The 43,649-nt window shown below is 55.5% G+C and carries 41 protein-coding genes (1 of these 41 only partly in view); 19 read left to right on the top strand and 22 right to left on the bottom strand.

The features are described 5' to 3' along the window. Window positions 1-98: 98 nt before the first annotated feature. The 5 genes from amtB to IM299_RS10750 all read right to left on the bottom strand — a co-directional run bounded on the left by amtB (window position 99) and on the right by IM299_RS10750 (window position 6,015). Window positions 99-1,385, bottom strand: a complete 1,287-nt coding sequence (gene amtB / locus IM299_RS10770; RefSeq protein WP_014882787.1) for an ammonium transporter AmtB — start codon at window positions 1,383-1,385, stop codon at window positions 99-101. 35 nt (window positions 1,386-1,420) lie between these two features. Next, window positions 1,421-1,759, bottom strand: coding sequence for a P-II family nitrogen regulator (gene glnK / locus IM299_RS10765; RefSeq protein ID WP_008503304.1), 339 nt, complete (start codon window positions 1,757-1,759; stop codon window positions 1,421-1,423). A gap of 220 nt (window positions 1,760-1,979) precedes the next feature. Next, the gene (locus IM299_RS10760; protein WP_193357467.1) at window positions 1,980-3,761 is read right to left on the bottom strand and encodes a SmdB family multidrug efflux ABC transporter permease/ATP-binding protein; all 1,782 of its coding nucleotides are present in this window, start codon (window positions 3,759-3,761) and stop codon (window positions 1,980-1,982) included. Beyond that, a complete protein-coding gene (locus tag IM299_RS10755; protein WP_045631409.1) occupies window positions 3,754-5,526 on the bottom strand; it encodes a SmdA family multidrug ABC transporter permease/ATP-binding protein in 1,773 nt (590 codons plus the stop codon). The genes IM299_RS10760 and IM299_RS10755 overlap by 8 nt, the downstream gene beginning before the upstream one ends. Before the next feature lie 30 nt (window positions 5,527-5,556). Next, window positions 5,557-6,015, bottom strand: a complete 459-nt coding sequence (locus IM299_RS10750) for an Lrp/AsnC family transcriptional regulator (RefSeq protein WP_008503307.1) — start codon at window positions 6,013-6,015, stop codon at window positions 5,557-5,559. Between the two features lie 115 nt (window positions 6,016-6,130). Between IM299_RS10750 and IM299_RS10745 the strand changes: the two genes are divergently transcribed. Then, on the top strand, window positions 6,131-7,177 hold the full coding sequence (locus tag IM299_RS10745; protein WP_041911077.1) for a PLP-dependent cysteine synthase family protein: 1,047 nt from the start codon (window positions 6,131-6,133) through the stop codon (window positions 7,175-7,177). A 41-nt stretch (window positions 7,178-7,218) separates the two neighbouring features. On the opposite strand, the gene cof is transcribed toward IM299_RS10745, so the two are convergent. Then, the gene (cof, locus tag IM299_RS10740) at window positions 7,219-8,037 is read right to left on the bottom strand and encodes an HMP-PP phosphatase (protein WP_193357466.1); all 819 of its coding nucleotides are present in this window, start codon (window positions 8,035-8,037) and stop codon (window positions 7,219-7,221) included. Between the two features lie 101 nt (window positions 8,038-8,138). On the opposite strand from cof, the gene IM299_RS10735 reads away from it, so the two are divergent. Both IM299_RS10735 and queC read left to right on the top strand, forming a co-directional pair. Further along, window positions 8,139-9,839 (top strand): SgrR family transcriptional regulator, encoded by a 1,701-nt coding sequence (locus IM299_RS10735; protein WP_193357465.1) that lies wholly within the window; start codon window positions 8,139-8,141, stop codon window positions 9,837-9,839. A 66-nt stretch (window positions 9,840-9,905) separates the two neighbouring features. Further along, window positions 9,906-10,601, top strand: coding sequence for a 7-cyano-7-deazaguanine synthase QueC (gene queC / locus IM299_RS10730; protein ID WP_193357464.1), 696 nt, complete (start codon window positions 9,906-9,908; stop codon window positions 10,599-10,601). Window positions 10,602-10,662: 61 nt separating this feature from the next. Here queC and IM299_RS10725 read toward each other — a convergent pair whose 3' ends face one another. The 9 genes from IM299_RS10725 to bolA all read right to left on the bottom strand — a co-directional run bounded on the left by IM299_RS10725 (window position 10,663) and on the right by bolA (window position 21,023). Then, complete coding sequence (locus IM299_RS10725; protein WP_014830880.1) at window positions 10,663-11,061, bottom strand: YbgC/FadM family acyl-CoA thioesterase; 399 nt, start codon at window positions 11,059-11,061, stop codon at window positions 10,663-10,665. A gap of 97 nt (window positions 11,062-11,158) precedes the next feature. Further along, window positions 11,159-11,539 carry a helix-hairpin-helix domain-containing protein gene (locus IM299_RS10720; RefSeq protein ID WP_041911079.1) on the bottom strand — a complete coding sequence of 127 codons (381 nt, stop codon included), beginning with the start codon at window positions 11,537-11,539 and terminating at the stop codon, window positions 11,159-11,161. 148 nt (window positions 11,540-11,687) lie between these two features. Next, entirely contained in the window at window positions 11,688-13,559 is a 1,872-nt protein-coding gene (gene ppiD, locus IM299_RS10715) for a peptidylprolyl isomerase (RefSeq protein ID WP_028012162.1), read from the bottom strand. Window positions 13,560-13,771: 212 nt separating this feature from the next. Beyond that, the gene (gene hupB / locus IM299_RS10710) at window positions 13,772-14,044 is read right to left on the bottom strand and encodes a nucleoid-associated protein HU-beta (protein WP_002444653.1); all 273 of its coding nucleotides are present in this window, start codon (window positions 14,042-14,044) and stop codon (window positions 13,772-13,774) included. 210 nt (window positions 14,045-14,254) lie between these two features. Beyond that, entirely contained in the window at window positions 14,255-16,609 is a 2,355-nt protein-coding gene (gene lon / locus IM299_RS10705) for an endopeptidase La (protein ID WP_023334706.1), read from the bottom strand. A gap of 183 nt (window positions 16,610-16,792) precedes the next feature. Next, window positions 16,793-18,067 carry an ATP-dependent protease ATP-binding subunit ClpX gene (gene clpX / locus IM299_RS10700; RefSeq protein ID WP_028012161.1) on the bottom strand — a complete coding sequence of 425 codons (1,275 nt, stop codon included), beginning with the start codon at window positions 18,065-18,067 and terminating at the stop codon, window positions 16,793-16,795. A gap of 125 nt (window positions 18,068-18,192) precedes the next feature. Continuing rightward, window positions 18,193-18,816 (bottom strand): ATP-dependent Clp endopeptidase proteolytic subunit ClpP, encoded by a 624-nt coding sequence (clpP, locus tag IM299_RS10695; protein ID WP_014069126.1) that lies wholly within the window; start codon window positions 18,814-18,816, stop codon window positions 18,193-18,195. A 260-nt stretch (window positions 18,817-19,076) separates the two neighbouring features. Next, the gene (gene tig, locus IM299_RS10690; RefSeq protein ID WP_008503318.1) at window positions 19,077-20,375 is read right to left on the bottom strand and encodes a trigger factor; all 1,299 of its coding nucleotides are present in this window, start codon (window positions 20,373-20,375) and stop codon (window positions 19,077-19,079) included. 330 nt (window positions 20,376-20,705) lie between these two features. Further along, a complete protein-coding gene (bolA, locus tag IM299_RS10685; RefSeq protein ID WP_003859051.1) occupies window positions 20,706-21,023 on the bottom strand; it encodes a transcriptional regulator BolA in 318 nt (105 codons plus the stop codon). A gap of 306 nt (window positions 21,024-21,329) precedes the next feature. Between bolA and IM299_RS10680 the strand changes: the two genes are divergently transcribed. The 8 genes from IM299_RS10680 (at window position 21,330) to IM299_RS10645 (ending at window position 30,201) form a co-directional block, all read left to right on the top strand. Beyond that, window positions 21,330-21,908 (top strand): lipoprotein, encoded by a 579-nt coding sequence (locus IM299_RS10680; RefSeq protein WP_028012160.1) that lies wholly within the window; start codon window positions 21,330-21,332, stop codon window positions 21,906-21,908. A 45-nt stretch (window positions 21,909-21,953) separates the two neighbouring features. Beyond that, window positions 21,954-23,429, top strand: coding sequence for a muropeptide MFS transporter AmpG (gene ampG / locus IM299_RS10675; RefSeq protein WP_047363949.1), 1,476 nt, complete (start codon window positions 21,954-21,956; stop codon window positions 23,427-23,429). A gap of 477 nt (window positions 23,430-23,906) precedes the next feature. Then, window positions 23,907-24,854 (top strand): cytochrome o ubiquinol oxidase subunit II, encoded by a 948-nt coding sequence (gene cyoA / locus IM299_RS10670; RefSeq protein WP_008503322.1) that lies wholly within the window; start codon window positions 23,907-23,909, stop codon window positions 24,852-24,854. A 16-nt stretch (window positions 24,855-24,870) separates the two neighbouring features. Further along, the gene (gene cyoB / locus IM299_RS10665; protein WP_193357463.1) at window positions 24,871-26,862 is read left to right on the top strand and encodes a cytochrome o ubiquinol oxidase subunit I; all 1,992 of its coding nucleotides are present in this window, start codon (window positions 24,871-24,873) and stop codon (window positions 26,860-26,862) included. Then, window positions 26,852-27,466, top strand: a complete 615-nt coding sequence (locus tag IM299_RS10660; RefSeq protein WP_008503324.1) for a cytochrome o ubiquinol oxidase subunit III — start codon at window positions 26,852-26,854, stop codon at window positions 27,464-27,466. The genes cyoB and IM299_RS10660 overlap by 11 nt, the downstream gene beginning before the upstream one ends. Then, complete coding sequence (locus IM299_RS10655) at window positions 27,466-27,792, top strand: cytochrome o ubiquinol oxidase subunit IV (protein WP_006176899.1); 327 nt, start codon at window positions 27,466-27,468, stop codon at window positions 27,790-27,792. Before IM299_RS10660 ends, IM299_RS10655 begins: the two co-directional genes overlap by 1 nt. A gap of 11 nt (window positions 27,793-27,803) precedes the next feature. Beyond that, complete coding sequence (cyoE, locus tag IM299_RS10650) at window positions 27,804-28,691, top strand: heme o synthase (RefSeq protein ID WP_003859062.1); 888 nt, start codon at window positions 27,804-27,806, stop codon at window positions 28,689-28,691. 148 nt (window positions 28,692-28,839) lie between these two features. Beyond that, window positions 28,840-30,201 (top strand): MFS transporter, encoded by a 1,362-nt coding sequence (locus IM299_RS10645; RefSeq protein ID WP_028012156.1) that lies wholly within the window; start codon window positions 28,840-28,842, stop codon window positions 30,199-30,201. A gap of 32 nt (window positions 30,202-30,233) precedes the next feature. Here IM299_RS10645 and IM299_RS10640 read toward each other — a convergent pair whose 3' ends face one another. Continuing rightward, window positions 30,234-30,725 carry a YajQ family cyclic di-GMP-binding protein gene (locus IM299_RS10640; RefSeq protein ID WP_023293165.1) on the bottom strand — a complete coding sequence of 164 codons (492 nt, stop codon included), beginning with the start codon at window positions 30,723-30,725 and terminating at the stop codon, window positions 30,234-30,236. A gap of 121 nt (window positions 30,726-30,846) precedes the next feature. Between IM299_RS10640 and panE the strand changes: the two genes are divergently transcribed. Both panE and yajL read left to right on the top strand, forming a co-directional pair. Continuing rightward, window positions 30,847-31,758, top strand: coding sequence for a 2-dehydropantoate 2-reductase (gene panE, locus IM299_RS10635; RefSeq protein ID WP_041911083.1), 912 nt, complete (start codon window positions 30,847-30,849; stop codon window positions 31,756-31,758). Then, window positions 31,721-32,314 carry a protein deglycase YajL gene (gene yajL, locus IM299_RS10630; RefSeq protein ID WP_193357462.1) on the top strand — a complete coding sequence of 198 codons (594 nt, stop codon included), beginning with the start codon at window positions 31,721-31,723 and terminating at the stop codon, window positions 32,312-32,314. Before panE ends, yajL begins: the two co-directional genes overlap by 38 nt. A 539-nt stretch (window positions 32,315-32,853) precedes the next feature. Here yajL and thiI read toward each other — a convergent pair. Next, window positions 32,854-34,302, bottom strand: a complete 1,449-nt coding sequence (thiI, locus tag IM299_RS10625) for a tRNA uracil 4-sulfurtransferase ThiI (RefSeq protein ID WP_041911084.1) — start codon at window positions 34,300-34,302, stop codon at window positions 32,854-32,856. A gap of 178 nt (window positions 34,303-34,480) precedes the next feature. Here thiI and xseB point away from each other — a divergent pair, with 178 nt between their 5' ends. The 4 genes from xseB to IM299_RS10605 all read left to right on the top strand — a co-directional run bounded on the left by xseB (window position 34,481) and on the right by IM299_RS10605 (window position 38,547). Further along, on the top strand, window positions 34,481-34,723 hold the full coding sequence (gene xseB, locus IM299_RS10620; protein WP_003859094.1) for an exodeoxyribonuclease VII small subunit: 243 nt from the start codon (window positions 34,481-34,483) through the stop codon (window positions 34,721-34,723). Continuing rightward, complete coding sequence (gene ispA, locus IM299_RS10615) at window positions 34,724-35,623, top strand: (2E,6E)-farnesyl diphosphate synthase (protein WP_041911085.1); 900 nt, start codon at window positions 34,724-34,726, stop codon at window positions 35,621-35,623. Window positions 35,624-35,647: 24 nt separating this feature from the next. After that, window positions 35,648-37,510: a 1-deoxy-D-xylulose-5-phosphate synthase gene (gene dxs, locus IM299_RS10610; RefSeq protein ID WP_193357461.1), complete on the top strand. Its 1,863-nt coding sequence runs from the start codon at window positions 35,648-35,650 to the stop codon at window positions 37,508-37,510. Window positions 37,511-37,572: 62 nt separating this feature from the next. Then, window positions 37,573-38,547, top strand: a complete 975-nt coding sequence (locus IM299_RS10605) for an aldo/keto reductase (RefSeq protein ID WP_193357460.1) — start codon at window positions 37,573-37,575, stop codon at window positions 38,545-38,547. A 49-nt stretch (window positions 38,548-38,596) separates the two neighbouring features. On the opposite strand, the gene thiL is transcribed toward IM299_RS10605, so the two are convergent. From thiL to nrdR, 5 genes are all read right to left on the bottom strand, one after another. Further along, window positions 38,597-39,568, bottom strand: coding sequence for a thiamine-phosphate kinase (gene thiL, locus IM299_RS10600; protein ID WP_041911088.1), 972 nt, complete (start codon window positions 39,566-39,568; stop codon window positions 38,597-38,599). Between the two features lie 77 nt (window positions 39,569-39,645). Then, the gene (gene nusB / locus IM299_RS10595) at window positions 39,646-40,065 is read right to left on the bottom strand and encodes a transcription antitermination factor NusB (protein ID WP_006809908.1); all 420 of its coding nucleotides are present in this window, start codon (window positions 40,063-40,065) and stop codon (window positions 39,646-39,648) included. 21 nt (window positions 40,066-40,086) lie between these two features. After that, on the bottom strand, window positions 40,087-40,557 hold the full coding sequence (gene ribE / locus IM299_RS10590) for a 6,7-dimethyl-8-ribityllumazine synthase (RefSeq protein ID WP_006176874.1): 471 nt from the start codon (window positions 40,555-40,557) through the stop codon (window positions 40,087-40,089). 87 nt (window positions 40,558-40,644) lie between these two features. Continuing rightward, window positions 40,645-41,748, bottom strand: a complete 1,104-nt coding sequence (gene ribD, locus IM299_RS10585) for a bifunctional diaminohydroxyphosphoribosylaminopyrimidine deaminase/5-amino-6-(5-phosphoribosylamino)uracil reductase RibD (protein WP_193357459.1) — start codon at window positions 41,746-41,748, stop codon at window positions 40,645-40,647. Between the two features lie 4 nt (window positions 41,749-41,752). Then, window positions 41,753-42,202, bottom strand: coding sequence for a transcriptional regulator NrdR (gene nrdR, locus IM299_RS10580; protein WP_008503337.1), 450 nt, complete (start codon window positions 42,200-42,202; stop codon window positions 41,753-41,755). Window positions 42,203-42,354: 152 nt separating this feature from the next. Here nrdR and IM299_RS10575 point away from each other — a divergent pair, with 152 nt between their 5' ends. Then, window positions 42,355-42,894, top strand: coding sequence for a DUF3251 domain-containing protein (locus IM299_RS10575; protein WP_193357458.1), 540 nt, complete (start codon window positions 42,355-42,357; stop codon window positions 42,892-42,894). Between the two features lie 270 nt (window positions 42,895-43,164). Next, window positions 43,165-43,649 carry the 5' portion of a nucleoside-specific channel-forming protein Tsx gene (locus tag IM299_RS10570; protein ID WP_048957512.1) on the top strand. 400 nt of this gene lie beyond the right edge of the window, so the window shows 485 of its 885 coding nt (coding positions 1-485); it begins with the start codon at window positions 43,165-43,167; its stop codon lies off the right edge, out of view.

Here is a 43,649-nt window from a genome sequence, read left to right as displayed (position 1 = left end):
AACGGGTAAACATTTCCGGATTCTTACACAGCCACTGGATCGGTCAACCGATCCTTAACTGATCGGCATTACAACCGAAGTTGCCGTTTTGCTTTTTATTAGGCGTTATACGCATTCTCGCCGTGGCTGTTGACGTCCAGACCTTCGCGCTCCTGCTCTTCCGGTACGCGCAGCCCAACGGTCATATCCGCCAGCTTATAGCCAATGAAGGCGACAACGGCAGACCACACCACGGTGATAGCGATACTTTCCAGCTGCACCAGCACCTGATGAACCATGGTGACACCTTCTGCGTAGCCCACGCCACCCAGTGATTTCGCGGCGAAGATGCCGGTCATGATACAGCCGACGATGCCGCACACGCCGTGGACGCCGAACACATCGCAAGGGTCATCCACGCGCAGCACGCGTTTCAGTGCGGTGACGCCCCACAGACCTGCCAGGCCCGCGACCAGTCCCACCAGCAGCGCACCACCGACCCCCACATAGCCACACGCGGGGGTGATACCGACCAGACCGGCAATCGCCCCTGAACAGGCACCCAGCAGGGAAGGTTTACCGCGTACCGCCCACTCGCCGAATACCCAGGAGAGAATTGCACCCGCCGTCGCCACAACGGTGTTTACGAAGGCCAGCGCGGCGATTTCGTTCGCGGCACTTGCGGAGCCGGCGTTGAAGCCGAACCAGCCAAAGTAGAGGATAGCCGTACCAGTAAACACCATCGGCAGGTTATGCGGTTTGAACGCCTCTTTACCGAAGCCCACGCGTTTGCCAATCAGGTATGCGCCCACCAGACCCGCTACCGCGGCGTTGATATGTACAACGGTACCGCCCGCAAAGTCCAGCGCGCCGTGCGTTGCCAGCAGACCACCGCCCCAGACCATGTGCGCAATCGGCACATAGGAGAGGGTCAGCCAGACCACCACGAAGATCAGAACGGCAGAGAAACGGATGCGCTCCGCCAGCGCGCCCACGATCAGCCCGACGGTAATGCAGGCGAACGAGCCCTGGAACGCGACGTGGATGTACTGGTAGAAGCTGCCCATCAGCGCGGTAAGCTCAATATTTTTCAACATTACCCAGTCGAAGTTACCAAAGAAGGCGTTACCGGTACCGAAGGCCAGCGAGTAACCGTAAACCACCCACAGCACGCAGACCAGCGCGAACGTCACGGCAACCTGCGTCAGCATGGAGAGAACGTTTTTGCCGCGGATCAGGCCGCCGTAGAACAGCGCAATGCCCGGGATAGACATGAACAGCACCAGCGCGGTGCTGATCATCATAAAGGCGTTATCGGCTTTGTCTGCCACGGCAGGAGCAGCCAGCGCCAGGCCCGGCAGCAGTGCCAGCGAACCCAGACCCGTTTTAAGTGTTGCTATCTTCATTTTCTCGATCCCTATCACTGTGTGCCAGGCGTTATTTACAGTGCCGCTTCGTCAGATTCGCCGGTACGAATGCGAATGACGCGCTGCAGTTCGGCAACGAAAATTTTGCCGTCGCCAATTTTGCCGGTGTAGGCCGCTTTGCTAATCACATCAATCACTTCATCAAGCTGATCGTCAGCAATCGCGACATCAATTTTTACTTTTGGCAGAAAGTTAACGCTGTATTCCGCCCCGCGATAAAGCTCGGCATGACCCTTCTGACGACCAAAGCCTTTCACTTCGGTGACAGTCAGTCCCTGAATACCCATTGAGGACAATGCTTCACGCACGTCTTCCAGTTTGAATGGTTTGATTACCACCGTAACCAGCTTCATAGATCCCCTCCAGTCAGAATTCGGTAATGGCCGCAGCTCACGCAAAAGGTATTGCAAGGGGTGTGCCAGAAATGAAATGGAGGGAGAAAAGCGGTGCGACGAGCGTTATGCCGTCTTCCTTAACGAACCGGCGAAAAAAAACGCACCATGTCGGTGCACGGTGCGTTTCAGAATTGCACCAACAGGAATGACTGTTAGCGCGTTGCTTTGTTTTGGTGCATCAGGCGCTGAGCGACTCTTCCTCGCGCACGCTGGCGGCCAGTTCTTCGCCCGCCAGCTGAAGCTGATACATCTGCCAGTAGCGCCCTTTGGCTTCCAGCAGTTCACGGTGCGTCCCGCGCTCCACGGCTTGTCCACGATGCAGCACCAGAATGGTATCGGCATCGACAATAGTGGAAAGGCGATGGGCAATCACCACCAGCGTCGTATGGTCGCGTACCGCGGCCAGCGCCTGCTGGATAGCCTGCTCGGTGCCGGAGTCAATGCTGGCCGTCGCTTCATCCAGAATCAGCACCTGCGGAGTTTCAATCAGCACCCGCGCCAGCGCGAGAAGCTGCTTTTGCCCAACGGAGAGGTTGTTTCCCTGCTCGCCCAGCCGGGTATTAATCCCGTCGCTAAACCCGCGCGCCAGGTCTGCCAGCTGCACTTTTTCCAGCACCTCCCATACCTGCTCCTGAGAGTAGTCTCGCCCCAGGGTCACGTTGGCGTAGAAGGTATCGGCCAGGACGACCGGATCCTGCTGCACCATCGCGACGCCTTTACGCAACACGTTGTGGCTGAGAGACGCGAGCGGGCGTCCGTCGAGGCGGATTTCGCCTTGCGTGACCGGGTAGTAGCCCATCAACAGGCTGGCGAGCGTGCTCTTGCCGCTTCCCGTATGTCCCACCAGCGCCACGAAACCGCGCGACGGGACATCCAGCGTAATGTCATGCAACACCAGCCGGTCTTCGCGATAGGCAAACGAGACGTTATCAAAGGCAATGGCGCCGCTTTGCAGAGGTCGCTCGTCATGACCGTAGGCCTGGCGCGGCCTGTCCATCAGCTCAAACACGCGCTCGCCGGCGACGACCGCCTGCTGCAGCATCGATTGCTGGGTCGTGAGCTCGATCAGCGGCTCGTTAAGGCGCCCCAGATAGCTAATAAAAGCGTACAGCACGCCCACTTCAATCGTACCGCTTGAGCTCAGGCCAAAGAGCATCAGTAAACCGCAAAGCACCAGCGCAGAGAAAAGGCTGAGCAGCGGACGCAGCAGGAAGCCGTCAAGGCGCAGCGTCTGCATACGCGCCATATAGTGCGATCGGCTGGCTTCGCCCATCCGCTCGCCAAAGCGCGCCTGCTGGCGGAACTGCTGGATGACGCTCATGCCGTTAATCACTTCGTTGAAGCCATCGTTAATGTCGGCCAGATAGGCGCGCACCCGACGCACGATTGGCGTGCTGTAGCGCTGGTAGATGATCATCACGATCAGCACCGCCGGGAAGATGGTAATCGCCACCAGCGCCATGCGCCAGTCGAGGCTGAACATCGCCACCAGCATCGCGCCGATCAGCGCCGCGCTGCGTAACACCGTCGCGACCACGGTGACGTACAGGTCGCGGATCACTTCGGTATCGTTGGTCACGCGCGAAATCACCTGCCCGACCGGCTGGATATCAAACTCGCTGAGCGGCTGGCGAAGCGCCGCGTCCATTACATCCGTGCGCAGCTGCTGAACCACGCCCACGGCGGCACGGTTAAACAGCAGCGACTGCGCATAGTGCAGCCCTGCCGCCGCCAGCTGCAACCCAACGTAGGCCACGCCTAAGCCCGCCACCAGCCCCAGCGGCAGGTAGCTTTTGGCGACCATATTGTCGATGAAGTAGCTGATGAGCAGCGGCCCGCTCACCTCAGCAATCGCCGCTATCCAGAGTAAAAGCACGGCCACGGAGAGGGGTTTGCGCCACGGCGAGCCGTAGGCCAGCAGACGTTTGAGCGTCGGCCACATCGTTCCGAGCTTACGCATTGGTGGCCTCCTGATCCTGTTCCGGCGCATCGTCCAGCGCCGCCTCAAGCTGTTGATAGCGGTACATATCGCGATACCAGCCCGGCTGCTCGGCAAGCGTTTCATGCTGTCCGCGCTGGGCAATGTGTCCGTGCTGTAAGACCAGAATTTCGCTGGCCTCGGTGAGCGCTGACAAACGGTGGGCGCTGATAATCACCGTGCGTCCGTCGCCCCACTGGCGCAGGTTATGCAGAATCTGATGCTCGGTACGACCATCCACGGCGGAGAGCGCATCATCCAGAATGAGGATTTCAGCATTCAGCAGCAGCGCGCGGGCAATCGAGATTCGCTGTTTCTGCCCGCCGGACAGCATGACGCCACGTTCCCCGACTTCCGTTTCGTAGCCCTGCGGCAGACGCAAAATATCGTCATGTACGCTGGCTAAGCGCGCCACGTGTTCGATCTCTTCCTGCGTCGCCGACGGGTGACCAAGCGCAATGTTATTCGCCACGGTGTCCGAAAATAAAAACGGCGTCTGGCTGACTACCGCCAGACGGCCACGCCACTCGTCCAGCAGCAGGTTCGCCAGGGGGATATCATGGAAACGGATATCGCCCTCGGTGACGTCAAAGTGGCGCTGAAGCAGAGAGAGCACGGTACTTTTTCCGGACCCCGTCGGGCCGCAGATGCCCAGCATCTGGCCCGGCCGCAGTGTAAAGCTAACGTTCTCCAGCACCGGATGTTCCGTTTGCGGATAGACAAATTTGCGAACGTCGACGTTCATTATGCCGCGCCCTTCCGGCACCGCTTCGCTGCCGTCATTGACCACCGGCGCTTCGGCCAGCATGGCGCGGATGCGGCTGTAGGCGGCGCTGCCGCGCTCTACGATATTAAACATCCAGGCCAGCGCCAGCATCGGCCAGATCATCAGCCCCAGATACATCGCAAAGCTGGTCAATTGCCCCAGGGTCAATGTGCCCTGCACCACCATCCAGCTCCCGCCGCCAATCGCCAGCAGGTTTGCCATGCCGATTGCGACATAAATCGTTGGATCAAATCGCGCATCAATACGCGCGACGCGCATGTTTTTCGCCCCCGTGTCTGCCGCATCGGCCGCAAACAGCGCGGACTGCCGATCTTCCAGGCCAAACGCTTTGATCATGCGGATGCTGGTCATGCTCTCCTGGGTGCGATCGTTCAGAGAAGAAAACGCCGCCTGCGCCAGCTTGAAGCGCTCGTGCAACTGTTCGCCGTAGCGATTGATCGCCAGCGCCATGATCGGCATCGGCAGCAGGGCAAGCAGGGTTAATTGCCAGCTGATCTGCGTGGACATGACGATCAGCACCGCACAGCCCATCACCAGCGAATCCACCAGCGTCAGCACCCCTTCCCCGGCGGCAAAGACCACGCGATCGACGTCGTTCGTCGCGCGGGCAATGAGATCCCCGGTGCGATGACGCAGATAAAATTCGGGATGCTGTCGGCTCAGCTGGCGGTAAAAATCTTCACGCAGCTCAACGGCCAGCTGATAGGACGCACCAAACAGCAGCACGCGCCAGACGTAGCGCAGGAGATAAACAATGACCGCCGTCAGCACCAGTGTGCCAACCCACATCAACACCCGTGCGGTGGTGTAATGCTGTTCAGTGACGCCATCCACGACGTAGCCCACCACCTTCGGCGGGATCAGCTGCAAAATGGCAATGATAATAAGCAGGGCGACTGCACCGAGGTAGCGTTGCCACTCCCGACGAAAGTACCAGCTTAATTGGGCAAATAATCGCACGCGGTTTGTTCCTGAAGGTATTTTACGAAGTTATTCAATGGGTAAGGCTGTGGTGTACTTAATCTGTTCCATGGCGAAGCTTGAGGTGACGTCCGACAAGCCCGGGACGCTGTTCACCAGCCGCTTGTAGAAATCATCATAGCGCTTCATGTCAGCCACCTGGACGCGCATCAGGTAATCGTACTCGCCGGCCATACGCCAGAAGCCGAGCACCTCGGGCATCTCAGACACCTGAGTGACGAAGCGGCAATACCACTCGCTGCTGTGGTGTTGGGTTTTTATCAGCACAAATGCCGTCAGCCCAAGCCCCAGTTTTTCGGGATCGAGTAATGCGACGCGCCCCAGAAGAATGCCGTCATCTTCCAGCTTTTTTAGGCGCTTCCAGCACGGTGTGGTGGTCAGATTAACGGCATCTGCCAGCGCCTGCAAAGAGAGGGTACAGTCACTTTGCAGCAATGAAAGGAGCTTGCGGTCAATTTTATCTAGCATACCCACCTCATAGAGAAAATTTTTCTCCCTTCATTCTATTTTAAAGGCCAGATAGCAACAATTTTTTCTGTGCTTTTCGCTATGCTGGGCACAAAATGACAAACGGATAACTACGATGAATAGCACCTGGGTTAAACATGCCATCAGCGAAATCAATGCCGACTACCAGCGCTCGGCAGATACCCACCTGATTCGCCTCCCCCTGCCGGGATTTGACGGTATTCAGCTCTACCTGAAGGATGAAAGCACCCATCCTACCGGTAGCCTGAAGCATCGCCTGGCGCGCTCTCTGTTTTTATACGGTTTGTGCAACGGCTGGATCAAAGAAGGCACGACCATTATTGAATCCTCATCCGGTTCAACGGCGGTGTCTGAAGCCTATTTCGCTCGTCTGCTGGGCCTGCCGTTTATCGCCGTGATGCCCTCCTGCACCGCAAAACGAAAAATCGAGCAGATCGAATTTTACGGCGGACGTTGCCATTTTGTGGAAAGCGCCTGCGAAATCTACGCCGCCTCTGAAATGCTCGCCCGCGAGCTAAACGGCCACTATATGGACCAGTTCACCTTTGCCGAGCGCGCAACGGACTGGCGCGGCAATAACAACATTGCCGACAGTATTTTCCGCCAGATGACCCACGAACCGCATCCGGTTCCGTCGTACATTGTGATGAGCGCCGGTACGGGCGGCACGTCAGCCACTATCGGACGCTACATTCGCTGTCAGGGCTACGATACCCAGCTGATGGTAGTTGACCCCCAGAACTCCGTGTTCCTCGACTACTGGCAAAGCCGCGATGCCGGCCTGCGCAGTCCGGTGGGCAGTAAAATTGAAGGAATTGGCCGCCCGCGCGTGGAACCGTCGTTCATTCCTGACGTTGTCGACGAAATGCTCCGCGTGCCGGACGCCGCCAGCGTCGCCACCGCGCACTGGCTGGAAACGCAGCTTGGGCGCAAAGTGGGCGCATCAACGGGCACCAACATGTGGGGCGCACTGCAGCTTGCGGCACGCATGCGCGAGGAAGGCCGTACCGGCTCCATCGTCACGCTGCTGTGCGACAGCGGCGAGCGCTACCTTGAGACCTACTACAATGCGGAGTGGGTACAGGCCAACATCGGCGACATCACCCCGTGGAAAGCGCAGATTGCGCAGCTGCTGGAATAAAAAAAAGCCAGACCGAAGTCTGGCTTGCTGGAAGGGTCTCACTATTCGGGGGAATATGGGAGGTTGTTGTTGTCCAGCCAATGCGTCAAAAAATGGGACACCGCTTCGTTGCCGCAGTGTCCGATAACCGGTAGATGAGGAAGCTCTGCGATCAGCTGCGGCATCGCATTCCCCATAATCAGGCCGCGCCCCACGCTGCCCAGCATTTCACGGTCATTCATGGCGTCGCCAAACGCCATACACTCCTGCAGCGTTAAGCCCAGGTGGTCGCTGAGCACCGCCAGGGCTGAACCTTTGTTACAGCCCACCGGCAGGACTTCAAGACAATCCACCGCCGAGAAGGTCAGGTGCGCCCGGTCGCCCAGCGCCTCATTTAATTGAATGCGTAAGCGGCAAAGATCGTCGTGATCGCCACAGAAGCAAATCTTGGTCACCGCGTGGGCAGGGATCCGGCGCAGATCGATAAGCTGGTATTTGAAGCCGCTATAAACATGCGCGTGCAACAATTCGGGGATTTCGCTTCCGGTAAACCAGCCTTGATCGTTGAATACGTGGATACTGGCCTGCGTGTCCCACGTGCTGTGCAGAACAGTATCCGCCACTTCCGGGTTGAGATCCTGGCGGTGCAGCACCTCTCCTTCAACGGTGTGAATGCGCGTTCCGTTACCCGTGATTAAAAACGCATCCAGGGAAAACGTGCCCAGCAGATGACGCATCTCCAGCACGTGGCGGCCAGTGGCAAATGTCAGGGTGACATCACGCTCGCGCAGACGCTTCAGGGTACTCAGCGTTTTCTCCCCCAGACGGTGATCCGGCATTAACAACGTACCGTCCATATCAAATGCAGCGAGGCGGGCCATGATTACTCCTGAAATGTGATGCGATTAACTTGTGCATCAGTATCGTGTGAGATATACGGAAGTAATAGTGAATAGATGAAAATTATTGTTCCGGGTTTCTTATGCGCCAGCTTAACCGTCTTAACCAGTATCAACGCCTGTGGCAACCTTCCGCTGGCGCTCCACAGCAGGTCACCATAAGTGAGCTTGCCAGCCGCTGTTTTTGTAGCGAGCGGCATGTCCGCACCCTGCTGCGTCAGGCTCAGGAGGCGGGCTGGCTCAGCTGGCACGCGCGGTCTGGTCGCGGCAAGCGCGGTGAGCTGACGTTCCATGCCAGCCCGGAGTCACTGCGCAATGCGATGATGGAAGAGGCGCTGAAGAGCGGGCAGCAGCATAACGCGCTGGAGCTGGCCCAGCTTGCTCCTGAAGCACTGAGATCGTTGTTGCATCCGTTTTTAGGCGGACAGTGGCAAAACGACACGCCGACGCTGCGCATCCCCTACTATCGCTCGCTGGAGCCGCTTCAGCCGGGCTTTTTGCCTGGCCGGGCGGAGCAGCATCTGGCAGGACAGGTATTTTCAGGCTTGACGCGTTTTAACGGTAACAGCAGTGAACCCACGGGCGATCTCGCGCATCACTGGGAGGTCTCTGCTGACGGGCTGCGCTGGCATTTCTACATTCGCTCCACCCTGCACTGGCATAACGGCGATAAAATAGAAACGGCGCAGCTCCAGCGAAGCCTGACGGCACTGTTGACGCTTCCCGCCCTGCGCACCCTGTTCAGGAGCGTTTTACGTCTCGAAACAACGCATCCACAGTGTCTGACATTTATGCTGCATCAACCGGACTATTGGCTGGCGCACAGGCTGGCAACCTACTGCAGCCGTCTGGCGCATCCCGACTATCCTGAACTTGGCTGCGGCCCTTTCCGGCTGGCCGCCTTTGAGCCCGACCTGGTTCGTCTGGAAAGCCATGAGCAATACCACCTGAGCCATCCGCTGCTCAAAGCCATCGAATACTGGATCACCCCCCAGCTGTTTGATTACAGGCTGGGCACCAGCTGTCGTCACCCGGTGCAAATCGCGATTGGCGAGGCCGATGAGCTTGAAACCCTGAGGCTGGTCAGCAGCAGCACCAGCCTGGGCTTCTGTTACCTCACGCTGAAACAGAGCGCGCTTCTGAGTGAGATCCAGGCGAAGCGGCTTATCAATATCATCCATCTCTCCAGGCTTCTGCACACGCTTCCGCTCAACGAAGGACTCATTACGCCCACCGGGGAACTGCTTCCCGGCTGGACAATCCCCGAATGGCCTGACTTAACGGACGTTGCCCTGCCTGAGGCGCTGACGCTGGTTTACCATCTTCCCGTTGAGCTTCACACCATGGCCAGCCAGTTAAAGGCGTACCTGGCGCGACAGGGTTGTGACCTGACCGTCATCTTCCACGACGCCAAGACGTGGGACGGATGCCAGCAGCTTGCCGATGCAGACATCATGATGGGGGACAGGCTGATTGGCGAAGCGCCAGCGTATACGCTTGAGCAGTGGCTGCGCTGCGATGCCCTGTGGCCGCACGTGTTAAGCGCACCGGCCTACGCCCATCTGCAAGCCACGCTGGATGCGGTGCAGTCTCAGGCCGAAGCTCGGGACCGACACGCCGGTCTGCAAGCCATTTTCAACCGCCTGATGGAGAATGCGGTGCTGACGCCGCTTTTTAACTATCAATATCAAATCAGCGCCCCGCCGGGAGTCAACGGCATACGCCTCAACACCCGCGGCTGGTTTGATTTTACCGAAGCCTGGCTTCCCGCCCCCAAATCGTGAAGAAGCTGGTCGCCGCCGTAGCCAGACGGTAACATAACGTTTTTACCGTAACAGTCGAGATGATTTATGAAACGTGCCGTCGTCGTGTTCAGCGGAGGACAAGACTCTACAACCTGCCTGGTTCAGGCCCTTCATCAGTATGATGAAGTTCACTGTGTGACTTTCGATTATGGCCAGCGTCACCGCGCTGAAATCGACGTTGCCCGTGAACTGGCCCTTAAACTGGGGGCACGCGCGCACAAGGTGCTGGACGTTACGCTGTTAAATGAACTGGCCGTCAGCAGCCTCACCCGGGACAGTATTCCTGTACCGGACTACGAACCCGATGCCAGCGGCATTCCGAACACGTTTGTGCCGGGGCGTAATATTCTGTTCCTGACCCTGACGGCGATTTATGCCTATCAGGTAAAAGCCGAAGCGGTAATTACGGGCGTATGCGAGACCGACTTCTCAGGATACCCGGACTGCCGCGATGAGTTTGTCAAAGCGCTCAACCACGCCGTCAATCTGGGGATGGCGAAAGAGACGCGCTTTGAAGCCCCGCTCATGTGGCTGGATAAAGCCGAAACCTGGGCGCTGGCCGACTACTGGGGCAAGCTGGATTTGGTTCGCAGCGAAACCCTCACCTGCTATAACGGCATCAAAGGCGACGGTTGCGGCCAGTGCGCCGCCTGTAATCTGCGCGCTAACGGGCTTAACCATTACCTGGCTGATAAAGTCGGCGTGATGGCGGCAATGAAGCAAAAGACCGGACTTAAATAGCGTTTTTTGACCGTGCTGTCGCAAAACAGGTGTCGACAGCACGAGTGCGCCTTAATATGTCTTATACGATCATCAACTCCAGCTTTTCCCGCAATTCCCCTTCCAGCGGCAGCGCTTTCTGAGTTTTCAGATCGATACAGACAAAGGTGATCAGTGCATCAGCCACCACCTGCCCTTCTGGATCGAGCGTCACCACCTGGCTTAACACGCCGCTCTTGCCGTTTAGCTGTTGTACCTGGCTGGTCACGGTGAGCACATCGCCCAGCACGGCCGGACGGCGATAGTTAATGTTGATATTGACGACCACGAACGCGATGTTGTGCGCGGTCAGCCACTGAAAGCTTTCGCTGTTTTCCAGCCCGTCCCAGCGCGCTTCTTCAAGAAACTCGAGATAGCGAGCGTTATTGACGTGCTGATAAACATCAAGATGGAAACCGCGTACTTTGATTTTTGTCTGCATAGCGCAATAGCCTTTCATTGTTATAGGATCAGAGGTCATAACTGGTATGACCTCTTTATCCTGGCAAACTTTTGCCGCAGTGCAAGAAATTGCGTTATTACAGTGTCAGGTGTGAGAGGTTGCGCTCAACCAGCGCGCTGCCCATGCCCGGAACCTGTTTGAGATCGTCGACCGTTTTGAATGGGCCGTACTCTTCACGATAGCTGACGATAGCCTGCGCTTTTTTCAGGCCCACGCCATTCATTGCGCGGGCGAGATCCTCTGCCGAGGCCGAGTTAATGCTGACCCGCGTACCGTCATCATCCGCATTTTTACCGACGTCAGCCGCTTTGGTCTGCCCTTGTACCGGCGCGGCCGCGTCAGACTTGCTCTGCGTAGCCTGTGGTTTGGCGGCGGTCGCCGCCGCCTGCGCGCCCGCGCTCATCCCGGTGGTGGCAATAGCCAGCGTAATTAACAGTGCTTTGATTCCACATTTCATGCTGTTATCTCCTTGTTTGTTGACAGCCACGCAACGATAGCCGCCTGTGAAAACAGGCACAAACAGCAGATTGCAGAAATGGAAAAGGCCGCGAAAGCGGCCTTTAGTTTTTGCAGAGCGTTACGAAAATCTGCGAGCAGACACGTAATTACTGCTGCTGGGTCATGACATCGCCCAGCTTGATTTTGGCGTCTTTACGCAGGTTGCTCATCATGGCTTCGAAAGCAATCTGAGCATTGTTCTGAGTAATGCCCTGAACCATCGCCTTCTTCTGCGCTTCTGGCAGAGTGCCGGCTTTCACGTCGTCCAGCGCCAGCAGAACAACGTTACCCTGCATATCGGTGGTGGTACCGAAGCTTGGCTTGTCTTTTGCCGGTAGCGTCAGGCTAAACGCGGCCTGGCTGATTGGGTCCTGACCGGTGCGGCTCAGCGTTTTCGCCTCACCGAAGCTCAGACCTGCCGCTTTCAGCGCGTCCTGTTTACCCGCTTTCAGATCGGCCAGAATCTTCTCAGCGTCCAGTTTAGCCTGCTGTTCTGCTTTGTTGTGCTTAACCTGAGCGACGACCTGATCCTTCACTTCCGCCAGCGGTTTGACCGCTTCTGGCTTGTGCTCGCTGACGCGCAGAACAAAGGCGCGATCGCCGTCAACGGTAATGATGTCAGAGTTGCTGCCCGGCGTGCCGTTCTCGCCCACCAGACCACCGTTAAAGATGGCATCAGAAACCGGTTTGAAGTTCAGCTCTTCCGGCAGGTTGTCGCGACCAAACCAGCCGGTCTCAACCGCTTTCACACCCGCCGCCTGCTCTGCACCTGCCAGAGATTCGTTGTCGTTGCTGGCAGCATCGCTCACCTTCTGCTGCAGCGCGTAGTAGGCATCCAGGGCTTTTTCCTGTTTCACTTTCGCGGCGATATCATCACGAACCTCAGCCAGCGGCTTGGTTTTCGCCGGGGTGATGTCGTCCAGACGCACGACCAGGAAACCAACGGATGATTTAATCACACCAGACAGCTGGCCTTTCTCTTTCAGGCCGGCATTTTTCAGCTCGTCGGGCGTGGTTGCGTCTTCCAGCCAGCCCATATCACCGCCGTTTTTCGCAGAGATAATGTCGGTGGATTTCGCTTTCGCAAGGGTGGCGAAATCAGCGCCTTTGTTCAGCTCATCCAGTACCGCCTTAGCATCTGCTTCAGTTTTGGTCTGAATCACGCTGTAGCGGTTACGCTGCGGCTGAGTGAACTGATCCTGATGCTGGTCGTAGTAAGACTGGATCTCGGCATCAGACGCGCTTTCCTGCAGCGCAGCTGCATCCAGCTTGATGTAGCTGACGCGGAACTGCTCCGGAGAAACAAAGGCGTTTTTATTCTGCTCGTAGTAAGCATTAACGTCTGCGTCGCTCACCTGCTGTTTCGCCGCCAGGGCGTTCACATCAATGGTCGCTTCACGGACCACACGCTGCTGGGCCACCAGCGCGGCCAGTTCGTCGGTTTCACCTTTAAGCATGAAATCGGTACCCACGACAGCGTTAATGAGCTGCTGGGTCGTCAACTGGTTACGCAGCGCCTGCGCGTACTGATCCGCCGTCATGCCCATCTGGTTAACGATACTGTTGTAACGCGCGTTGTCGAATTTACCGTTAGACTGGAATGCCTGAGTGGCGAAGATCGCTTTTTTGACCTGCTCGTCGCTGATGCCAAGGCCCAGCTTTTTGGCATACTGATCCAGCAGCGCTTCGTCGATAAGACGGTTCAGTGTCTGTTGGCGCAGGGTTTTCATGTACCCTTCATTCGCCGCCAGTTCAGAGAATTGGTCGCCCAGCTGTTGCTGCATACGGTTACGCTCACCGGCAAAAGCATTCTCGAACTGACCACGGCTGATTTCCTGGCCATTCACTTTTGCGGCATAGTTCGCGCCACCGCCAATAAGGTAACTGCTCACGCCGGTCAATATGAACGACACGATAATGATACCGAAAATAATCTTGAGCACGAGACTGTTAGCAGCCGTGCGTAAGCTGTCCATCATGGTGTAACAACACTCCGCTGTAGGTGACTGGTTACCTGACGCTGACGGAAAATCCTGCCCGTCGCGCGTGAAGGCGTATTGTGACAAGAAAACGGGGCGATTGTCAGCCCACAACTCGCATAAACTCGCACAAATCAGGTCTGGACAAACAAAAAAGGCACATCAAACGATGCGCCCTTGTACTATCCGGCTTCCCTGAAACGGGAAAGCAATCAGTTTACTGCGTCTTTCAGCGCTTTACCTGCACGGAAACCCGGCACTTTAGCAGCAGCAATGGTGATCTCTTTACCGGTCTGAGGGTTGCGGCCAGTACGGGCAGCACGCTCTTTAACAGCAAAAGTACCGAAGCCTACCAGTGCAACGTCGTCCCCAGCCTGCAGAGATTCAGTAACAGAAGCAATTAATGCATCTAACGCACGTCCAGCTGCAGCTTTAGAAATATCAGCACCAGCAGCAATTTTGTCAATCAGTTGAGATTTATTCACTGTTCTCTTCCTCTCTTTATAATTTATATCGCGCCTGAGTCCTTCACAACGCGACCGCGCAGCAGTTATATCAGGCCTGCCATGACCTTACAACACCCGTTGTTGATGGCTGACCTAATCAGCAATCTAAATTAGCTATACAAAAAAAGGCTGGCAAGTGCGAAATGACTTACCAGCCTTGTTTTTATTGACGCTCTTTGCGCGAGGTCACTATTTTGCGGTTACAACCTGCATTCCGGAGGGTTCATTCTGCAGTGCGAGACTGAGAACTTCCTCAATTCGCTTAACAGGATGGATCTGCAGATCGGCAATCACGTTGTCCGGAATCTCTTCCAGATCGCGTTTATTTTCGTAAGGGATCAATACGGTTTTGATCCCACCGCGGTGTGCCGCCAGCAGTTTTTCTTTTAACCCGCCGATTGGCAGGACCTGACCGCGCAGGGTGATTTCACCGGTCATTGCCACATCGGCACGTACCGGGTTGCCCGTCAGACAGGAAACCAGAGCGGTACACATGGCAATACCCGCGCTTGGGCCATCTTTCGGCGTCGCCCCTTCAGGAACGTGAACGTGAATGTCGCGTTTTTCGTAGAAATCCGGGTTGATACCCAGTTTTTCCGCGCGCGCGCGCACCACGGTCAGCGCAGCCTGGATGGACTCCTGCATCACTTCACCCAGCGAGCCGGTGTAGGTCAGCTTGCCTTTGCCCGGCACACAGGCGGTTTCGATGGTCAGCAGATCGCCGCCCACTTCCGTCCATGCCAGACCGGTCACCTGACCCACGCGGTTTTCGTTATCCGCGCGGCCATAGTCGAAGCGCTGAACGCCCAGGTAGGCATGCAGATTGTCACCGTTAATCACGATGTGCTTCAGGCTCTTATCCAGCAGCAGCTGTTTTACCGCCTTACGGCACAGCTTAGATATTTCGCGCTCAAGGCTACGCACGCCCGCTTCACGGGTGTAGTAGCGAATGATGCCGATAATCGCGCTGTCCTCGACGGTCAGCTCGTTGGCTTTCAGCGCGTTACGCTCAATCTGCTTCGGCAGCAGGTGCTGTTTAGCAATGTTCAGCTTTTCGTCTTCGGTATAACCGGAGAGGCGGATCACTTCCATACGGTCCAGCAGCGGTGCCGGTATGTTCATGGAGTTGGAGGTCGCCACGAACATTACATCGCTGAGGTCGTAGTCCACTTCCAGATAGTGATCGCTGAACGCCACGTTCTGTTCTGGATCAAGCACTTCCAGCAGAGCAGACGCCGGGTCGCCGCGCATGTCCGACGACATTTTGTCGATCTCATCAAGCAGGAACAGCGGGTTTTTAACACCCACTTTCGCCATTTTCTGGATCAGTTTACCCGGCATAGAACCGATGTAGGTACGGCGGTGACCACGGATTTCCGCTTCATCACGCACGCCGCCCAGCGCCATACGGATGTACTTACGTCCGGTCGCTTTAGCGATGGACTGGCCCAGAGAGGTTTTACCCACCCCCGGCGGTCCTACCAGGCACAGAATTGGGCCTTTAATTTTGTTTACACGGCTCTGTACCGCGAGGTACTCAAGGATGCGGTCTTTCACACGTTCCAGGCCGTAATGGTCAGTATCGAGGATCTCCTGGGCCTGACGCAGGTCTTTCTTGACCTTGCTGCGGGCGTTCCACGGAACCTGCACCATCCACTCAATGTAGCCGCGCACGACGGTTGCTTCAGCCGACATCGGAGACATCATTTTCAGCTTCTGCAGTTCTGCTTCGGCTTTCTCTTTCGCCTCTTTCGGCATCTTCGCCGCGTCGATCTTACGCTTCAGCGCTTCGTTTTCGTCCGGTGCGTCGTCCATCTCGCCCAGCTCTTTCTGAATGGCCTTCATTTGCTCATTCAGATAGTACTCACGCTGAGATTTTTCCATCTGCTTTTTCACGCGGTTACGAATGCGCTTCTCAACCTGCAGCAGATCGATTTCAGACTCCATCATCGCCATCAGGTATTCCAGACGTTCGTTAACGTCGGACATCTCCAGCACGGACTGTTTGTCAGCCAGCTTCAGCGGCATGTGTGCAGCGATGGTGTCCGCCAGACGCGCAGGATCGTCGATGCTGTTCAGCGACGTCAGCACTTCTGGTGGGATTTTCTTGTTCAGCTTGATATAGCCTTCGAACTGGCTAATCGCGGTACGTACCAGCACTTCCTGCTCGCGCTCATCAAGTTCAGGCGAATCAAGGTACTCTGCCTTGGCAGAGAAGTGTTCGCCATCGTCTGACAGGGTGGTAATACGCGCCCGCTGCAGGCCTTCGACCAGCACCTTCACGGTGCCGTCCGGCAGCTTCAGCATTTGTAAAATAGAGGCCACGGTCCCGACGGTGAAAAGATCGTTTACACCCGGCTCATCCGTTGATGCTTCTTTCTGGGCCACCAGCATGATTTTTTTATCATGATCCATGGCGGCTTCGAGGCAACGGATAGATTTTTCCCGCCCTACAAATAAGGGTATGACCATGTGCGGATAAACCACCACATCGCGCAACGGCAATACGGGGATTTCAATGCGTTCAGAACGCTCAGGATTCATAGAGCTCTCTCTTAGTTTAGTGTCCGCCAGGTAAGCTGGTCATGTCACAGTGCTTCACATAACCATTAACATGTATCCAGTATATGGGGATGTTTCCCACACATTCAACGCTATGAATACGGAAAAAGTAAAGGGGAGATAAAATCCCCCCTTTTTGATTAACTGCTTGTATGATTTGGTGAATTATTCGCCAGATGCCTGCTGGGCTTCCGGTTTACCGTAAATCAGCAGCGGCTTGGATTGGCCGCCGATCACGGACTCGTCGATAACCACTTTTTCGACGTCTTCCATCGACGGCAGATCGTACATGGTGTCGAGCAATGCCGCTTCAACGATAGAGCGCAAACCACGCGCACCGGTTTTACGCGCCATCGCTTTCTTGGCAATCGCATCCAGCGCTTCGTCACGGAATTCCAGCTCAACGCCTTCCAGATTGAACAGCGCCTGATACTGCTTGGTCAGCGCATTTTTCGGCTCTTTCAGAATCTGAATCAGCGCGTCTTCGCTCAGCTCATTCAGCGTTGCCACAACCGGCAGACGGCCAATGAATTCAGGGATCAGACCAAATTTGATCAGATCTTCAGGCTCAACCTGCGAAAGCAGTTCACCTTCGTTGGCTTTCTCGGACTTCGCCTTCACCGTTGCGCCAAAACCGATGCCGGAGCCGGTTTCAACACGGTGGGAAATGACTTTATCCAGACCAGCAAACGCGCCGCCGCAAATGAACAGGATCTTGGAGGTATCGACCTGCAGGAACTCCTGCTGCGGATGTTTGCGTCCACCCTGCGGCGGAACGGCCGCAACCGTACCTTCGATCAGCTTCAGCAGGGCCTGCTGCACGCCTTCACCCGACACGTCACGGGTGATGGACGGATTGTCTGATTTACGGGAGATCTTGTCGATCTCATCAATATAAACAATCCCGCGCTGTGCTTTCTGAACGTCGTAATCGCACTTCTGCAGCAGCTTCTGAATGATGTTCTCAACGTCTTCACCCACATAACCGGCTTCGGTCAGGGTGGTGGCATCCGCCATGGTAAACGGAACATCCAGCAGGCGCGCCAGGGTTTCCGCCAGCAGCGTTTTACCGGAGCCGGTTGGCCCGATCAGCAGAATGTTACTTTTGCCCAGTTCTACGCCATTGCTGGTGTCGCCGTTACGCAGACGTTTGTAGTGGTTGTATACCGCCACCGCCAGCACTTTCTTGGCCTGCTCCTGACCGATGACATAGTCGTCAAGGTGATGACGAATCTCATGCGGCGTTGGCAATGCGCTACGCTCACGGTGCGGCGCTACTTCTTTAATCTCTTCGCGAATGATGTCGTTACATAAATCGACGCATTCGTCGCAGATATACACGGACGGCCCGGCAATCAGTTTACGCACTTCATGCTGGCTTTTGCCGCAAAAAGAGCAGTACAGCAGTTTGCCCGAACCATCTTTGCGTTTATCTGTCATGAGTCCAAACCTCTTTTTAAGTTCTTTGTGCCGCACATGACGACGCAAATGCCATTCTAAGACGCGTGTGCTTTAAGCAGCGTGCCGCCCTACCTTAGTATAGCGGCACACTCGCGTCGCGGGCATCAATTACGATGGGTCAATACGGAGTCGACTAAGCCGTACTCAACTGCCTCTGGAGCAGAGAGGAAGCGATCGCGCTCGGTATCGCGCTCGATCTGCTCAAGAGATTGACCTGTATGCTGCGCCATAAGTTCATTCATGCGCGCTTTTACTTTCAGAATTTCGCGGGCGTGGATTTCGATATCCGTCGCCTGCCCCTGGTAACCCCCCAGCGGCTGGTGAATCATCACGCGGGAGTTAGGCAGGCAGAAACGCTTACCTTTCGCCCCTGCGGTTAACAGGAAGGCCCCCATGGATGCAGCCTGCCCCATACAGATAGTGCTGACATCTGGCTTGATGAACTGCATGGTGTCATAAATGGACATGCCCGCCGTAATCACACCGCCAGGCGAGTTGATGTACAGGTAAATGTCTTTTTCCGGGTTTTCCGCTTCCAGGAACAGCATCTGCGCCACGATCAGGTTAGCCATATGGTCTTCTACCTGGCCGGTCAGAAAGATAACGCGTTCCTTGAGCAGACGGGAATAGATATCGAAAGAACGCTCACCGCGTGAGGTCTGTTCAATAACCATTGGCACCAGCGCCATATGGGGTGCAAAGTTATCTCGTTCGCCACTGTATGACATTTCCGTCTCCTGGTTCAAAATTGAAAACACCTGCTGTACTGATTGTAACCTTATGGACGGATTATCAGCCAGTCTCAATCATCGTGATTACATACTTATGGGGTTCGCCACGCCCTATTTCAAGCATAACAACCTTTTGTTGTAACGCTAACACTGAAAGGGCGTTTTAGCACCCTTCCAGAACCCATGCAGCGATAAAAAAAACCCGTCGCCGGAAGGCAACGGGTTTTTTGTTCAAACTTTAAACCGTTAGAGCGAAATTACGCCTGCTGGTTCATCAGTTCGTTGAAAGAGGTCGCTTTTTCGGTCACTTTCGCTTTCGCCAGTACCGCTTCAACAGCCTGCTCTTCCAGTGCGACGTTGCGCATGTTGTCCATCAGCTCTTTGTTCTTACCGTAGAACTCGATCACTTCTGATGGATCTTCGTATGCAGACGCCATCTCTTCGATCAGGCCCTTCACACGCTCTTCGTCAGCTTTCAGCTCGTGGGTACGAATCACTTCGCCCAGCAGCAGGCCAACAACAACGCGGCGTTTCGCTTGCTCTTCGAACAGCTCGCGCGGCAGTTCCATCGCTTGCTGCTGGTTGCCACCGAAGCGCTGTGCAGCCTGACGGCGCAGCACGTCGATTTCGCTGTCGATCAGGGCAGCAGGAACGTCGATTTCGTTCGCTTTTACCAGACCTTCAATCGCCTGAGATTTCACGCGGTTACGCACAGCACCGTTCAGCTCGCGCTCCATGTTTTTACGCACTTCGGTACGCAGGCCAGCAACAGAACCATCTTCCACGCCGAAACGCTTGATGAACTCTTCAGTCAGTTCTGGCAGTTCGCGCTCTTCAACTTTCTTCAGGTTGATGACGAACTTCGCTGCTTTACCTTTCAGGTTTTCAGCGTGGTACTCTTCAGGGAAGGTCACGTCGATGGTGAACTCTTCGCCCGCTTTGTGGCCTTTGATGCCGTCTTCGAAGCCTGGGATCATACGACCCTGGCCCATTGCCAGTACGAAGTCAGACGCTTTGCCGCCTTCGAACTCTTCGCCGTCTACAGAACCGGTGAAGTCGATGGTTACGCGGTCTTCCGCGTCAACAGCGCCTTCTTTCTCTTTCCAGTTCGCCTGCTGCTTACGCAGGGTGTCCAGCATGCCGTCAACGTCTTCGTCGGTCACGGAAACGATCGGTTTTTCAACTTCGATAGATTCCAGGCCTTTCAGCTCAACTTCCGGGTACACTTCGAACTCTACGGAGTAGGTGAAGTCTTCGCCCAGTTTGTATTCGCCTGGCACGTAGTTTGGCGCGCCGGCTGGATTGATTTTTTCTTTGATGATCGCGTCGATAAAGTTGCGGCTCATCAGTTCACCCAGCACATCCTGACGCACGGAAGCGCCATAACGCTGAGCAACAACATTCATTGGTACTTTGCCCTTACGGAAGCCGTCAATACGTACTTTTTTTGCTACGTTGACCAGCTCGCTTTTCACAGCAGTTTCGATGCTGTCAGCAGCGATAGTAATCGTTACACGGCGGCCAAGGCCTTGAGTGGTTTCAACTGAAACTTGCATCTTGTTACCTCAAAAAAATCACAGTGCTCGGTCAACTCTGAATCTGTCTGTTATACCGGGATGCTCTCTTAGTGCAGATTCACATTCCCTGTCGCCAGAATCATCCCGAAGACATTCAATAAGACGCGGCATTATAGCGGCATCACTTAGGTGAGTCGAGAACGGTTGGAGCATGTTGCTGCGGCTTTTTTCACACTTTAAGGCTATTTTTAGCCTTAAAATCGCACCATCCGCTCAAAACTCAGACAAAACAAAACGGCCCGGAGGCCGTTTTGAGGAAATCTGTAAGCAACATACTGGAAAAGCTCCAGCCGTTGCAAATCCGATTTATCAGGCGATGGTGCCTGCACCGCGACAAGGCGGCGACGCAAAAACCGTATCCTGCAAGCCTTCCCATTCCTTAATGGTGTAGGTATGCAGTGCCAGCGCATGCACGGTCGTGGAGAGTTCTTCCGTCAAGGTGCTGTAGATCAGGCGATGTCGGTTCAGGAAACGTTCTCCCGTGAAGCGATCGCTAACCAGAACCACTTTAAAGTGGCTTTCAGAACCTGCCGGCACGTTATGACGATAGCTTTCGTCGACGACTTCGAGGAACACAGGGTTGAACGCTGCCCTTAATTTTTCTTCTATCTGTTCACGTATCATCATGAAATTACTCCTCCGACAACGCTAAGATGTCACCCATCCCTTTAAATGTTAGCCGCTTTTACCGTTTCCATTACACCTTGACAACAAATATTTAGCTTTCGTCTGATTTTCTCATTCAAATGGATGAAGTTCACTGTGAGACTCATACCTGTCGTCTCTCGCGGGAGGAGAAAAAGGATGAGCTGGTCAGTTTTCAGACAAGACGATGAATTTACATGCGTTGACCACTTCCCCTGGCCGTAGTCGATGATATGATGGCGGCAATTTTTCTCTCTTTAATGCTTACGATTCGTTGAGAACCTGAAAATGTTTAAAAAACTCTTCTTTCCGTTGGTAGCCCTTTTTATGCTGGCAGGCTGTGCGACTCCGCCTACCACTATTGATGTCTCACCAAAAATCACCCTGCCTCAGCAGGACCCAAGCCTGATGGGCGTCACCGTGAGCATTAACGGTGCCGATCAGCGTCAGGACCAGGCGCTGGCAAAAGTGACCCGCGACAACCAGCAGGTGACGCTGACCGCGTCCCGCGACCTGCGCTTCCTGCTGCAGGAAGTGCTTGAGAAGCAAATGACCGCTCGCGGCTACATGATTGGCCCAAGCGGCGCGGTTGATCTGCAGATTATCGTCAACAACCTGTACGCAGACGTCTCTCAGGGCAACGTGCGCTACAACATTGCGACCAAAGCGGATATCGCCATCATTGCCACCGCGAAGAACGGCAACAAGATGACCAAAAACTACCGCGCCAGCTACTCTGTTGAAGGCGCGTTCCAGGCCTCTAACAAGAATATTGCTAACGCCGTTAATAGCGTGCTGACGGACACCATCGCCGATATGGCGCAGGACACCAGCATTCACGACTTTATCAAGCAGAACGCACGTTAATCCTGCTCACTGACCCGGTGCTTCACCGGGTCAGTTCATAAGAACATGTCCAGTCACTACTTACGCATTTTCCAGCAACCGAAATCAGCGATTCTGCTGATCCTCGGCTTTGCCTCCGGTTTACCCCTCGCGCTCACCTCCGGCACGCTTCAGGCGTGGATGACGGTTGAGAACATCGATCTCAAAACCATTGGTTTCTTCTCGCTTGTCGGTCAGGCGTATGTCTTTAAGTTCCTGTGGTCGCCGGTGATGGATCGCTATACGCCGCCGTTTCTGGGGCGTCGTCGCGGCTGGTTAGTGATGACACAGGTCCTGCTGCTGCTGGCGATTGCGGCGATGGGCTTTCTTGAGCCGACCACACAGCTCCGCTGGATGGCCGCGCTTGCGGTGGTGATAGCCTTCTGTTCCGCCTCTCAGGATATCGTGTTCGACGCCTGGAAGACGGACGTGTTACCTGCGGAAGAGCGCGGTGCCGGTGCGGCGATCAGCGTGCTGGGCTATCGCCTCGGGATGCTGGTCTCCGGCGGGCTGGCGTTGTGGCTGGCCGACCGTTATCTCGGCTGGCAGGGTATGTACTGGCTGATGGCTGCCCTGCTCATCCCCTGCATTATCGCTACGCTATTTGCACCCGAACCGAGCGACGTCATTCCGGTTCCCCGCTCCCTGGAACAGGCCGTGGCCGAACCGCTGCGTGACTTTTTTGGCCGCAACAATGCCTGGCTGATCCTGCTGCTCATTGTCCTTTATAAGCTTGGCGATGCCTTTGCCATGAGCCTGACCACCACTTTCCTGATCCGCGGCGTCGGTTTTGATGCCGGTGAAGTGGGCGTGGTGAATAAAACGCTGGGGCTGTTTGCGACCATCGTCGGTGCGCTTTATGGCGGCGTATTGATGCAGCGCCTGACGCTGTTCCGCGCGCTGCTGATCTTCGGCATCCTGCAGGGCGCATCTAACGCGGGCTACTGGCTGCTGTCGGTGACTGACAAGCATATGTTCAGCATGGCCGCGGCGGTGTTCTTTGAAAATCTCTGCGGCGGCATGGGAACGGCGGCGTTTGTCGCCCTGCTGATGACCCTGTGCAATAAATCGTTTTCCGCCACGCAGTTTGCGCTGCTCTCGGCGCTCTCGGCCGTTGGGCGCGTGTACGTAGGTCCGATTGCTGGCTGGTTTGTAGAAGCCCACGGCTGGCCAACGTTTTATCTCTTCTCGGTCGCGGCTGCCGTGCCGGGGATTTTATTATTGCTGGTGTGTCGCCAGACGCTGGAATATACCCAGCGGACCGAACACTTTATGCCGCGCACTGAATATCACCGCGCCTACCGATTTGCGTTACGTCTGCTAATGGCGGGCTGCGGCGCGCTGGCGCTATGGCTTGTGGTACTTATCGTTAACGCCAGTACGTCTCTGGCGCTCCCCCTCGAAGCCCTTCTGCTGGACGCAGGAGCCCTGCTGGCCATCACCGGGATCCTGACGGGCGGTTTGCTCGATTTTATGGCATTGCGTAAAACGCAGATGACCTGAAGAAAAAGTGAAAGGTTATTTCCCGTTGTAATCACTAACCGAAATTATAACGGTGAAATAGCCAACAGCCGCTAAAAAAATATTTGTTGTTTTGTGCGGGATAGGATTTGGAAATTATTGGAGCCAATTCCAAAACGCTATTTTTCATTAAACGATTCAGCATTTGAAAGTTTGATTTTTCGTTTTTTAGATGTCTTTTTATTGATAATTAATTGTTAATTTTTTGTATATTTTTAACAATGGTTATACCAATTGCCCCTTTTAGTGTATGCTTGGGGGTCCTTTCGTTATAAAGCCCATATCATGCGGCTTCGGTCATAAAAACCGACATAATCTGCAACACTTGTGACATGTGCGGCAGAACCCGGTAACACCTTCCTGACACAGGCCTAATGATGTTTACAGTAATGTAACCTTCCCGTAAAATGCCCGCACACTTTAAACGCCACCAGACTCCCGTGGAATTGAGGTCGTTAAATGAGACTCAGGAAATACAATAAAAGTTTGGGATGGTTGTCATTATTCGCAGGTACTGTATTACTCAGTGGCTGTGATTCTGCACTACTAGACCCCAAAGGACAGATTGGACTGGAACAACGTTCACTGATATTGACGGCTTTTGGCCTGATGTTGATTGTGGTTATTCCTGCCATTTTGATGGCTGTTGGTTTCGCCTGGAAGTATCGTGCGAGCAATAAAGATGCGAAGTATAGCCCGAACTGGTCACACTCCAACAAAGTTGAAGCTGTGGTCTGGACGGTACCTATCCTGATCATCCTGTTCCTTGCCGTACTGACCTGGAAAACCACTCACGCACTTGAGCCAAGCAAGCCGCTGGTTCACGATGAAAAACCTATTACCATTGAAGTGGTCTCCATGGACTGGAAATGGTTCTTCATCTATCCAGAGCAGGGCATTGCTACCGTGAATGAAATCGCCTTCCCGGCGAACACTCCGGTTCAGTTCAAAGTGACCTCCAACTCCGTAATGAACTCCTTCTTCATCCCGCGTCTGGGTAGCCAGATTTACGCGATGGCCGGTATGCAGACGAACCTGCATCTGATCGCGAATGAAGCAGGCACCTACGATGGTATCTCCGCCAGCTATAGCGGCCCGGGCTTCTCAGGTATGAAGTTCAAAGCTATTGCGACGCCGGACCGTGCCGCTTTCGACCAGTGGGTTGAAAAAGCGAAGCAGTCTCCAAACACCATGTCTGACATGGCGGCGTTCGAAAAAGTGGCTGCACCTAGCGAATACAACAAGGTGGAGTACTTCTCTAACGTGAAACCAGATTTGTTCAAAGACGTTATTGGCAAATTTATGGATCACGGCAAGAGCATGGACATGACCCAGCCAGAAGGCGAGCACAGCGCGCACGAAGGTATGGAAGGCATGGACATGAGCCACGCGGAAACCGCTCACTAAGGGGCCGAGGAAGAAAATGTTCGGAAAATTGACACTGGATGCAGTGCCCTACCATGAACCGATTATCATGGTTACGGTGGCTGCAATTATCATTGGTGGCGCGGCCTTAGTTGGCCTGATCACTTACTTCGGTAAGTGGAGCTACCTGTGGAATGAGTGGCTGACTTCGGTTGACCACAAAAAACTCGGTATCATGTACTGCATCGTCGGTATCGTCATGTTAATTCGTGGCTTTGCGGATGCAATCATGATGCGTAGCCAGCAGGCACTCGCGTCTGCGGGCGAAGCCGGCTTCCTGCCACCGCACCACTACGATCAGATCTTTACCGCCCACGGCGTTATCATGATCTTCTTCGTGGCGATGCCGCTGGTAATCGGTCTGATGAACGTTGTCGTTCCGCTGCAGATTGGCGCGCGCGACGTAGCGTTCCCGTTCCTGAACAACCTGAGCTTCTGGTTCACGGTTGTCGGCGTTATCCTGGTTAACCTGTCACTGGGCGTGGGCGAATTCGCACAGACCGGCTGGCTGGCTTACCCACCGCTTTCGGGAATTGAGTACAGTCCGGGTGTAGGCGTTGACTACTGGATTTGGGCGCTTCAGCTCTCCGGTGTCGGTACTACCCTGACCGGTATCAACTTCTTCGTGACCATCCTGAAGATGCGTGCACCAGGTATGACGATGTTCAAGATGCCAGTATTTACCTGGGCATCTCTGTGCGCCAACGTACTGATTATCGCGTCGTTCCCAATTCTGACCGTCACCATCGCGCTGCTGACCCTGGACCGCTACCTGGGCACCCATTTCTTCACGAATGATATGGGTGGCAACATGATGATGTACATCAACCTGATTTGGGCCTGGGGTCACCCGGAAGTGTACATTCTGGTTCTGCCTGTTTTCGGTGTGTTCTCCGAAATCGCGGCAACCTTCTCGCGTAAGCGTCTGTTTGGTTACACCTCTCTGGTGTGGGCAACCGTGTGTATTACCGTTCTGTCGTTCATCGTTTGGCTGCACCACTTCTTTACCATGGGTGCGGGCGCGAACGTAAACGCCTTCTTCGGTATCACCACCATGATTATCGCCATCCCTACCGGGGTGAAGATCTTCAACTGGCTGTTCACCATGTACCAGGGCCGTATCGTGTTCCACTCAGCAATGCTGTGGACCATCGGCTTCATCGTGACCTTCTCCGTAGGTGGGATGACCGGCGTACTGCTGGCGGTGCCAGGTGCTGACTTCGTTCTGCACAACAGCCTGTTCCTGATTGCGCACTTCCATAACGTTATCATCGGCGGCGTAGTCTTCGGCTGCTTCGCAGGTGTGACTTACTGGTGGCCTAAGGCGTTTGGCTTCACGCTGAACGAAACCTGGGGTAAACGCGCGTTCTGGTTCTGGATCATTGGCTTCTTCGTGGCGTTTATGCCGCTGTACGTGCTGGGCTTCATGGGTATGACCCGTCGTCTGAGCCAGCAGATCGATCCGCAGTTCCACCCAATGCTGATGGTTGCAGCGGGCGGTGCAGCGCTGATTGCCTGCGGTATTCTGTGCCAGCTGATTCAGTACTACGTGTCCATCCGCGACCGTAACCTGAACCGCGACCTGACCGGTGACCCTTGGGGTGGCCGTACGCTGGAGTGGGCAACCTCTTCTCCACCACCGTTCTATAACTTTGCCGTAGTGCCGCACATTCACGAGCGTGACGCATTCTGGGAAATGAAAGAAAAAGGTGAAGCGTACAAGCAACCTGAGCATTACGAAGAGATCCATATGCCGAAAAACAGCGGTGCGGGCATTGTCATTGCCGCCTTCGCAACGGTATTTGGTTTCGCAATGATCTGGCACATCTGGTGGATGGCGATTGTTGGCTTCGCTGGCATCGTAATCAGCTGGATTGTGAAGAGCTTTGACGAGGACGTGGACTACTACGTACCAGTCCGTGAAGTTGAAAAGCTGGAAAATCAGCATTTCGACGAGATTTCTAAAGCGGGGCTGAAAAATGGCAACTGATACTCTGGCGCACTCAACTGCCCACGCGCATGAACATGCGCACCATGATACAGGACCGACCAAAGTCTTCGGGTTCTGGATCTACCTGATGAGCGACTGCATTCTGTTCTGCTGTCTGTTCGCGACCTATGCCGTTCTGGTGAACGGCACAGCGGGCGGCCCGACCGGCAAGGACATTTTTGAACTGCCGTTCGTTCTGGTTGAAACCGCACTGCTGTTATTCAGCTCCATCACCTACGGCATGGCGGCTATCGCCATGTACAAAAACAACAAGAGCCAGGTTGTCTCCTGGCTGGCGTTGACCTGGCTGTTTGGTGCTGGCTTTATCGGGATGGAAATCTATGAATTCCACCACCTGATTATGGAAGGCTTCGGTCCGGATCGCAGTGGCTTCCTGTCCGCGTTCTTCGCGCTGGTGGGTACCCACGGTCTGCACGTGACCTCGGGTCTGATCTGGATGGCAGTACTGATGTTCCAGATCTCCCGCCGCGGCCTGACCAGCACTAACCGTACCCGTATCCTGTGCCTGAGCCTGTTCTGGCACTTCCTGGACGTGGTATGGATCTGCGTGTTCTCTGTTGTCTATCTGATGGGGGCGATGTAATGAGTCATTCTAACGATCATGGCGCTTCCCACGGCAGCGTAAAAACCTACATGACAGGTTTCATCCTGTCGATCATCCTGACGGTGATCCCGTTCTGGATGGTGATGAGCGGTTCTGCGTCCAAGCCGGTTATCCTGGGAGCAATCCTGGTGACCGCGGTGATTCAGATTCTGGTGCATCTGGTTTGCTTCCTGCACATGAACACCAAGTCCGATGAAGGCTGGAATATGACTGCCTTTATCTTTACCGTGATTATCATCGCTATCCTGGTAGTCGGTTCCATCTGGATTATGTGGAACCTCAACTACAACATGATGGTTCACTAAGAGCGGCGAGTATGTTTAAGCAATACCTGCAAGTCACGAAACCAGGCATCATCTTTGGCAACCTGATCTCCGTAATCGGAGGGTTCCTGCTGGCCTCTAAAGGCAGCATTGATTACACCCTCTTTATTTACACGCTGGTCGGTGTGTCACTGGTGGTTGCGTCCGGTTGTGTATTTAACAACTACATCGACATGGATATCGACAAGAAGATGGAAAGGACCAAGAATCGGGTGCTGGTTAAAGGCCTGATTGCCCCTTCCGTCTCGCTGGTGTACGCCACCTTGCTGGGTATTGCTGGCTTTATGCTGCTGTGGTTTGGTGCTAACCCGCTGGCCTGCTGGCTGGGGGTGATGGGGTTCGTGGTGTATGTAGGCGTCTACAGCCTGTATATGAAGCGTCACTCCGTCTACGGCACGCTGATTGGTTCTCTCTCCGGCGCTGCGCCGCCGGTGATTGGCTACTGCGCCGTCACGAACGAGTTCGACAGCGGTGCGCTCATCCTGCTGGCTATCTTTAGCCTGTGGCAGATGCCGCACTCCTATGCCATCGCGATTTTCCGCTTCAAGGATTATCAGGCAGCGAATATTCCGGTTCTGCCGGTCGTGAAGGGCATTTCAGTTGCCAAGAACCACATCACGCTCTACATCATCGCTTTTGCCGTGGCAACGCTGATGCTTTCTCTGGGCGGTTACGCCGGATATAAATATCTGGTGGTAGCAGCCGCGGTGAGCGTCTGGTGGCTCGGCATGGCCCTGCGCGGCTACAAGGTGGAAGATGACAAAGTCTGGGCACGCAAGCTGTTTGTGTTCTCGATTGTCGCCATCACCTCCCTGTCCGTGATGATGTCCGTAGACTTCATGGTGCCGGACTCGCAAAACCTGCTGACTTACGTCTGGTAAGTTTATGTGATGATGAAAAGGGTGCTTCGGCACCCTTTTTTATTCACGAAATCTATTAATTACGCATGTAATATTTGTTAAATAAGCCTTTATTTACCCCGCCCCTTCCCCGCACTACACTATGGCCTGCTTTTAAACTGAGGTGGTAATGAACGATTATAAAATGACGCCGGGCGAGCTGCGTGCGACCTGGGGTTTAGGGACTGTTTTCTCGCTGCGGATGCTTGGCATGTTTATGGTCCTGCCCGTTCTGACCACGTACGGCATGGCGTTACAGGGTGCCAGCGAAGCGCTGATTGGTCTGGCGATCGGTATCTACGGCCTGGCGCAGGCAATTTTTCAGATCCCCTTTGGCCTGCTCTCTGATCGGGTGGGCCGCAAGCCGCTGATTGTCGGCGGGCTGCTGGTCTTTGTGCTCGGGAGCGTTATTGCCGCCCTCTCCCACTCCATCTGGGGCATTATTTTGGGCCGCGCCCTACAGGGCTCCGGTGCGATTGCCGCCGCGGTGATGGCGCTGCTGTCAGATTTAACCCGCGAGCAAAACCGCACCAAAGCGATGGCGTTCATCGGCGTGAGCTTTGGCGTAACGTTTGCGATTGCGATGGTGCTCGGTCCCATCATTACGCACAAACTGGGTCTGCACGCCCTGTTCTGGATGATTGCGGTGCTGGCGACTATCGGGATCGCACTCACCCTGTGGGTTGTGCCAGACAGTAAAAATCACGTCCTTAACCGTGAATCCGGGATGGTTAAAGGCTGCTTTAGCAAAGTCATCGCCGAGCCGCGTCTGCTAAAGCTTAACTTCGGCATTATGTGCCTGCATATTCTGCTGATGTCCACCTTTGTCGCCCTGCCCGGTCAGCTTGCCGCAGCAGGTTTCCCGGCGGCCGAGCACTGGAAAATTTATCTGGTCACGATGCTGATTTCGTTTGTCTCTGTCGTGCCGTTCATCATCTACGCCGAAGTGAAGCGCAAAATGAAACGCGTCTTCGTGGGCTGCGTGGCGTTACTGCTGATTGCCGAGATTGTGCTCTGGGGCGCTGGCCCGCACTTCTGGGAGCTGATCGCAGGCGTGCAGCTGTTCTTCCTGGCGTTTAATCTGATGGAAGCGCTGCTGCCGTCACTAATCAGCAAAGAGTCCCCCGCTGGTTACAAAGGCACGGCAATGGGCATTTACTCCACCAGCCAGTTCCTCGGCGTGGCGATCGGCGGGTCGCTCGGCGGCTGGGTGGACGGTCTGTTTGATTCACAAACCGTGTTTCTCGCGGGCGCGCTGCTGGCAACAGTCTGGCTGCTGGTTGCCAGCACCATGAAAGAGCCACGTTACGTGAGCAGCCTGCGGGTAGAAATCCCGGATGACGTGGAGATTAGCGACGCGCTGAAGCAGCGTCTGGAAGGAAAAGAAGGGGTCACAGAGGTGCTGATTGTTCCCGAAGAGCGCAGCGCTTATGTCAAAATTGACAGCAAAGTGACGAACCGCTTTGAGGTGGAGCAGGCGCTGAAGGCCTGAAAAAAAGCCCGGTTGAACCGGGCTTTTTTGTCTTAATCACGGAAGTTTTTAAACTGGAACGGCTGTCCCAAATCCCCGCCGCGCACCAGCGCCATCACGGACTGGAGGTCATCGCGAGATTTACCGGTCACGCGAATTTCTTCGCCCTGGATCTGCGCCTGCACCTTCAGCTTGCTGTCTTTAATAAGCTTCACGATCTTCTTCTGCACCGCGCTCTCGATGCCCTGCTTCAGTTTGGCTTCTACAAACCAGTTCTTACCGCTGTGGACAAACTCGTCCGGCACGTCCAGAGACGTTCCTTCGATGCCACGTTTTAACAGCTTGGCGCGCAGAATGTCGAGCAGCTGATTCACCTGGAAATCAGACTCGCTCAGCACCTTAATGGTCTTATTTGCGTCGTTCAGCTCAAACGACGCCTCAACGCCACGAAAATCGAAACGTGACTCAACTTCGCGGGTTGCGTTCTCAACGCCGTTGCGAACTTCCTGGATATCAACTTCGGAAACAATATCGAAAGATGGCATCTTTTCTTCTCCCTTCACTTTTGTTGCGTTGCATAATACCCGCTACGAGGCATAACTCAACAGAAGCTTAGCTGTATAATTAAGCTGTAACACCTGGCGCAGTTGCAGGTGAGGAGGAACAATGAAAATTACGGTGCTCGGATGCGGAGCGCTCGGCCAGCTGTGGCTGACCGCGCTGTGCAAGCACGGACATGAGGTTCAGGGCTGGCTGCGCGTGCCCCAGCCCTATTGCAGTGTCAACCTGATTGGTGAAGACGGAAGCATTTTTAACGAATCCCTCACCGCGAACGATCCTGATTTCCTGGCGCAAAGCGACCTGTTGCTGGTGACGCTCAAGGCGTGGCAGGTCTCAGATGCGGTTAAGACTCTGGCCGCGCAGCTCCCCCCCACGTCCCCCATTCTGCTGCTGCATAACGGTATGGGAACCCTTGATGAGCTGAAAAGCGTCCCGCAGCCTCTGCTAATGGCGACCACCACCCACGCTGCGCGTCGCGACGGGACTATTATCGTGCATGTCGCCAGCGGCGTGACGCACATCGGCCCGGCCAGAACACAGGATGGCGACTACAGCTATCTGGCCGATGTTCTGCAAAAGGTCTTGCCGGACGTCGCCTGGCACAACAACATCCGCCCTCAGCTGTGGCGCAAGCTGGCCGTAAACTGCGTGATCAATCCGCTGACGGCGCTGTGGAACTGCCCGAACGGGGAGCTGAAAAACCATCCGCAGGAGGTGGCGTCCCTGTGTGCAGAAGTCGCGTCGGTCATTGAGCGAGAAGGCCTGCACACCTCAGCAGAGGATTTACGCTGTTATGTCGAGCAGGTTATTGAGAGTACGGCTGAGAACATCTCCTCGATGCTGCAGGACGTTCGGGCATTACGCCATACGGAGATAGATTACATTACCGGCTATCTGCTAAAGCGCGCCCGCTCGCACGGCATCGCCGTGCCGGAAAACGCCCGTCTGTATGACCTGGTTAAACGTAAGGAGAGTGAATATGAGCGCGTCGGCACTGATTTGCCTCGCTCCTGGTAGCGAAGAGATGGAAGCGGTCACCACCATTGATTTACTGGTACGTGGCGGCATTAAGGTAACAACCGCCAGCGTAGCCAGCGACGGCAATCTGGCAATCACCTGTTCACGAGGGGTGAAAATCCTGGCAGACGCACCGCTTGTCCAGGTTGCTGACGGCGATTACGACATCATCGTCCTGCCCGGCGGCTTAAAAGGCGCGGAATGTTTCCGCGACAGCCCGCTGCTGGTTGAAACCGTGCGTCAGTTTCATCTGTCGGGTCGCATCGTCGCGGCAATCTGTGCCGCCGCTGGAACAGTTCTGATTCCGCACGACCTCTTCCCCATCGGCAATATGACCGGCTTCCCGGGGCTTAAGGATACGATCCCGGGGGAGCATTGGGTGGATAAACGCGTCGTCTGGGATCCGCGCGTCAATCTGCTGACCAGCCAGGGACCCGGCACCGCGATTGATTTTGGCTTAAAGATTATTGATCTGCTGGTCGGGCGGGAGAAGGCCTACGAAGTGGCGTCGTCGCTGGTGATGCCGGCGGGGATTTATAATTACTATGAAGAGTAGTGCATAAAAAAAGCCGGGTGGCGCGAGGTAAAAGCAAAACGGCAACCTTTGGTTGCGCCCTCTCCCTGTGGGCTGAGGGATCCCCAGTAATTTTTTTCCTGAAGCGATGAACATTGCTTAAGAGAAATGAATAACTAACAGCGATGTCCTGATCCGGCTGTAAATCGCTGAGGCGTTTCCTGTAGGCCGGGGCGAGGCGCATGGATGCGCCGAGAGGGCGGGCTTTACAGGGACGTTACCTCCGCCCGCCCCCGACAAGCCGAAAGGAATAAGCCGAAGGCACCGCGAAGCGGCGATTTACCGCCGGGAGCCCGGGTCGCCAGGGCGGCGGCGATTGAGCCGCCCTGGCACGTTCACCGGCCATGTCCTTACAGAGTAGCAAGGAACATAAAGTGAACGGAATGACCACCAGAGCCGTATGTTCCCCCTCACCCCAGCCCTCTCCCTCAAGGGAGAGGGGGTTGTCCGTGCAGGTATTATTTTGTGGGGATTCCTCAGCCCTGTGGGAGAGGGTCGGTGTGAGGGCACCAGGCCGCACGCTACGGACGATACACCTTCACATTCGCGAATCCCTGCTCGCGCAGGTACAGCGCCTGCAGGCGGCTCATCACCCCGCGCTCACACCACAGCAGATACGTTTTGCTCTGATCGAGGTCGCCAAACTTAGTGCTCAGCTTGTAGAACGGCAGAGAAACCACCTCCACGCCTTCCACCTTCAGCGGCTTGTCATCCTGCTCGTCAATGGAGCGGATATCCAGAATCGCATCGTTCGCACCGAAACCACTCACGGTTTCCACTTCAACCACTTCCTGCTCGGTCTGCTGGGCAATCTCGCGGATGTCGATGTTGGACGCTTCTGCCACCACTCTTTCCAGGATGCTGAAATCGAAGTTCTCTTCTTCCGCTTCGATCTTCGCCTTCACTGCCTTGACGGTCGGGCTTTTTGAGATCACGCCGCAGTATTCCGGCATGGTGCGGGCAAAGTCTTCGGTGCCGATTTCGCGCGCCAGGTCGATGATGTGCTCTTTATCGTGGGAGATCAGCGGACGCAGGATCAGCGTATCTGATACGTTGTCGATCAGACGCAGGTTGGTCAGCGTCTGGCTGGAGACCTGGCCCAGCGCTTCGCCGGTGACCAGCGCCTGCACGCCGTAACGTTCGGCGACTTTGGACGCCGCGCGCACCATCATACGTTTGAGGATGACGCCCATCTGTCCGTCATCCACTTTTTCAAGGATTTCGCCCACTACCGGCTCAAAGTTGATCGCCACAAAACGCACGCGGTGGGAACTGCCGAAGCGGTTCCAAAGGTAATGCGCCACCTGACGAACGCCAATTTCATGCGCCGCGCCGCCGAGGTTGAAGAAGCAGTAGTGCACGCGGCAGCCGCGACGCATCAGCATGTAGCTGGAGACGCCGGAGTCGAAGCCGCCTGAGATCAGCGACAGCACATCTTCCTGCGTGCCGATCGGGAAACCGCCAATACCTTCATAACGGCCCTTAACCAGCAGCAGACGATCGTTCTCGATCTCAAGGTTAACGGTGACGTCCGGGTTAGTCAGGCGCACGCGCGCCGTCTCAACGTGCTGGTTCAGACCGCCGCCGACGTAGCGCTCGACTTCAATCGAGCTAAACTCGTGCTTACCGCGACGCTTCACGCGCACGCAGAAGGTTTTGCCTTCGATCTGATCGCGGTACTGTACCAGCGCCTTTTCGAAGATATCGTGCATATCGCTGAACGGAACGTCTTCCACTTCCAGAATATGGTGAATACCTGGAATACGGGTCAGGGCGTCGCGAATATCCTGACGTTTGTTTTCGTCTTTCGCGCGGACTTCAACGTGGTCCCAGTGACGCACCACGGCGAGCGTTTCGTCGTAGTGTTTTAATACGTTACGAATGTTCCCGGTGAGAATTTTAATAAAGCGCAAACGCACAGATTGGCTTTTGATGGTGATTTCAGGGAACAATTTAATGATAAACTTCATGGCGGCAATGTTTCTTAGGCAAGCTTATAAAGGCTTGTAGTGGAAAATGATACAGCAGCCCACACCCGTGGCTGCATCCAGGCGCGCAAGTATACCACCATCGCGCCACTCGCGTTATTTGATAATTGCCCCGAGTCCGTTACCATGTTGGGGCGAAGAATATAAGAGTTAATTCACTATGCCGAAAAAGAACGACGCACCGGCCAGTTTTGAAACTGCGCTGAGTGAGCTTGAGCAGATTGTTACCCGCCTCGAGAGCGGCGATTTACCGCTGGAAGACGCCCTCAACGAATTTGAGCGCGGTGTGCAGCTTGCGCGGCAGGGGCAGGTAAAACTCCAGCAGGCCGAGCAGCGAGTGCAGATCCTGCTTTCCGACAGCGAAGACGCTAAAACCACGCCATTCACACCGGACGCCGAGTAAATGGATTTTACCAACGCGCTTCAGGCGCGCGTCGTTCGCGCCAACGACGCCCTACGCCGTTTTATTGCGCCGCAGCCTTTTCAGAACACTCCACTGGTTGAAGCCATGCACTATGGCGCACTCTTAGGGGGTAAACGCCTGCGTCCGTTCCTGGTGTATGCCACGGGCAATATGTTTGGCATCAGCGATAATACGCTGGACGCCCCGGCTGCCGCCGTGGAGTGCATCCATGCCTACTCGCTGATCCACGACGATCTCCCGGCGATGGACGACGACGATCTGCGCCGGGGTCAGCCAACCTGCCACATTAAGTTTGGCGAGGCGAATGCCATTCTGGCGGGCGATGCCTTGCAGACGCTGGCGTTCTCGATTCTCAGCGATGCGCCGATGGCGGAAGTGGCCGACCGCGACCGCCTGGCGATGATCTCCGAACTGGCAATGGCCAGCGGCGTGGCCGGCATGTGCGGCGGCCAGGCGCTGGATCTTGAAGCGGAAGGACGTCAGGTTAATCTGGAACAGCTGGAGCGCATTCACCGTCATAAGACGGGCGCGCTTATTCGTTCCGCCGTTCGCCTGGGCGCGCTGAGCGCGGGTGAGCAAGGGCGCAAAGCCCTGCCGATTCTGGACAGATACGCAGAAAGTATCGGTCTGGCATTCCAGGTTCAGGATGACATTCTGGATGTGGTGGGCGATACTGCAACATTGGGTAAACGTCAGGGTGCGGATCAGCAGCTTGGCAAAAGTACCTATCCCGCCCTGCTGGGTCTTGAGCAAGCCCAACGTAAAGCCCGGGATCTGATTGACGATGCCCGCCAGTCGCTGAATGAGCTGGCCGCGCAATCGCTGGATACCTCGGCACTGGAAGCGCTAGCGGACTATATAATCCAGCGTGATAAATAAACTATATATCTCGATGAGCCTTTGATGAGTTTTGATATTGCCAAATACCCGACACTGGCGTTAGTTGACTCCACCCAGGAGTTACGTCTGTTGCCGAAAGAGAGTCTGCCGAAGCTGTGTGACGAGCTGCGTCGTTACCTGCTCGACAGCGTTAGCCGCTCCAGCGGCCACTTCGCCTCCGGGCTTGGCACGGTTGAGCTGACCGTGGCGTTGCATTACGTCTATAACACGCCGTTCGATCAGCTTATCTGGGACGTGGGCCACCAGGCCTATCCGCACAAAATTCTGACCGGACGTCGCGATAAAATTGGCACCATTCGTCAGAAGGGCGGCCTGCACCCGTTCCCGTGGCGCGGTGAGAGCGAGTATGACGTGCTGAGCGTCGGCCACTCCTCAACCTCCATTTCTGCGGGCATCGGTATTGCCGTTGCCGCCGAGAAAGAGAACAAGCAGCGCCGCACCGTCTGCGTGATTGGCGACGGGGCCATCACCGCCGGGATGGCTTTTGAAGCCATGAACCACGCGGGCGATATCAAGCCGGACATGCTGGTTATCCTCAACGATAACGAAATGTCGATCTCCGAGAACGTCGGCGCGCTGAACAACCATCTGGCGCAGCTGCTTTCCGGCAAGCTTTACTCATCGCTGCGGGAAGGCGGGAAAAAAGTTTTCTCCGGCGTGCCGCCGATCAAAGAGCTGCTCAAGCGTACCGAAGAACACATCAAAGGCATGGTCGTGCCGGGCACGCTGTTCGAAGAGCTGGGCTTTAACTATATCGGCCCGGTGGACGGGCACGATGTGCTGGGTCTGGTGACCACACTTAAAAACATGCGCGATCTGAAAGGCCCGCAGTTCCTGCATATCATGACCAAAAAAGGGCGTGGCTACGAACCGGCGGAGAAAGATCCGATCACCTTCCACGCGGTGCCAAAGTTCGACCATACCAGCGGCTGCCTGCCGAAAAGCAGCGGCGGAATGCCGAGCTACTCAAAAATCTTTGGCGACTGGCTGTGCGAAACGGCGGCAAAAGATAACAAGCTGATGGCGGTCACGCCTGCTATGCGTGAAGGCTCCGGCATGGTCGAGTTCTCCAAAAAATACCCGGACCAGTATTTTGACGTCGCCATTGCCGAGCAGCACGCGGTCACCTTCGCGGCGGGCCTGGCGATTGGCGGCTACAAGCCGGTGGTGGCGATTTACTCCACCTTCCTGCAGCGCGCCTACGACCAGGTGATCCATGACGTTGCCATCCAGAAGCTGCCGGTGCTGTTTGCTATCGACCGCGCGGGCATCGTGGGGGCCGACGGCCAGACGCACCAGGGGGCGTTTGACCTCTCCTTCCTGCGCTGCATCCCGGACATGGTCATCATGACGCCAAGCGACGAAAACGAGTGTCGTCAGATGCTGTATACCGGCTACCACTATCAGGACGGCCCCTGCGCGGTACGTTATCCGCGCGGCAATGCCCTTGGCGTTAAACTTCAGCCGCTGGAAAAGCTGGACATCGGTAAAGGTCTGGTGAAACGTCGCGGCGAAAAAGTGGCGATCCTGAACTTTGGTACGCTGATGCCGGAAGCGGCAAAAGTCGCTGAAGCCCTGAACGCGACGCTGGTGGATATGCGCTTTGTGAAGCCGCTCGATGAGTCTCTGATTCTGAGCATGGCAGAAAGCCACGACGTGCTGGTCACGCTGGAAGAGAACGCCATCATGGGTGGCGCGGGTAGCGGCGTTAACGAGGTACTGATGGCGAACCGTAAATTGGTTCCGGTGCTGAACCTCGGCCTGCCGGACCACTTCATCCCGCAAGGCACTCAGGACGAGGCGCGTGCCGACATCGGCCTGGACGCCGCCGGTATCGAAGCCAGAATCCGCAGCTGGCTGGCCTGATCCCTCCCCTTTTCTGCTCCTGCTATGCTTAAACGTATTGTTTAAACAGCAGGAGCGGAACCATGCAATACACGACATTAGGAAAAACGGACCTCAGGGTGTCCCGGCTTTGCCTGGGCTGCATGACCTTTGGCGAGCCTGACCGGGGAAACCACGCCTGGACGCTGCCGGAAGAGAGCAGCCGCCCTATCATCAAGCGCGCCATAGACGGCGGCATCAACTTCTTCGATACCGCCAACAGCTACTCTGACGGCAGCAGCGAAGAGATTGTGGGCCGCGCTCTGCGTGATTTTGCTCGTCGGGATGAGATTGTGGTCGCCACCAAGGTGTATTACCCGTCAGGCGATCTGGCTGAAGGCCTCTCTCGCGCGCAGATCCTGCGCTCCATTGATGACAGTCTCAGACGCCTGAAAATGGATTACGTCGACCTGCTGCAAATTCACCGCTGGGATTACAACACGCCAATTGAAGAAACCCTTGAAGCGCTGAACGATGTCGTGAAAGCGGGTAAAGCGCGCTATATCGGCGCGTCGTCAATGCACGCGTCGCAGTTTGCTCAGGCGCTCGATCTCCAGGCGCAGCACGGCTGGGCACGCTTTGTCACCATGCAGGATCACTACAACCTGATTTACCGGGAAGAAGAACGCGAGATGCTGCCGCTCTGCTACCAGGAAGGCGTGGCGGTGATCCCGTGGAGCCCGCTTGCGCGCGGACGCTTAACCCGTCCGTGGGGAGAAACCACGGCGCGGCTGGTATCGGATGAAGTGGGTAAAAATCTTTATTCCGGTACCGAAGCCAGCGATGCGCTGATTGCCGAACGTTTAGCCGGGATCGCCGACGATATCGGCGCAACGCGCGCGCAGGTGGCGCTGGCGTGGCTACTGGGCAAGCGGGGTGTCGCCGCACCGATTATTGGTACATCGCGGGAAGAACAGCTGGACGAGTTGTTAAGCGCGGTGGATTTATCGCTGACGCCGGAGCAGGTTGCCGAGCTGGAGACGCCGTATCAGCAGCATCCGGTGGTGGGGTTTAAGTAAACACTTGCCGGGTGGCGTACGCTTACCCGGCAATACTGAGCGCACAAACTTACCCGAAGTGATCGTACCCTTTCCAGTCCAGCGTAACGGGCGCACCGTCTTTCACAAACTTCAGCCCTTCACTCTCCGGCATGATCTGACCGATGCAGGTAAACTTTGCGCCAAGATGGGCCAATGCTACGTCCAGCGTTCCACGGTTCAGCTCTGGCACCGTGAAGCACAGCTCGTAGTCTTCCCCACCGGAGAGCGCCCAGCGCAGCGCCTGCTCAGGCTCCACATGGCGAAGCAGTTGCTCCGACAGCGGGAACAGATCCAGGTCAACGCGCGCGCCCACCCCGCTGGCCTTCAGGATATGGCCGAGGTCCGAGATGAGACCGTCAGAGAGATCGATAGCCGAACTGGCCCGCTCGCGCAGCGCCTGACCGTGCAGAATACGCGGTGTCGGGCGCAGATGGCGCTTCACCAGATACGCCGCATCGTCAGCGTCCTTCACGTTTAAGCGATCCTGAAGGATCGCCAGCCCTGCCGCGCTGTCTCCCGGCGTACCGGTCACGTAGATCCAGTCGCCCGGTTTAGCGCCCGAGCGCTTCAGCGCGCGACCGAGCGGCACATAGCCGTGGATCGCCAGCGTCATCGACAGCGGCCCGGCAGTCGTATCGCCGCCAATCAGCTGCATATCGTAGTAGTTCAGCTGTTCAAACAGCGCATCGCTGAACGCTTCAAGCCAGGCTTCATCCACCTCCGGCAGCGTCAGGGCCAGCGTCAGCCAGGCCGGGTCGGCGCCCATTGCCGCCAGATCGCTGACGTTGACCGCCAGCGCTTTATACGCCAGATCGGCAGGATCGATATCAGGTAAGAAATGACGTCCGCACACTAAGGTGTCGGTGCTGATTGCCAGCGTCTGCTTTTCAGGAATATTGAGAAGTGCACAGTCATCGCCAATGCCGGTTTCAACATCAAGACGAGAGGTTCTGACACGGTCGAAATAACGGGCAATCAGGGAGAATTCGCCGCATGCCATACGTTATGCCTCAGCAAATAAAAGAAAAAACCGGAGCCGCACTGCCCGTCAGGCAATGCAGAACTCCGGTTTGCGGATCACTTTTTGTGGGGACGGATCGCAGGTGCGGCTTTATCAAGTACGCCGTTAACGAACTTGTGGCTGTCTTCAGCGCCGAAGGTTTTCGCCAGTTCGATCGCTTCGTTGATGGCCACTTTGTACGGCACATCATCACGTTTAGACAGCTCAAACAGCGCGATACGCAACACTGCTTTTTCCACCTGGCCCAGCTCTTCGAGCAGACGGGACAGGTATGGCTTCATCAGGCCATCGAGATACGCGCTATTAGTCGCCACTCCCGACAGCAGTTCACGGAAGTACAGAACGTCAACGTCTTTCACGTCCTGTTCTGACAGGAACTGGTATTCAACATCAGCGATGTCGTTCTGGGACAACTGCCAGGAGTAAAGCGCCTGAACGGCACATTCACGGGCGCGGCGACGAGCAGCAGGTTTCACGGAATTCCCCTTACAAAAAAATCAGGCCTTAATGGCTTTCAATACATTGATCATTTCAAGCGCGGTCAGTGCAGCTTCTGCACCTTTGTTACCGGCTTTGGTGCCAGCACGTTCGATGGCTTGTTCAATACTTTCGGTGGTCAGCACGCCGAACGCGACAGGAATTTCAGCATCCTGCGCAACGTGTGCCAGACCGTTGCTTGCACCGCCCGCAACGTATTCGAAGTGCGCAGTGCCGCCACGAATAACGGTACCCAGCGCAATCACCGCGTCGTATTTACCGGTTTTCGCCAGCGCGCCCGCCGCCAGTGGCAGTTCATAAGCGCCTGGAACCCAAACAACGGTAATGTTGTCATCTTTAACCTGGCCGATACGTTTCAGGGCGTCAATCGCACCTTCCAGCAGGCTATCGTTGATGAAGTTGTTGAAACGCGCAATGGTGATGGCGACGCGAGCGTCCGGGGTAGCTACAGCAGCTTCAATAATGTTCATACTCTTCCTTTACGGGTTCATTTGGCCCCGCAGGGGGGCGGATTTTATCATAATACTTTGCGCACTGCTTCCCTATTTCGGGAGCAATTACGCTGTCGTTAAATGGAGGCAGACATCCGGACCCACCGGACGAATCTCGCTGAATGTGAGTTGCGGTGCATCGGCCAGTTTTTCAAGGCCAGGCAGCACAAACAGGCCGCGCGCGTCGTGACCTAACAGTTTAGGCGCAACGTAGACGAGCAGTTCATCCACCAGCCCCGCCTGGAGCAGCGCGCCGGCGAGCGTCGGACCGGCTTCGACCCAGATACTGTTCACCTGCTGCTTGCCGAGCAACATCATCAGCACCACGAGATCCAGATGTCCGTTATGCTCCGGCACCATAATGCTGCGCACGCCTTCCGGCCATTCGCGCGTATCTTCTTTGGTGCGCGCAATCCAGGTTTCACCCGGCTGCTGCACGATGCGGTGCGCCGGGGTCACGCGGTTCTGGCTATCAATAATAATACGCAGCGGCTGGCGCAGGTTCTCCTGCGGATAAAGCGCCTGGGTATCGGCATTCAGCTCATCCCAGCGCACGGTCATGGCCGGATCGTCAGCCAGAACGGTTTCACTGCTGGTGAGGATAGCATGGCTTTGCGCACGCAGACGTTGCACATCGCGCCTTGCCTGCGGCGAGGTGATCCACTGGCTTTCACCGTTCGCCATTGCCGTACGGCCGTCCAGCGAGGCGCCCAGCTTGAGCTGAATAAAGGGGAAGCCGGTGCGCATGCGCTTCAGGAAGCCTTTGTTGATGGCTTCCGCATCTTGCATCATCAGGCCGTGGCTGACGTTGATCCCTTCCTGTTGCAGACGATACAGTCCGCGGCCCGCCACCTGCGGGTTAGGATCCTGCATAGCGGCGACCACGCGCGAAACCCCTGCCGCAATCAGCGCTTCACAGCACGGCGGCGTGCGCCCGTGGTGGCTGCAGGGCTCCAGCGTCACGTAGGCCGTCGCGCCTCGCGCTTTCTCCCCCGCCATACGCAGGGCATGCACTTCAGCATGCGGCTCGCCTGCGCGATAGTGAAACCCTTCCCCCACGATCTCGCCATCTTTCACGATAACGCACCCGACGTTGGGGTTAGGATGGGTGGTAAAACGACCGCGCTGCGCCAGCTTCATGGCTCGCGCCATGTACTTCTCATCCTGCATGGGCTTAATCCTGTAAGCGGGCGATCTCTTCGCCAAACTCTTTGATATCTTCGAAACTGCGGTAGACAGAGGCGAAGCGGATATAGGCGACCTTATCGAGCTTTTTCAGCTGCTCCATCACCAGGTTGCCGATCATTTTGCTCGGCACTTCACGCTCGCCCAGGCCACGCAGGTAAGATTTAATGTGGTTTAACGCCATTTCGACATCATCCGCGCTGACGGGCCGTTTTTCGAGGGCCTTCAGCATTCCGCTGCGCAGTTTCTCTTCGTTAAACGGCTCGCGCACGTCGTTACTTTTTACCACGCGCGGCATTACCAGCTCTGCAACCTCAAAGGTCGTGAAACGCTCGTTGCACACCAGACACTGCCGACGACGGCGCACAGAAGACCCTTCGCCCACAAGGCGAGAGTCGATGACTTTGGTATCCACAGCGGAGCAGAATGGGCAATGCATACGGTATCCCTGTTATCTGGTTAACTGATTTTCATTTTACCCTGATCTGGCCCGACAACAAAGGAAGAGCTTTTTGAGACAAAGGATCTATGTCTGGCGGTACGTTGCTGGCTACCATTATGGGGATCCGTTATTTCAAGGAAATAAACGCTATGACAAGACGTTACCTGAAAATTTTACTGGTGGGGAGCCTCTTCACCCTTAGTGCCTGTGCACAGCAAACCGAAGTCCGCCAGATGAACCAAAGCGTGAATACGCTCAACACGGCGATGGACAAACTGAACAAAGAAACGGTGAAGATCACCCAGCAAAACGCGCTGAACGCTAAATCCACCAGCGGGGTATATCTGCTGCCAGGAGCGAATACGCCTGCCCTGCTTAACAGCCAGATTGGCACGCTGAAGATGTCTCTGGTGAATGTGGCGGCGAATGCGGATGGTACGCGCGCAACATTACGTATTTACGGTGAGTCCAACGATCCGCTGCCCGCCTTCAGCGGCACCGTAGAGTGGGGCCAGATCCAGGGCACCACGGAGAGCTACCAGGAGGTAAACGTGAAGAACCAGCTGTTCACCGCTCCGGCCAGCGTGTTAGCGCCCAGCGATGTGGATATTCCACTTCAGCTAAGCGGACTTACGCCTGAGCAGTTAGGCTTTATCCGCATTCACGATATCCAACCCGCCGCGCAGTAATCCCTTCCTTTTGAGCGGAGTGAAATGTCACTCCGCTAACATTTACATTTCGTATGGATTGGCAACAGAAATGATTGCCGCTACAATCCCGGCCGTTTAAAGTACGCAAACGTGAACGCAATCGATTACGCGTGTGAGAGATATGTGAAACAACACATATTTTTGTGAGCAGGGATTCCTATAATAGGCACCGCAGAAACACGAAATATTTAGAAACGCAATTCGCGCATTTTTCACTCCCGGAAGGGAATTTCAATCAGTGGCATGATTATGAAAAAAACATTACTCGCAGCCGGTGCAGTTCTGGCACTGTCCTCCTCTTTCACTGTTAACGCAGCGGAAAACGAGAAACCACAATACCTCTCCGACTGGTGGCACCAGAGCGTTAACGTGGTAGGCAGCTACCACACCCGTTTCGGACCGCAGATCCGCAACGATACCTACCTGGAATATGAAGCATTCGCCAAGAAAGACTGGTTTGATTTCTACGGCTATATGGATGCGCCTGTGTTCTTCGGTGGTAACACCGATGCGAAAGGTATCTGGAACCACGGTTCCCCACTGTTCATGGAGATTGAACCGCGCTTCTCCATCGACAAACTGACCGGTACCAGCCTGGCGTTTGGTCCGTTCAAAGAGTGGTACTTCGCGAACAACTACATCTACGACATGGGCCGCAATAAGTCCGGTCGTCAGAGCACCTGGTATATGGGTCTGGGTACGGACATCGATACCGGTCTGCCAATGAGCCTGTC

Origin of the sequence: Enterobacter cloacae complex sp. P47BA (genome assembly GCF_014930485.1) — a bacterium.
Classification (GTDB): Bacteria; Pseudomonadota; Gammaproteobacteria; order Enterobacterales; family Enterobacteriaceae; genus Enterobacter; species Enterobacter bugandensis.
This window is presented reverse-complemented; position numbering and strand designations above follow the sequence as displayed.

Excerpts from the sequence above, each read along its gene's own strand:
- lon (WP_023334706.1), bottom strand. The coding sequence starts at position 16,609 with ATGAATCCTGAGCGTTCTGAACGCATTGAAATCCCCGTATTGCCGTTG.
- IM299_RS10655 (WP_006176899.1), top strand. The coding sequence starts at position 27,466 with ATGAGTCATTCTAACGATCATGGCGCTTCCCACGGCAGCGTAAAAACC.
- cof (WP_193357466.1), bottom strand. The coding sequence starts at position 8,037 with ATGGCCCGCCTCGCTGCATTTGATATGGACGGTACGTTGTTAATGCCG.
- ispA (WP_041911085.1), top strand. The coding sequence starts at position 34,724 with ATGGATTTTACCAACGCGCTTCAGGCGCGCGTCGTTCGCGCCAACGAC.
- queC (WP_193357464.1), top strand. The coding sequence starts at position 9,906 with ATGAAACGTGCCGTCGTCGTGTTCAGCGGAGGACAAGACTCTACAACC.
- dxs (WP_193357461.1), top strand. The coding sequence starts at position 35,648 with ATGAGTTTTGATATTGCCAAATACCCGACACTGGCGTTAGTTGACTCC.
- yajL (WP_193357462.1), top strand. The coding sequence starts at position 31,721 with ATGAGCGCGTCGGCACTGATTTGCCTCGCTCCTGGTAGCGAAGAGATG.
- IM299_RS10605 (WP_193357460.1), top strand. The coding sequence starts at position 37,573 with ATGCAATACACGACATTAGGAAAAACGGACCTCAGGGTGTCCCGGCTT.
- IM299_RS10735 (WP_193357465.1), top strand. The coding sequence starts at position 8,139 with ATGCGCCAGCTTAACCGTCTTAACCAGTATCAACGCCTGTGGCAACCT.
- IM299_RS10745 (WP_041911077.1), top strand. The coding sequence starts at position 6,131 with ATGAATAGCACCTGGGTTAAACATGCCATCAGCGAAATCAATGCCGAC.
- ribE (WP_006176874.1), bottom strand. The coding sequence starts at position 40,557 with ATGAACATTATTGAAGCTGCTGTAGCTACCCCGGACGCTCGCGTCGCC.
- IM299_RS10680 (WP_028012160.1), top strand. The coding sequence starts at position 21,330 with ATGTTTAAAAAACTCTTCTTTCCGTTGGTAGCCCTTTTTATGCTGGCA.
- thiL (WP_041911088.1), bottom strand. The coding sequence starts at position 39,568 with ATGGCATGCGGCGAATTCTCCCTGATTGCCCGTTATTTCGACCGTGTC.
- glnK (WP_008503304.1), bottom strand. The coding sequence starts at position 1,759 with ATGAAGCTGGTTACGGTGGTAATCAAACCATTCAAACTGGAAGACGTG.
- IM299_RS10750 (WP_008503307.1), bottom strand. The coding sequence starts at position 6,015 with ATGCTAGATAAAATTGACCGCAAGCTCCTTTCATTGCTGCAAAGTGAC.
- ribD (WP_193357459.1), bottom strand. The coding sequence starts at position 41,748 with ATGCAGGATGAGAAGTACATGGCGCGAGCCATGAAGCTGGCGCAGCGC.
- IM299_RS10760 (WP_193357467.1), bottom strand. The coding sequence starts at position 3,761 with ATGCGTAAGCTCGGAACGATGTGGCCGACGCTCAAACGTCTGCTGGCC.
- tig (WP_008503318.1), bottom strand. The coding sequence starts at position 20,375 with ATGCAAGTTTCAGTTGAAACCACTCAAGGCCTTGGCCGCCGTGTAACG.
- IM299_RS10725 (WP_014830880.1), bottom strand. The coding sequence starts at position 11,061 with ATGCAGACAAAAATCAAAGTACGCGGTTTCCATCTTGATGTTTATCAG.
- IM299_RS10720 (WP_041911079.1), bottom strand. The coding sequence starts at position 11,539 with ATGAAATGTGGAATCAAAGCACTGTTAATTACGCTGGCTATTGCCACC.
- IM299_RS10645 (WP_028012156.1), top strand. The coding sequence starts at position 28,840 with ATGAACGATTATAAAATGACGCCGGGCGAGCTGCGTGCGACCTGGGGT.
- ppiD (WP_028012162.1), bottom strand. The coding sequence starts at position 13,559 with ATGATGGACAGCTTACGCACGGCTGCTAACAGTCTCGTGCTCAAGATT.
- clpP (WP_014069126.1), bottom strand. The coding sequence starts at position 18,816 with ATGTCATACAGTGGCGAACGAGATAACTTTGCACCCCATATGGCGCTG.
- cyoB (WP_193357463.1), top strand. The coding sequence starts at position 24,871 with ATGTTCGGAAAATTGACACTGGATGCAGTGCCCTACCATGAACCGATT.
- thiI (WP_041911084.1), bottom strand. The coding sequence starts at position 34,302 with ATGAAGTTTATCATTAAATTGTTCCCTGAAATCACCATCAAAAGCCAA.
- clpX (WP_028012161.1), bottom strand. The coding sequence starts at position 18,067 with ATGACAGATAAACGCAAAGATGGTTCGGGCAAACTGCTGTACTGCTCT.
- IM299_RS10660 (WP_008503324.1), top strand. The coding sequence starts at position 26,852 with ATGGCAACTGATACTCTGGCGCACTCAACTGCCCACGCGCATGAACAT.
- IM299_RS10640 (WP_023293165.1), bottom strand. The coding sequence starts at position 30,725 with ATGCCATCTTTCGATATTGTTTCCGAAGTTGATATCCAGGAAGTTCGC.
- panE (WP_041911083.1), top strand. The coding sequence starts at position 30,847 with ATGAAAATTACGGTGCTCGGATGCGGAGCGCTCGGCCAGCTGTGGCTG.
- bolA (WP_003859051.1), bottom strand. The coding sequence starts at position 21,023 with ATGATGATACGTGAACAGATAGAAGAAAAATTAAGGGCAGCGTTCAAC.
- ampG (WP_047363949.1), top strand. The coding sequence starts at position 21,954 with ATGTCCAGTCACTACTTACGCATTTTCCAGCAACCGAAATCAGCGATT.
- nrdR (WP_008503337.1), bottom strand. The coding sequence starts at position 42,202 with ATGCATTGCCCATTCTGCTCCGCTGTGGATACCAAAGTCATCGACTCT.
- cyoA (WP_008503322.1), top strand. The coding sequence starts at position 23,907 with ATGAGACTCAGGAAATACAATAAAAGTTTGGGATGGTTGTCATTATTC.
- amtB (WP_014882787.1), bottom strand. The coding sequence starts at position 1,385 with ATGAAGATAGCAACACTTAAAACGGGTCTGGGTTCGCTGGCACTGCTG.
- xseB (WP_003859094.1), top strand. The coding sequence starts at position 34,481 with ATGCCGAAAAAGAACGACGCACCGGCCAGTTTTGAAACTGCGCTGAGT.
- cyoE (WP_003859062.1), top strand. The coding sequence starts at position 27,804 with ATGTTTAAGCAATACCTGCAAGTCACGAAACCAGGCATCATCTTTGGC.
- IM299_RS10575 (WP_193357458.1), top strand. The coding sequence starts at position 42,355 with ATGACAAGACGTTACCTGAAAATTTTACTGGTGGGGAGCCTCTTCACC.